Source organism: Ruegeria sp. H3 (assembly GCF_056533095.1).
This window is the reverse complement of the sequence record NZ_JBQFOD010000003.1, coordinates 170,301-225,160: the sequence shown is the minus strand read 5'-3', so window position 1 is coordinate 225,160 and position 54,860 is coordinate 170,301. Positions and strand designations below refer to the sequence as shown.

58 protein-coding genes, 1 tRNA gene and 1 riboswitch (2 of these 60 cut by a window edge) are annotated in these 54,860 nt (G+C 59.3%); of the genes, 14 read left to right on the top strand and 45 right to left on the bottom strand.

All coding sequences use genetic code 11. The features are described 5' to 3' along the window. The 7 genes from ACR0JE_RS05510 to ACR0JE_RS05480 form a co-directional block, all read right to left on the bottom strand. Positions 1-1,624, bottom strand: the 5' portion of a protein-coding gene (locus tag ACR0JE_RS05510) for a 3-hydroxyacyl-CoA dehydrogenase NAD-binding domain-containing protein (protein ID WP_480863436.1). Its footprint begins 578 nt before the window's first position; the window shows 1,624 of its 2,202 coding nt (coding positions 1-1,624); its start codon is at positions 1,622-1,624; its stop codon lies off the left edge, out of view. Next, positions 1,617-2,105, bottom strand: coding sequence for a cupin domain-containing protein (locus ACR0JE_RS05505; protein WP_480540543.1), 489 nt, complete (start codon positions 2,103-2,105; stop codon positions 1,617-1,619). Before ACR0JE_RS05505 ends, ACR0JE_RS05510 begins: the two co-directional genes overlap by 8 nt. Then, a complete protein-coding gene (locus ACR0JE_RS05500) occupies positions 2,105-3,316 on the bottom strand; it encodes an acetyl-CoA C-acetyltransferase (RefSeq protein ID WP_480540545.1) in 1,212 nt (403 codons plus the stop codon). The genes ACR0JE_RS05505 and ACR0JE_RS05500 overlap by 1 nt, the downstream gene beginning before the upstream one ends. Positions 3,317-3,327: 11 nt before the next feature. Beyond that, the gene (locus ACR0JE_RS05495) at positions 3,328-3,966 is read right to left on the bottom strand and encodes a glutathione S-transferase family protein (RefSeq protein WP_480863435.1); all 639 of its coding nucleotides are present in this window, start codon (positions 3,964-3,966) and stop codon (positions 3,328-3,330) included. Positions 3,967-4,079: 113 nt separating this feature from the next. Then, a complete protein-coding gene (locus ACR0JE_RS05490) occupies positions 4,080-5,861 on the bottom strand; it encodes an acyl-CoA dehydrogenase C-terminal domain-containing protein (protein WP_480863434.1) in 1,782 nt (593 codons plus the stop codon). A 45-nt stretch (positions 5,862-5,906) separates the two neighbouring features. Then, positions 5,907-6,308, bottom strand: a complete 402-nt coding sequence (locus tag ACR0JE_RS05485) for a MerR family transcriptional regulator (protein ID WP_170532003.1) — start codon at positions 6,306-6,308, stop codon at positions 5,907-5,909. Between the two features lie 265 nt (positions 6,309-6,573). Continuing rightward, positions 6,574-6,942: a MerR family transcriptional regulator gene (locus ACR0JE_RS05480; RefSeq protein WP_170532005.1), complete on the bottom strand. Its 369-nt coding sequence runs from the start codon at positions 6,940-6,942 to the stop codon at positions 6,574-6,576. 113 nt (positions 6,943-7,055) lie between these two features. Here ACR0JE_RS05480 and ACR0JE_RS05475 point away from each other — a divergent pair, with 113 nt between their 5' ends. The 3 genes from ACR0JE_RS05475 to ACR0JE_RS05465 are packed head-to-tail and all read left to right on the top strand — an operon-like array spanning position 7,056 to position 9,314. Beyond that, positions 7,056-7,475 carry a PaaI family thioesterase gene (locus ACR0JE_RS05475; RefSeq protein WP_480863433.1) on the top strand — a complete coding sequence of 140 codons (420 nt, stop codon included), beginning with the start codon at positions 7,056-7,058 and terminating at the stop codon, positions 7,473-7,475. Position 7,476: 1 nt separating this feature from the next. Then, on the top strand, positions 7,477-7,995 hold the full coding sequence (locus tag ACR0JE_RS05470) for a PaaI family thioesterase (protein WP_480863432.1): 519 nt from the start codon (positions 7,477-7,479) through the stop codon (positions 7,993-7,995). Between the two features lie 2 nt (positions 7,996-7,997). Then, the gene (locus tag ACR0JE_RS05465; RefSeq protein ID WP_480863431.1) at positions 7,998-9,314 is read left to right on the top strand and encodes an MATE family efflux transporter; all 1,317 of its coding nucleotides are present in this window, start codon (positions 7,998-8,000) and stop codon (positions 9,312-9,314) included. On the opposite strand, the gene arsC is transcribed toward ACR0JE_RS05465, so the two are convergent. The 4 genes from arsC to ACR0JE_RS05445 are packed head-to-tail and all read right to left on the bottom strand — an operon-like array spanning position 9,311 to position 11,470. Next, entirely contained in the window at positions 9,311-9,652 is a 342-nt protein-coding gene (gene arsC, locus ACR0JE_RS05460) for an arsenate reductase (glutaredoxin) (protein ID WP_480863430.1), read from the bottom strand. The genes ACR0JE_RS05465 and arsC overlap by 4 nt on opposite strands. Then, positions 9,649-10,707 (bottom strand): quinone-dependent dihydroorotate dehydrogenase, encoded by a 1,059-nt coding sequence (locus tag ACR0JE_RS05455; RefSeq protein WP_480863429.1) that lies wholly within the window; start codon positions 10,705-10,707, stop codon positions 9,649-9,651. Before ACR0JE_RS05455 ends, arsC begins: the two co-directional genes overlap by 4 nt. Further along, entirely contained in the window at positions 10,704-11,135 is a 432-nt protein-coding gene (locus ACR0JE_RS05450; protein WP_480863428.1) for a DUF1330 domain-containing protein, read from the bottom strand. Before ACR0JE_RS05450 ends, ACR0JE_RS05455 begins: the two co-directional genes overlap by 4 nt. Further along, the gene (locus tag ACR0JE_RS05445; protein WP_480547557.1) at positions 11,132-11,470 is read right to left on the bottom strand and encodes a DUF952 domain-containing protein; all 339 of its coding nucleotides are present in this window, start codon (positions 11,468-11,470) and stop codon (positions 11,132-11,134) included. The genes ACR0JE_RS05450 and ACR0JE_RS05445 overlap by 4 nt, the downstream gene beginning before the upstream one ends. Positions 11,471-11,579: 109 nt before the next feature. On the opposite strand from ACR0JE_RS05445, the gene ACR0JE_RS05440 reads away from it, so the two are divergent. Continuing rightward, positions 11,580-13,163, top strand: coding sequence for a bifunctional metallophosphatase/5'-nucleotidase (locus tag ACR0JE_RS05440; protein ID WP_480863427.1), 1,584 nt, complete (start codon positions 11,580-11,582; stop codon positions 13,161-13,163). Between the two features lie 144 nt (positions 13,164-13,307). Further along, positions 13,308-14,360: a tRNA 2-selenouridine(34) synthase MnmH gene (gene mnmH, locus ACR0JE_RS05435; protein ID WP_480863426.1), complete on the top strand. Its 1,053-nt coding sequence runs from the start codon at positions 13,308-13,310 to the stop codon at positions 14,358-14,360. Here the strand turns inward: mnmH and selD are convergent. The 7 genes from selD to ACR0JE_RS05400 are packed head-to-tail and all read right to left on the bottom strand — an operon-like array spanning position 14,351 to position 22,440. Then, positions 14,351-16,510: a selenide, water dikinase SelD gene (gene selD, locus ACR0JE_RS05430; protein ID WP_480863425.1), complete on the bottom strand. Its 2,160-nt coding sequence runs from the start codon at positions 16,508-16,510 to the stop codon at positions 14,351-14,353. The genes mnmH and selD overlap by 10 nt on opposite strands. Positions 16,511-16,515: 5 nt before the next feature. Beyond that, positions 16,516-16,902 carry a Na+/H+ antiporter subunit G gene (locus ACR0JE_RS05425; RefSeq protein WP_480863424.1) on the bottom strand — a complete coding sequence of 129 codons (387 nt, stop codon included), beginning with the start codon at positions 16,900-16,902 and terminating at the stop codon, positions 16,516-16,518. A 7-nt stretch (positions 16,903-16,909) separates the two neighbouring features. Continuing rightward, positions 16,910-17,179 carry a K+/H+ antiporter subunit F gene (locus ACR0JE_RS05420; protein ID WP_170532030.1) on the bottom strand — a complete coding sequence of 90 codons (270 nt, stop codon included), beginning with the start codon at positions 17,177-17,179 and terminating at the stop codon, positions 16,910-16,912. Continuing rightward, positions 17,176-17,673 carry a Na+/H+ antiporter subunit E gene (locus tag ACR0JE_RS05415; RefSeq protein ID WP_170533068.1) on the bottom strand — a complete coding sequence of 166 codons (498 nt, stop codon included), beginning with the start codon at positions 17,671-17,673 and terminating at the stop codon, positions 17,176-17,178. Before ACR0JE_RS05415 ends, ACR0JE_RS05420 begins: the two co-directional genes overlap by 4 nt. Beyond that, positions 17,673-19,214 (bottom strand): monovalent cation/H+ antiporter subunit D, encoded by a 1,542-nt coding sequence (locus ACR0JE_RS05410; RefSeq protein ID WP_480863423.1) that lies wholly within the window; start codon positions 19,212-19,214, stop codon positions 17,673-17,675. The genes ACR0JE_RS05415 and ACR0JE_RS05410 overlap by 1 nt, the downstream gene beginning before the upstream one ends. Continuing rightward, entirely contained in the window at positions 19,211-19,570 is a 360-nt protein-coding gene (locus ACR0JE_RS05405) for a Na+/H+ antiporter subunit C (protein WP_480547565.1), read from the bottom strand. The genes ACR0JE_RS05410 and ACR0JE_RS05405 overlap by 4 nt, the downstream gene beginning before the upstream one ends. Next, positions 19,570-22,440, bottom strand: coding sequence for a monovalent cation/H+ antiporter subunit A (locus tag ACR0JE_RS05400; protein WP_480863422.1), 2,871 nt, complete (start codon positions 22,438-22,440; stop codon positions 19,570-19,572). The genes ACR0JE_RS05405 and ACR0JE_RS05400 overlap by 1 nt, the downstream gene beginning before the upstream one ends. Positions 22,441-22,661: 221 nt before the next feature. On the opposite strand from ACR0JE_RS05400, the gene ACR0JE_RS05395 reads away from it, so the two are divergent. Continuing rightward, positions 22,662-23,132 carry a rhodanese-like domain-containing protein gene (locus ACR0JE_RS05395; RefSeq protein ID WP_480827721.1) on the top strand — a complete coding sequence of 157 codons (471 nt, stop codon included), beginning with the start codon at positions 22,662-22,664 and terminating at the stop codon, positions 23,130-23,132. A gap of 5 nt (positions 23,133-23,137) precedes the next feature. Next, positions 23,138-23,956 carry a CE1 family esterase gene (locus ACR0JE_RS05390; RefSeq protein WP_480827720.1) on the top strand — a complete coding sequence of 273 codons (819 nt, stop codon included), beginning with the start codon at positions 23,138-23,140 and terminating at the stop codon, positions 23,954-23,956. Here ACR0JE_RS05390 and mdoH read toward each other — a convergent pair whose 3' ends face one another. The 13 genes from mdoH to cbiE form a co-directional block, all read right to left on the bottom strand. Next, the gene (gene mdoH, locus ACR0JE_RS05385; protein WP_480863421.1) at positions 23,957-25,825 is read right to left on the bottom strand and encodes a glucans biosynthesis glucosyltransferase MdoH; all 1,869 of its coding nucleotides are present in this window, start codon (positions 25,823-25,825) and stop codon (positions 23,957-23,959) included. It lies immediately after the preceding gene. Further along, positions 25,822-27,321, bottom strand: a complete 1,500-nt coding sequence (locus tag ACR0JE_RS05380) for an OpgD/OpgG family glucan biosynthesis protein (RefSeq protein WP_480863420.1) — start codon at positions 27,319-27,321, stop codon at positions 25,822-25,824. Before ACR0JE_RS05380 ends, mdoH begins: the two co-directional genes overlap by 4 nt. Continuing rightward, positions 27,318-28,535 (bottom strand): OpgC family protein, encoded by a 1,218-nt coding sequence (locus tag ACR0JE_RS05375; RefSeq protein WP_480863419.1) that lies wholly within the window; start codon positions 28,533-28,535, stop codon positions 27,318-27,320. The genes ACR0JE_RS05380 and ACR0JE_RS05375 overlap by 4 nt, the downstream gene beginning before the upstream one ends. A gap of 28 nt (positions 28,536-28,563) precedes the next feature. Next, positions 28,564-29,934 (bottom strand): tetratricopeptide repeat protein, encoded by a 1,371-nt coding sequence (locus tag ACR0JE_RS05370; protein ID WP_480863418.1) that lies wholly within the window; start codon positions 29,932-29,934, stop codon positions 28,564-28,566. Between the two features lie 179 nt (positions 29,935-30,113). Beyond that, a complete protein-coding gene (locus ACR0JE_RS05365; RefSeq protein WP_480863417.1) occupies positions 30,114-31,298 on the bottom strand; it encodes a CaiB/BaiF CoA transferase family protein in 1,185 nt (394 codons plus the stop codon). After that, complete coding sequence (locus ACR0JE_RS05360) at positions 31,285-32,904, bottom strand: thiamine pyrophosphate-binding protein (RefSeq protein ID WP_480863416.1); 1,620 nt, start codon at positions 32,902-32,904, stop codon at positions 31,285-31,287. Before ACR0JE_RS05360 ends, ACR0JE_RS05365 begins: the two co-directional genes overlap by 14 nt. Before the next feature lie 78 nt (positions 32,905-32,982). After that, positions 32,983-33,441, bottom strand: a complete 459-nt coding sequence (locus ACR0JE_RS05355; protein ID WP_480863415.1) for a DUF302 domain-containing protein — start codon at positions 33,439-33,441, stop codon at positions 32,983-32,985. A 63-nt stretch (positions 33,442-33,504) separates the two neighbouring features. Further along, positions 33,505-34,248: a precorrin-6A synthase (deacetylating) gene (gene cobF / locus ACR0JE_RS05350; RefSeq protein WP_480863414.1), complete on the bottom strand. Its 744-nt coding sequence runs from the start codon at positions 34,246-34,248 to the stop codon at positions 33,505-33,507. Continuing rightward, positions 34,241-34,969 (bottom strand): uroporphyrinogen-III C-methyltransferase, encoded by a 729-nt coding sequence (gene cobA, locus ACR0JE_RS05345; protein ID WP_480863413.1) that lies wholly within the window; start codon positions 34,967-34,969, stop codon positions 34,241-34,243. The genes cobF and cobA overlap by 8 nt, the downstream gene beginning before the upstream one ends. Then, entirely contained in the window at positions 34,966-36,282 is a 1,317-nt protein-coding gene (locus ACR0JE_RS05340) for a cobyrinic acid a,c-diamide synthase CobB (RefSeq protein ID WP_480863412.1), read from the bottom strand. Before ACR0JE_RS05340 ends, cobA begins: the two co-directional genes overlap by 4 nt. Continuing rightward, the gene (cobM, locus tag ACR0JE_RS05335) at positions 36,275-37,069 is read right to left on the bottom strand and encodes a precorrin-4 C(11)-methyltransferase (protein WP_480863411.1); all 795 of its coding nucleotides are present in this window, start codon (positions 37,067-37,069) and stop codon (positions 36,275-36,277) included. Before cobM ends, ACR0JE_RS05340 begins: the two co-directional genes overlap by 8 nt. After that, positions 37,066-37,434 carry a cobalamin biosynthesis protein gene (locus ACR0JE_RS05330; RefSeq protein WP_480540601.1) on the bottom strand — a complete coding sequence of 123 codons (369 nt, stop codon included), beginning with the start codon at positions 37,432-37,434 and terminating at the stop codon, positions 37,066-37,068. The genes cobM and ACR0JE_RS05330 overlap by 4 nt, the downstream gene beginning before the upstream one ends. Further along, a complete protein-coding gene (cbiE, locus tag ACR0JE_RS05325; RefSeq protein WP_480863410.1) occupies positions 37,431-38,630 on the bottom strand; it encodes a precorrin-6y C5,15-methyltransferase (decarboxylating) subunit CbiE in 1,200 nt (399 codons plus the stop codon). The genes ACR0JE_RS05330 and cbiE overlap by 4 nt, the downstream gene beginning before the upstream one ends. Here cbiE and ACR0JE_RS05320 point away from each other — a divergent pair. Further along, entirely contained in the window at positions 38,629-39,360 is a 732-nt protein-coding gene (locus ACR0JE_RS05320; protein ID WP_480863409.1) for a cobalt-precorrin-6A reductase, read from the top strand. The genes cbiE and ACR0JE_RS05320 overlap by 2 nt on opposite strands. Here ACR0JE_RS05320 and cobJ read toward each other — a convergent pair. From cobJ to ACR0JE_RS05280, 8 genes are all read right to left on the bottom strand, one after another. Then, positions 39,351-40,115 (bottom strand): precorrin-3B C(17)-methyltransferase, encoded by a 765-nt coding sequence (cobJ, locus tag ACR0JE_RS05315; protein WP_480863408.1) that lies wholly within the window; start codon positions 40,113-40,115, stop codon positions 39,351-39,353. The two genes, ACR0JE_RS05320 and cobJ, sit on opposite strands and share 10 nt — an antisense overlap. Continuing rightward, a complete protein-coding gene (locus ACR0JE_RS05310) occupies positions 40,112-40,840 on the bottom strand; it encodes a precorrin-2 C(20)-methyltransferase (protein ID WP_480540609.1) in 729 nt (242 codons plus the stop codon). Before ACR0JE_RS05310 ends, cobJ begins: the two co-directional genes overlap by 4 nt. Further along, entirely contained in the window at positions 40,837-41,466 is a 630-nt protein-coding gene (locus ACR0JE_RS05305) for a precorrin-8X methylmutase (RefSeq protein ID WP_480863407.1), read from the bottom strand. Before ACR0JE_RS05305 ends, ACR0JE_RS05310 begins: the two co-directional genes overlap by 4 nt. Continuing rightward, entirely contained in the window at positions 41,466-42,605 is a 1,140-nt protein-coding gene (locus ACR0JE_RS05300) for a cobalamin biosynthesis protein CobG (protein ID WP_480863406.1), read from the bottom strand. Before ACR0JE_RS05300 ends, ACR0JE_RS05305 begins: the two co-directional genes overlap by 1 nt. After that, positions 42,602-45,895 carry a cobaltochelatase subunit CobN gene (cobN, locus tag ACR0JE_RS05295; protein ID WP_480863405.1) on the bottom strand — a complete coding sequence of 1,098 codons (3,294 nt, stop codon included), beginning with the start codon at positions 45,893-45,895 and terminating at the stop codon, positions 42,602-42,604. The genes ACR0JE_RS05300 and cobN overlap by 4 nt, the downstream gene beginning before the upstream one ends. A 5-nt stretch (positions 45,896-45,900) precedes the next feature. Next, positions 45,901-46,956: a cobalamin biosynthesis protein CobW gene (gene cobW / locus ACR0JE_RS05290; protein WP_480863404.1), complete on the bottom strand. Its 1,056-nt coding sequence runs from the start codon at positions 46,954-46,956 to the stop codon at positions 45,901-45,903. Then, a complete protein-coding gene (locus ACR0JE_RS05285) occupies positions 46,953-47,333 on the bottom strand; it encodes a DUF1636 family protein (protein WP_353008281.1) in 381 nt (126 codons plus the stop codon). The genes cobW and ACR0JE_RS05285 overlap by 4 nt, the downstream gene beginning before the upstream one ends. An 83-nt stretch (positions 47,334-47,416) precedes the next feature. After that, positions 47,417-47,622, bottom strand: a riboswitch (cobalamin riboswitch). Between the two features lie 236 nt (positions 47,623-47,858). Continuing rightward, a tRNA-Tyr gene (locus tag ACR0JE_RS05280) sits at positions 47,859-47,942 on the bottom strand. 116 nt (positions 47,943-48,058) lie between these two features. Here ACR0JE_RS05280 and rlmB point away from each other — a divergent pair. The 4 genes from rlmB to ACR0JE_RS05260 all read left to right on the top strand — a co-directional run bounded on the left by rlmB (position 48,059) and on the right by ACR0JE_RS05260 (position 50,354). Further along, positions 48,059-48,832, top strand: a complete 774-nt coding sequence (gene rlmB, locus ACR0JE_RS05275; RefSeq protein WP_480540621.1) for a 23S rRNA (guanosine(2251)-2'-O)-methyltransferase RlmB — start codon at positions 48,059-48,061, stop codon at positions 48,830-48,832. Continuing rightward, the gene (locus tag ACR0JE_RS05270; RefSeq protein WP_480863509.1) at positions 48,813-49,127 is read left to right on the top strand and encodes a hypothetical protein; all 315 of its coding nucleotides are present in this window, start codon (positions 48,813-48,815) and stop codon (positions 49,125-49,127) included. The genes rlmB and ACR0JE_RS05270 overlap by 20 nt, the downstream gene beginning before the upstream one ends. Before the next feature lie 105 nt (positions 49,128-49,232). Further along, the gene (locus tag ACR0JE_RS05265) at positions 49,233-49,685 is read left to right on the top strand and encodes a YHS domain-containing (seleno)protein (protein WP_480540623.1); all 453 of its coding nucleotides are present in this window, start codon (positions 49,233-49,235) and stop codon (positions 49,683-49,685) included. Positions 49,686-49,883: 198 nt separating this feature from the next. Further along, positions 49,884-50,354, top strand: a complete 471-nt coding sequence (locus ACR0JE_RS05260; RefSeq protein ID WP_480863403.1) for a CoA-binding protein — start codon at positions 49,884-49,886, stop codon at positions 50,352-50,354. 2 nt (positions 50,355-50,356) lie between these two features. Here ACR0JE_RS05260 and ACR0JE_RS05255 read toward each other — a convergent pair whose 3' ends face one another. The 3 genes from ACR0JE_RS05255 to hisF all read right to left on the bottom strand — a co-directional run bounded on the left by ACR0JE_RS05255 (position 50,357) and on the right by hisF (position 52,055). Next, entirely contained in the window at positions 50,357-50,923 is a 567-nt protein-coding gene (locus ACR0JE_RS05255; RefSeq protein WP_480863402.1) for a hypothetical protein, read from the bottom strand. Positions 50,924-50,988: 65 nt separating this feature from the next. After that, the gene (locus ACR0JE_RS05250; protein WP_480863401.1) at positions 50,989-51,297 is read right to left on the bottom strand and encodes a phosphoribosyl-ATP diphosphatase; all 309 of its coding nucleotides are present in this window, start codon (positions 51,295-51,297) and stop codon (positions 50,989-50,991) included. Continuing rightward, positions 51,294-52,055: an imidazole glycerol phosphate synthase subunit HisF gene (gene hisF, locus ACR0JE_RS05245; RefSeq protein ID WP_480863400.1), complete on the bottom strand. Its 762-nt coding sequence runs from the start codon at positions 52,053-52,055 to the stop codon at positions 51,294-51,296. Before hisF ends, ACR0JE_RS05250 begins: the two co-directional genes overlap by 4 nt. A 120-nt stretch (positions 52,056-52,175) precedes the next feature. On the opposite strand from hisF, the gene ACR0JE_RS05240 reads away from it, so the two are divergent. Continuing rightward, the gene (locus ACR0JE_RS05240) at positions 52,176-52,622 is read left to right on the top strand and encodes a DUF302 domain-containing protein (protein WP_480547623.1); all 447 of its coding nucleotides are present in this window, start codon (positions 52,176-52,178) and stop codon (positions 52,620-52,622) included. Positions 52,623-52,625: 3 nt separating this feature from the next. Here the strand turns inward: ACR0JE_RS05240 and ACR0JE_RS05235 are convergent, their stop codons facing one another. Both ACR0JE_RS05235 and hisA read right to left on the bottom strand, forming a co-directional pair. After that, positions 52,626-53,090, bottom strand: coding sequence for a DUF2867 domain-containing protein (locus tag ACR0JE_RS05235; RefSeq protein WP_480863399.1), 465 nt, complete (start codon positions 53,088-53,090; stop codon positions 52,626-52,628). A gap of 4 nt (positions 53,091-53,094) precedes the next feature. Next, positions 53,095-53,817 (bottom strand): 1-(5-phosphoribosyl)-5-[(5-phosphoribosylamino)methylideneamino]imidazole-4-carboxamide isomerase, encoded by a 723-nt coding sequence (gene hisA, locus ACR0JE_RS05230; RefSeq protein ID WP_480863398.1) that lies wholly within the window; start codon positions 53,815-53,817, stop codon positions 53,095-53,097. Positions 53,818-53,951: 134 nt separating this feature from the next. Here hisA and ACR0JE_RS05225 point away from each other — a divergent pair, with 134 nt between their 5' ends. Then, complete coding sequence (locus ACR0JE_RS05225) at positions 53,952-54,353, top strand: DUF2147 domain-containing protein (RefSeq protein WP_480827700.1); 402 nt, start codon at positions 53,952-53,954, stop codon at positions 54,351-54,353. 4 nt (positions 54,354-54,357) lie between these two features. Here ACR0JE_RS05225 and hisH read toward each other — a convergent pair whose 3' ends face one another. Further along, positions 54,358-54,860, bottom strand: the 3' portion of a protein-coding gene (gene hisH / locus ACR0JE_RS05220) for an imidazole glycerol phosphate synthase subunit HisH (RefSeq protein ID WP_480863397.1). Its footprint extends 136 nt past the window's final position; only the last 503 of its 639 coding nucleotides appear in the window; its start codon lies off the right edge, out of view — the gene reads right to left on this strand; the stop codon is at positions 54,358-54,360.

Genomic DNA, 54,860 nt, shown 5'->3' with positions numbered 1-54,860 from the left:
GTGCGGCATTGTCGATCAGAACGGGGCTGACGCCTTCGGTGATCATTCGCAGGCCTTCGTTGATATAGGGAATGATACAGCGGTTGGCGTAGAAAAAGCGCGCATCGTTGACCACGATTGGCGTCTTGCGAATCTGACGGACATAGTCCAGCGCCTTGGCCACTGCGCGATCACCGGTTTCCTTGCCCTTGATGATTTCGACCAGGAACATCTTCTCGACCGGCGAGAAGAAGTGAATGCCGATGAACTGCTCGGGCCGGACGGAGGCTTTCGCCAGATCGGTGATCGGTAGGGTCGAGGTGTTCGACGCAAAGATGCAATCCTCGGGGATGATCGCCTCGACCTTCTTGGTCATCTCGGCCTTGACGCCCACGTCTTCGAACACGGCTTCGATGATCAGGTCGCAACCTTTGAGGTTTTCCAGATCCGGGGTCGCGGTGATGCGCGCCAGCATGGCTTCTTTTTTCTCAGCCGTGACCTTGCCGCGCTTCATGCCCTTGTCGAGATAGCTCTCAGTGTAAGCCTTGCCCTTGTCCGCAGCTTCCTGGTCGCGGTCGACCAGCACCACTTCCATACCGGCCTGAGCCGACACCAGCGCGATGCCTGCACCCATCATGCCTGCACCCAGAACGCCGATTTTCTTGACGCGCTGATCTGGCACATCCTTCGGACGTACTGCACCTTTCTCCAGCGCTTCCTTGTTCAGGAACAGCGACCGGATCATGGCCGAGGACGAGGGGTTCATCAGCACATTGGTGAACCAGCGCGCTTCGATCTTCAGGGCGGTATCGAAGTCAACCAACGCACCTTCGTAGATCGAGCTCAGCAGCGCCTTGGCCGCCGGAAATGCGCCTTGAGTTTTGCCATGCACCATGGCGTTTGCGCCGACAAAGGTCATGAAGCCAGCCGGGTGATACGGTGCACCGCCGGGCATTTTGTAGCCCTTCGCGTCCCAAGGTTTCACCAGGTCGGCATCCTTGGCGTTCAGAACCCATTCTTTCGCTGCCGCGACTGGGTCGTCCGATACGGCATCGACCAGCTGCGCACCTTTGGCTTTGGCCGGATCCATCATCTTGCCTTCCAGCAGGACAGGGGCCGCCGCCATCGCACCAACCATACGGCTGTAGCGCATGGTGCCGCCGCCGCCGGGGAAGATGCCCAGCAGAATTTCTGGCAGGCCGATCTTGGATTTGGGGTTGGTGGTCATGACGCGGTGGTGACAGGCCAGCGCGATCTCAGTCCCGATCCCGGCACAGGTGCCATTGATGGCACAGGCCACGGGCTTACCGCCTTTTTTGGTTTTGAAGTCCATGCCTGCCAGTTCCAGCTTGCGCAGGATGTGGTGGCCGCCCATGACGAAATCAAACAGGGCCTGTGCCGGTTCGTCCCCGGCTTCCTGACGGATAGTCGCCAGTGTGCTTAGGTCCATGCCACCGGCAAAGGATCCTTCCTTACCGCTGGTGATCACGATGCCTTTGACTTCGTCATCTTCCAGAGCTTGATCAACCAGAGCGCTGACCAGCTGGAACGCCTCACGTGTCATGACGTTCATGGATTTGCCCTGAGCGTCCCAGGTGATGAATGCGACGCCGTCTGCGTCTTTGGTCAGAGTGAAATCAGTCATTGTCATCTCCAATCTGGTCAGCCGTCAGCGGGCTGCCATCTTTGCGGGTAAAGCGAAAGCCGTCGGCATCAAACTTCACCATCATGTCTATGTCGCTGTAATAGCCGGTCTCGGTCGGGGTCCGTGTGCCCACCACCAGAAAGGTCGCGGGCGCATCGGTTCTGTTCACAAGGTGATGGCCGTTGGCCTCACCTGCAGGCCAAGCGGCGCAGTCACCGGGCAGCATCTGGTGTTCGCCATCATCATCGATCAGCACGCATTCGCCGCTGAGCATGATGGCAAACTCGTCCTGCTCCATATGGTAATGGCGCAATGAAGACAGGCCCTCCGGCTCCAACCGCACGATGTTGACGCCATATTGGGACAGTCCTCCGGCATCTCCGACAGGCTGGACAAAGCGTCCATCGCCAGCCTTTGCCAGCTTGCCGGGATAACCCGAACCACCCCGAAACGGGATTTGAGAAAGGTCCAGCTTGGGCATCAGACCCGCTCGATAATGGTTGCCGCACCCATGCCGGACGCGATGCAGAGCGTGGCCAGACCGGTTTCTTTGTCCTGACGCTCCAACTCATCCAGCAGCGTACCGATAATCATCGCGCCGGTTGCACCCAGCGGATGACCCATCGCGATCGAACCGCCATTGACGTTGACCAGCGCCGGATCGACATCGAACGCCTGCTGGAAGCGCAGCACGACCGAAGCGAAGGCTTCGTTCACTTCGAATAGGTCCAGATCGCTGATCTTCATGCCGTTGTCGGCCAGGATTTTCTCGGTCACCGGAACCGGGCCCGTCAGCATGATGGTCGGGTCGGTGCCGATCTTTGCGGTTGCCTTGATGCGGGCACGCGGCTTGAGGCCGTATTTCTCGCCGAATTCCTTGTTGCCGATCAGAACAGCGGCCGAACCGTCCACGATGCCCGAGCTGTTGCCCGCGTGGTGGATGTGGTTGATCCGCTCCAGATGCGGGTATTTCAACATCGCGACTTTGTCGAAGCCGGGCATCTGCTCGCCCATCATCTGGAAGGACGGGTTCAACGCGCCGAGGCTTTGCATGTCGGTGCCGGGGCGCATGTATTCGTCGCGATCCAGAATGGTTAGGCCGTTCTGGTCTTTGATGGTGATTACCGATTTCTCGAACCGGTTGTCTTCCCAAGCCGCAGCCGCGCGTTTCTGAGACTCAACGGCCAGCGCATCGGCATCGTCGCGGGTGAACCCATACTCGGTCGCGATGATGTCGGCCGAGATGCCCTGCGGCACAAAGTAGGTGTCCATTGCCAGCGTCGGGTCTACAGCAATCGCCGCACCGTCGCTGCCCATGGCCACGCGGCCCATCATCTCGACACCGCCTGCGATGTAGGCTTCGCCCGCGCCGCCTTTGACCTGGTTCGCGGCAAGGTTCACGGCTTCCATGCCCGAGGCACAGAACCGGTTGATCGCCAGACCGGGGATCGACTGATCCAGGTCAGAGGCCAGAACTGCTGAGCGCGCCAGACAGCCGCCTTGCTCCATCACCTGGGTGACGTTGCCCCAGATCACATCCTCAACGGCGTGGCCTTCGAGGTTGTTGCGTTCCTTGATCGCGTTCAGGGTCAGGGCGGACAGGCGCACCGAGGTCACTTCGTGCAGGCTGCCATCCTTGCGACCCTTGCCGCGCGGTGTGCGCAGGGCGTCATAAATGTAAGCTTCGGTCATGGGTCTTCTCCTTAAGCTCGATCCGACGGGTTGCCGGGCATTAGGTCATAGGGGTGTTTCCAACCGGGCTGCTCGGACAGGCGAGTTAGCCAGGCATCGATATTGGGCCAGTCGGCACGGTCAAAGCCGAATGATTCAGGATAGTAGAGGTAGCCGCAGCAGCTGAGATCGGCGTTGGTCACGCCGTCCCCAACAATCCAGTCGCGGCCCTCAAGGTGGGTGTTCAGAACATCGTAGGCCGCTTTCAGACGGCCTTGGTTGAAGGCAATCACATCGGCATTTCGGTGTTCTTCGGGGAGGAAATTGATCAGAAAGCGGGTCACGCCCGCCATCGAACTGAGCTTGTGGTTGTCCCACAGCACCCAGCGCAGAATGTCGTAGTTCTCTTCACGTGTCTTACCGCCGAACTTGCCGGATTTTTCGGTGACATAAGCCTGAATCGCACCAGATTGGGAGGTTTTGAAATCACCGTCGATCAGGAAGGGCGCTTCGCCCATTACATTGACGTCCGAGCGGAACTCGGGGCTGCGGGTGACGCCTTTGAAGAAATCGACAAAGACCGGCTCCCACTCAAGGCCAGACATTTCCAGCGCCAAAGCAGCCTTATACGAATTGCCGCTTTCACCGAAGCAGTGCAGTTTTATGGTCATGCGAGCGCCCCTCCCAAGGCATGTTGCACGTTATCCTGATCCGTTCCCCGAGCAATCCGACGGAGCTTGGGGTCATCTGGTCCCCGGGTCAGAGCCCAAGGACCAGATTGAGATCAGAAGTTCACCGCGTCCAGTGCCATTACAGTGTCGGCACCGGTCTGGATGCGAGCCAGATGCATGGCGGTCGCGGGCAGGCGGCGGGCCATGTAGAAACGGCCGGTGTTGATCTTGGTCTCGTAGAACTCTTTGTCCGAGGCCCCACCGTCTAGCGCATCTTGAGCAGCCTTCGCCATCTGCGCCCACATCAGGCCCAGGCACACATGACCGAACATGTGCATGAAGTCATAAGACCCGGACAGCGCGTTGTTCGGATTTTTCATGCCCTCCTGCATGAAGTACATGCCAGCGGCCTGCAGATCCTTGGACGCGGCTTTCAGCGGTTCGATGAAGGCTTTGTCATAGGCTTCGTTCTGGCCTGCGTTTTCCTTGCAGAAGGATTTGACCATATCGAAGAACGCCATGACGTGTTTACCGCCATCCTGCGCCAGTTTCCGGCCCACAAGATCCAGCGCTTGAACGCCGTTTGCGCCTTCGTAGATCATCGCGATACGGGCATCGCGGGTATATTGCGACATGCCCCATTCTTCGATGTAGCCATGGCCGCCATAGACCTGCTGCGCCTGAACGGTCATGTCGTAACCTTCGTCCGTCAGGAAGCCCTTGATGACCGGGGTCAGCAGCGAGATCAGCCCGTCCGCATCTTTGTCACCCGAACGGTGCGCCTTATCGATCATGGTCGCGCCCCACAGGATGAACGCGCGCGCGCCCTCGGTGAAGCTTTTCTGATCCATCAGACTGCGGCGAATGTCGGGGTGAACGATCAGCGGATCGGCGGGGCCGTCCGGGTTCTTCACACCGGTTACGTCGCGGCCCTGAAGGCGGTCTTTGGCGTATTCCACAGCGTTCTGATACGCAGCTTCGGCCTGCGACAAGCCTTGCATGCCCACACCCAGACGCGCTTCGTTCATCATGGTGAACATGGCGCGCATGCCTTTGTGCTCCTCGCCCAGCAGCCAGCCGGTGGCTTCGTCATAGTTCATGACGCAGGTCGAGTTGCCGTGGATGCCCATCTTTTCTTCGATCTTGCCGACCGAGACACCGTTGCGCTCACCCGGAGTGCCGTCTTCGTTCACGATGAATTTCGGCACGATGAACAGCGATACGCCCTTGATCCCCTCGGGGCCACCGGGGATTTTGGCCAGAACCAGATGGATGACGTTATCGGCCATGTCGTGATCACCCGCCGAGATAAAGATCTTCTGGCCGGAAATCTTGTAGCTGCCGTCGCCCTGCGGTTCCGCCTTGGTGCGCATCAGGCCCAGGTCGGTGCCGCAATGCGGTTCGGTCAGGTTCATGGTGCCGGTCCATTCGCAGCTAACCATGTTGGGCAGATAGGTGTTTTTCTGCTCTTCCGACCCATGGGCCAGAATAGCCGAGGCCGCGCCATGGGTCAGGCCTTGATACATCACAAACGCTTGGTTTGCGCCCGAGAACATCTCACCTACTGCGGTGCCGATGACATAAGGCATGTTCTGGCCGCCATACTCTTCCGGCATGTCGAGGCCAGTCCAGCCACCTTCCTTCACCTGCTCGAAGGCGTCTTTGAACCCGGTGGGCGTGTACACAATCCCGTTTTCCAACCGGCATCCCTCGGTGTCACCCACCACGTTCAACGGATGCAGAACATTGGTGGCGACCTTGCCGGCTTCTTCCAGAACGGCGCCGGTAAACTCGGCTTCCAGTTCGTCATAGCCGGGGATATCCGACTGCGAGACTTTCAGAACGTCGTGCAGGATGAACTGCGTGTCTTTGGTTGGCGCGTTGTAAACGGGCATGTGAAGCTCCCTTAATTCAGATGTCCGGGTGATAGGCGGTCGATGTTACTCGGCCGCCTTCTTGTCTTGTTTCATTGAAGAGATGACTTTCTCTCCCCAACGCAATTGTTCTTTCAGATCGTCAATCGCCTGCGTCAGCTCTTCGCGGCGTGATTCCATGTCGGCGAGACGTTCACACGCAATCTCGTAGGTGCGCGACATCTGGGTCAGCTGTTGATCACCCACATGGTACAAATCCAGAAGTTGCCGAATTTCTTCCAGGCTAAAGCCGAACCGCTTCCCACGCAGGATTAGTTTCAGCCGTGCGCGGTCGCGTTTGGTGAACAAGCGTTTCTGACCCTCGCGGATCGGGAACAGCAGCTCTTTGGCTTCGTAGAACCGCAAAGTACGCGGCGTGACATCATAGGTCCCGCACATCTCGCGGATGGTCATAAGATCTTCGGTCATTCGTCATACTCTCGTCACTGGTGTCATGAGACACGAGTTGCGTAGTCGTCGCCTGCTTTACAACATGAGAATGACGTTTACGTAATCCCGACGCTGCGTCACTTCAAAGTTGACGTAACATCCAAACACGTAAAGGCGCTGGATCGCAATTTTATTTCCGTAGCGTCAGGCTGGATTCGGACCGATGGGGCCGACAAACCGAATGTGATCCTGACATGCGGACCACGTCTTTAGGCGCAACAGATCGATTCATGGGCGGTGAAATTCAGGAAATGGAATTCGCAGTTTGATCCCGCAACTGCTTAAGCGCATCCATCGCTTCATCCAGTTGTTTGCGTTGTTGACGCAGTTCATCCATCTGTCGGTCGGCCATTTCAACAAAGGCCGCCATCTGTGCCTGATTGCCCTGATCCTCATAGATCAGCAGCCACTGGCGAATTTCTTCCAAAGGGAAACCAAACTTGCGACCGCGCATGATCAGCGTCATCCGGGCGCATTCGCGAGGGCCATAAAACCGGGACCGCCCTTCGCGGTCTGGTTGCAACAGCTCGATATACTCGTAGTAACGCAGGGTGCGCGGCGTCACATCGAATTCCGCGCACATCTCTTTGAATGACAAACGGTTGTCGGACATTCCTGGTCTCCTCCACGGCAACCTACGTCCTTGCCACGTCAAGCGCAACAGGTGGGCTTGCCCTTTGCAATTTCTACGGATCATAAAGGGGCGTCACGATAGGAAGTTAGCAAATGGTCGACAAGACAGTTCTAGCCCGCCAGTTTATCGAAGCGATCCCCCATGCGCGGGCCATCGGTTTGGAGTTGACCCAGATTGGCGAGGGTGAGGCCGAAATCACCATGCCTTACAATACAGACCTGATCGGCGATCCCAGAACAGGAGTGATTCATGGGGGGGCAATTTCGACTATTTTGGACACTTGTTGCGGTGCCGCTGTCATGAGCCATCCGTCCTCGCCCGGTGGAACAGCAACGATCAACCTGAGGATCGACTACATGCGCGCAGCGGCTCCGGGCCAGACGATCACTGCGCGAGCCAGCTGCTATCACATCACCCGCAATGTGGCGTTTGTGCGTGCAACGGCCATGGATGATGATCACGACCGACCTGTAGCAACCGCTTCAGGCTCGTTCACGGTTGAGGGCAAGTAACATGGCCAGAACCCGCCCTGAGCCGATGCAGGTGGTCAAGCAACGCCGCGATGGTGCCTTGCGCGCGTTGGTCGACGGCGTGCCTTACATCCGATTCTTGAACATTAGTTTTGATCGCAGGGGCGATGAGCTAACCGGCGTCCTGAACTTCGATGAGAAACTGATTGGAAACCCATTCCTTCCCGCCATTCACGGCGGTGTAACGGCCGCGTTTCTCGAGGTCACAGCCGTGATCACGCTGAGTTGGGAGTACATGTTTTCCGAAATCGAAAGCGGTGAAATCGATGCTGAGGCCATCGTGACCGACGAAAACATCCGTTTTCCAAAGACTATCGATTTCACCGTCGACTATCTGCGGTCAGGCCTGCCACGGGATGCCTATGCGCGCGCCTTCGTCAATCGGGCCGGTCGACGCTATGCCTCGGTCCGGGTCGAGGCCTGGCAAGACAACCATGCCAAACTGTTTGCGCAAGCGACCGGGCATTTCTTGATGCCGCAGCCGGCTCGGGACAAGGGCTGATCATGACAGATGCCTCGGCGCCCATAACGCATGGGCGGGTGCTGAAAATCGCCATTCCCATTGTGCTGTCCAACGCAACCGTGCCTATTCTGGGTGCGGTAGATACCGGCGTGGTGGGTCAGATGGGCGCTGCCGCTCCGATCGGAGCCGTCGGTATCGGTGCGGTGATCCTGTCTGCGATTTACTGGATTTTCGGGTTCCTGCGGATGGGCACGACCGGCCTTGCCGCACAGGCGCGCGGGGCAGGGGACAGTGAGGAGATGCGCGCGCTGCTGATCCGCGGGCTGATGCTGGGCGGGGCTGCGGGGTTTGTTTTCATATTGGGGCAGGTCGCAATTTTCAGCGGTGCGTTTCTGCTGTCACCAGCCAGTCCCGAGGTCGAAACCCTTGCCCGCACCTATCTGGAGATCCGAATCTGGGGCGCTCCCGCGACGATAGCTCTTTATGCAGTCACAGGCTGGCTGATCGCGGTTGAGCGTACGCGGGGCGTGTTTATTCTGCAAATCTGGATGAACGGGCTCAATATCGTTCTGGATCTGTGGTTCGTTCTGGGGCTGGGCTGGGGTGTCGAAGGTGTGGCGATTGCCACTCTGATCGCGGAGTGGACCGGGTTGGGGCTGGGCCTGTGGCTGTGCCGTGATGGATTTCGAGACCGCATCTGGCGGGATTGGCCCCGCATCTTTGATGCCGTGCGTTTGCGCCGGATGTTGCAAGTGAACAGCGATATCATGATCCGATCCATCCTGTTGACCGGGTCTTTTACCACCTTTCTGTTTGTTGGCTCGGATTTGGGGGATGTTAATCTGGCAGCCAATCAAGTTCTTTTGCAATTTCTGGAGATCACCGCCTTTGCATTGGATGGCTTTGCCTTTTCGGCCGAGGCGCTGGTCGGCAGTGCCGTGGGCGCGCGGGATCGGTATCAGGTGCGGCGAGCCTCGGTCATGGCGTCGCAATGGGGCGTTGGGGGCGCTGTTCTGCTGGGTGCGGTATTCTTTCTGGCTGGCCCTGCCCTGATCGACCTGATGTCCACATCACCCGAGGTGCGGCAAGCGGGGCGCGAGTTCCTGTTCTGGGCTGCCGTTGCGCCGGTGATCGGTGTCGCCAGTTGGATGTTCGATGGCATCTATATTGGTGCGACTTGGACACGGGCGATGCGTAACGCGATGCTGCAATCTGTGGCGATCTATGTTGTTGCCCTGTTCATTCTGGTTCCGGCGTTCGGCAATCATGGGCTTTGGGCCGCGCTGATGGTGTTGAACCTTGCACGCGGCGTGACCATGGGCTGGCGCTACCCCCGGCTTGAGGCGCAGGTTGCCTAGAGCAAATCCAGCAGGTTCTCGGGCGGACGACCAAGTGCGGCTTTGCCTTCGGCAATAGCCAGCGGGCGTTCGATCAGGATCGGATGATCTGCCATGGCCTGAATCAAATCCGCATCTGGTGCATCTTTCGACAGGCCCAGTTCCCTGAACAGCCGCTCTCCCGTGCGCATCATCTGAATAGCGGGCACGCCCAGCAATGCCTGCGCCTTGAGCAGCGTGTCTACTGAGGGCGCATCCTCCAGGTATTTCCGAACCTGAACCTCAGCACCGCGATCCTCCAGCAGGGCCAGACCCATGCGGGATTTCGAACAGCGCGGGTTGTGCCAATATTCAATCACAACCAATCCCCTCGTTTGCTGCCCACAGCTTGCGCAACGGTGTCAAACCCGTCTTGAGCCAATAACGTATCCAGACCCTGTGCGATCTCGGCCGCCAAAGACAGGCCGCCATAGACCATGGCTGTGTAAAGCTGCACGGCGGATGCCCCGGCGCAAATCTTGGCATAGGCCTGTTCTGCCGTGCTGACCCCGCCTACGCCAATCAGGGGCAGATTGCCCTCGGTCAGTTGGCTTAGCTTTGCTAGTACACGCGTTGATTTCTCGAATAACGGCGCGCCTGACAGGCCGCCTTGTTCAGACTTATGCGCGCTACGTAACCCTTCACGGGACAGCGTGGTATTGGTGGCGATAACCGCATCCACGCCCGTCTCGACAGCCACGTCTGCAATGTCTTGCAACTCGGATTCCGTCAGATCTGGTGCGATCTTCAGGAAGATAGGCAGCGGCTGGGGCAGCGCGTCACGCGTTTCGATCACGCCGCCCAGCAACGCGCCAAGGGCAGCTTTTCCCTGAAGGTCCCGCAGCTTTTCGGTGTTGGGGGAGGATACATTTACGGTGGCAAAATCCAGATGCGCGGCACAATGGGCCAGCACTTTGGCAAAGTCACCGGGCCGGTCGTCGCTGTCTTTGTTTGCCCCCAGATTCAGGCCAATCACCGTATCCGCGGGGCGGGCGGCGAGCCGCTGGGCCATAACCTCCATGCCTTCATTGTTGAAGCCAAAGCGATTGATGGCGGCACTATCCTCGGTTAGCCGAAAGAGACGTGGCTTAGGGTTCCCAGGTTGCGGGCGTGGGGTCACTGCGCCCACTTCGATAAATCCAAACCCGGCGCGCGACAGCGGGGTCAGGACCTCTCCGTTCTTGTCAAACCCAGCGGCCAGACCAACGGGGTTGGGCAGGCGCAAGCCGGCGATTTCCGTCTCCAGCCGCGCAGACGTCACCGGCCCCGGCATCGGGGCCAGCCCGGCCTTTAGCGCTTTGATCGACAGGCTATGCGCCGTTTCGGGATCAAATCGATGCAGCGCGGCAAGGCCCAGTTTTTCGGTCAGTTTCATCCGAACGCAGCCCCACCTTTGGCCGCACCACATCGGATCAGGCGCGAGGTTTCAACGGCGGCCTGGCGATGCACCACGGCCTTTTGATAGATCGGGTCGGTCACCATTTCCAGAAACGCATGGGCCGAGGGGTAGCGGGCGATGAACACTTCATCCCATGCCTCGTCCTGAGGTCCGATCAAGGTGGCCTGAAACGCCCCACGCCACAGGATTGACGCACCCAGTCTGGCGATAATCGGGGCCGTCTCAGCCCCGTAGTTGCGATAGGCTTGCGCCCCGGTCAGACCAGCAGCGGCCAGTTCATGATCCGCTGGGTAAGCAGCTGTGGGGCGAAACTTGACAAGGTTCAACATCTCAATCGGCTCATTCCGATCCAGCGCTTTGAAAGCGTCGAACTGTTCGCGCTCAGGATCGACGTAAGCGGTCATGCCATCTCCTCAGGGAATAGATGGGTTTGGCCATCAAAGGGCAGGGGCCGCGACCAGAGCACATCACTCATCCTGATCTGGCGGTAGAGGTGCGGAAACAGCGCCCCACCGCGCGAGACCTCCCACTTCAGGTCATCCCCCATCGCATCCCCGTCGCACGCCAGCAAGGTAAGACCGTCGATAGCGGCAAAATGCTTGGCCGCTGTTTCGGCAGCCTGCTCTGCCGTCGAGAAATGCACAAATCCATCCGCCACATCGATTGGCGCACCGTCCGAGGCGCCCTCGGCCTGTAACTGAGCCCATTCATCGGCCCGAAATATTTTGTAAATCAGCATGCCTCGGGTGATGCCCCGCTCGGAACGGGGAATCAAGTCAGATTTGCCCCTTTGACTCTTCGTCGCCATCAGCGCACGATCTGGTCAAACAACGATAGGGAGTATTCGTATGTTGACCCGTTTCATGGCCTCCGTTGCCGTACTGGGGCTGACCGCTGGGATTGCGGCTGCCGACTATAAACTGACGATTTTACACACAAACGATATCCACAGCCGTATTGAGTCGATCAACAAATACGATTCGACCTGTGACGCGGAAGGTGAAGCCGAAGGCAAGTGTTTTGGCGGCGTTGCACGACTGAAGACTATTCTGGATGCAAAGCGCGCAGACATGGCGGATGAGAATGTTTTGGTTCTGGACGCGGGCGATCCGTTCCAAGGCTCGCTGTTCTACACCACCTATAAAGGTGCGGCAGAGGCCGAGTTCATGGAGGCGATCGGTTATGACGTGATGGCCGTCGGCAACCACGAGTTTGACGACGGTCCCGAAGGCCTTGCTGCGTTCATTGATGCGGTCAGCTTCCCTGTGATTTCGGGTAACCTGGATTTGTCGACATCGGCTGAACTCAAGGACAAGGTGGAAAACCATGTGGTTCTTGAGGTTGGCGGCCAGAAGATCGGTATCATTTCCGCGCTGGCAACCGACACGGTCGACACCTCGAGCCCCGGCAAGGATGTGGTATTCCAGGATGAGATCGAAAGCCTAAAGGCCGATGTTGCCGCGCTGCAGGATGAGGGTGTCAACATCATCATCGCGCTGAACCACGTGGGTCTGGCCAAAGACCTAGAGATTGCCGCGCAGGTGCCGGGCCTGGATCTGGTAGTTGGCGGTCACTCGCACACATTGTTGTCCAACACGAACGAAGACGCGGCTGGCCCCTACCCGATGATGGTGGGCGATGTCCCGGTCGTACAAGCCTATGCCTATTCGAAATATCTGGGTGAGGTCACGCTGACTTTTGACGATGACGGCAACCTAATCTCGGCAGAGGGTGAACCCATCCTGCTGGACGCATCTGTTACGCCGGATGCAGACACTGCCGCGCGCGTCGCCGAAATGGGTGCCCCGATCGAAGAGATGAAGCAACGCGTGGTTGCTGAAACCGGCGCAGCCGTTGAAGGTTCGCGCGATATCTGCCGCGTACAGGAATGTGAGATGGGCAATCTGGTTGCCGACGCAATGCTGGCCCGTGTCGCTGATCAAGGCGCTCAGATCGCCATCGCAAACTCGGGCGGCCTGCGCGCTTCGATTGACGAAGGTGAGGTCACCATGGGTGAGGTTCTGACGGTTCTACCGTTCCAGAACACCCTTTCGACCTTTGAAATCAGCGGTCAGGGCGTGATTGATGCGTTGGAAAACGGTGTGAGCCAAGTGGAAGAAGTCAAAGGCCGCTTCCCTCAGGTTGCCGGACTGAGCTTCACCTGGGACGCATCGGTTGCCCCGAACGAAGGCCGCATCACCGAAGTGATGGTGGCAGAGGGTGACGGGTTCGTGCCGATTGATCCCGCAGCGACTTATCTGGTCGTGACCAACAACTACGTGCGTAACGGTGGTGACGGGTACAAGATGTTCGAAGGTGACGACAAGAACGCCTATGATTTCGGCCCTGATCTGGCGGATGTGACGGCCGAATACCTGGCTGAAAACGCGCCCTACCAACCGTATGTAGACGGGCGTATCAAGCAGAAATAACGCCCTGCAAAAGATTAAGAAGCCGCATCATAGTGATGCGGCTTTTTTAGTTTTTTGTCTCGAACTGCCTCTCATGATTCAATATACTCAAGCAAGCGACTAGACAGGCTTCTTTTCCAAAGTTCGGGCAAGTAAACCACTGGCATGGCTTTAAAATTTTCCGACTTACCGCAGCTGTATGCCCATGGTTTCGACACCGTGATCGATGTCCGTAGCCCGGCTGAGTTTGCGGAGGATCACCTGCCCGGCGCGATCAACCTGCCGGTTCTGGACAATGCCGAACGCGCCCGAGTCGGAACGATCTACAAACAGCAAAGCCCGTTTCTGGCCCGCAAGCTTGGGGCGGCTTTGGTGTTTCGAAATGCGGCCAATCATATTGAACACAGCCTAAGCCATCATGAAGGGAATTGGCGACCGCTGGTCTATTGCTGGCGAGGGGGACAGCGATCCGGTTCGTTTGCGTGGACACTGCAGCAGATCGGCTGGCGGGCCGAGGTCATTGAGGGCGGGTATCGAACCTATCGGCGTTTGGTGAACGCCTATTTATATGAGCAACCATTGCCCTTTCGACTGTTTGCGCTGGATGGCTATACCGGAACGGCCAAAACCGAGTTGCTGCACCATTTGCAACGGCGTGGCGTACAGGTCGTTGATCTGGAGAGATTGGCCAATCACCGGGGTTCGCTGCTGGGTGAGATGCCTGGGGGACAGCCCAGCCAGAAAGCGTTCGAGTCAGCGCTTTCCGCAGCTTTCTGCGCGTTTGATCCGGCACGTCCGGTTATGGTTGAGGCGGAATCCTCGAAAATCGGTGAGCGGATCCTGCCACCCAGCCTGTGGACGGCGATGTGTGCGGCCCCGCACATTCAGGTCGTTGCTCCGGTTGCGGCACGGGCGGCGTATTTGATGCAGGCTTATGATGATATTCTGTCCGACAGCGCGCGTTTGCGCGATCGCTTGGCCCCGTTGCGGGTTCACCGTGGGCATGAGGTCGTGGATGCGTGGCTGGCATTGATCGATGCGGGCGACAAGCGCGCGTTGACCCGAGCGTTGATCGAACAGCATTATGATCCGGCCTATGCCAAGTCGCGCCGCGCTCACCCGATAGACCCTGTTGCGCGGGTCGAGGTGCAAAAGCTGGACAGCAGCGGCCTGAGTCACGCGGCGGCAGAGATAGAAACCACGCTGGGTCAGCTTTGAAGGCGCAGCCCCGGTGTGTCGGTCAGATGGCCGATTCTGGCCGCCGGATAGCCCGCTGTACGCAGTGCGTCCAACATGGCATCGGCGTCGTCCGGGGCAACCGCGGCCAATAACCCGCCTGCAGTTTGAGGATCAAACAGTAGGGCTGCCTTGCCATCCGAGGGAAGCTCGGGTGCGATGGATCGGTTGTCAGAAAACAGTGTGGAGTGAACGCCGAAATTGCTCAGTTCAAGGGCTCCAAGCATAACCGGAACCGCGTCCAAATCCAAAATCGCGCCACAGTTTGAGGCGTCGCATATGCCTTTCAAATGCCCGGCAAGCCCGAACCCTGTGACATCCGTCATCGCCTGTGCCCGCGACAAAATCTTAGCCGCCTGACCTTGTGGCTGGGTCATCAGCTTGTAAGCTTTTACGACATCCGCTCCATTCGCCTGCCCCGCCATTTCAGCCGCCATTAAAACGCCGCTGCCGATGGGTTTGGTCAGGATCAACACATCACCGGGCCGCCCGTCGGCCAATGTGATCGGCAGTTCGGGGCACAAACCGGTGATGGTAAAGCCAAGGGTCATCTCATCACCCATCGAGCTATGTCCGCCCACGATCTCGGCTCCGGCGTCCTGCATGATCTCATTGGCTGTGGTCATAATCTCGGACAGGTTGCGTTCCTGCAACATGGCGGACATGCGCGGCAAAATGATGGTCGCGGTCGCGGCCTGGGGTTGGGCCCCCATGGCCCAGATATCACCAAGCGCATGTATGGCGGTGATGCGCGTCATCATAACGGGATCAGAAGTCAGGCTGCGCAGATGATCTGTGGTCATGACCTGTTGCGCGTTGCCCGTCATCAAAAGGGCGGCATCGTCGCCCGGCAAGGATGTCACATCGGGCCGGATGGGTTTTGGCAGCGCGTGCAATGCACGTTGCAAAGCGCCCCTGCCAACCTTGGCCCCACAGCCACCGCACATGGGTTTATCGCCTAATACCTCGGATAGTCCCGCCGCATGATCGCGCGGCAGGGCCGGAGTTTGCATCGTGGGAAGGTCGCGGAACTTATTCATAAATGTCTGGTCGATGTGGTTTTTCCATAGCCACATCAATGTACCGCTGAACGAAGTGCCCAGCCGTTCCCCCAGCGCGGATTTTCCGCCCAGCGAGATCAGTTTCAAGTAATCCTTCTGCGGCACATAGCGCCTCACTTTCCCGGCCCCCAGCGCTGCCCTCAGGTTGTTGAACAGAACCGGAGCTTCACGCACCGCGTAAACGCCCGCCTTGGGTCGCGGGTTATCGCTTAGGTGGGCGCAGTCACCAGCGGCAAAAACAGCTGGATCGCTGGATTGAAGATGGGCATTCACCCGGATGAACCCGTCCTGCAAATCTAGCCCGGTTCGGGTGATCCAGTCATAGGGGCGGGCCCCCGCGGCGCCGGTGACAAAGTCAGCCTCGATCTGGCGGCCATCCTGCAATATCACATGATCCGCAGCGATTTCCTTGATCGCGATCTCTTCGAGTACCTCGACACCAAGATCATCCATCGCCTTGCGGATCGTAGCGGCGGCTTTAGGTCCGATCGCAGACAGGGCTATCGCATTGTCGATCAGCGTAACCCGTGCAGGTCGTTGCCGGGCTTTCAATGCGTGGGCCATGGCCATTGCCAGTTCAACCCCCGCGACGCCACCACCGATCACAGCCACGGCTGCGGGGCCTGACTTGTCCAGATACGCGGCCCATCGGCTGGCGAAAGGACCAAGGGGTTTGGCGGGTACGGCGTGTTCGGCAAAGCCGGGTATGCCGGGCATATCTGACGTGATCCCTACATTGACCGAGGCGACATCGAACGCAACGGGTAACCGACCGGGCATATGGATCAGTCGCTGATCGGTGTCGATTGCGTCGACCGAACCCAGAACAATCCGCGCATCCGCAAAACGCGCCAGTTTCACCAGATCAATGTCCAGTTCAGACCGCTCGTAGTGCCCGGCAACATAGCCCGGTAACATTCCGGAATAGGGCGCTGTCGGGCCGGGGTTGATCACCGTCACGCGCGCACCGGGCAGTGGGTTCATCCCCCATTTGTGCAGCAGCAGTGCATGTGTGTGCCCACCGCCAATGAGAACCAGATCACGGGTCAGGGGCAGCGGAGGATTTTGCATAAGGCTCAGTTCGTGCTGTGGTCCGGGACGTCTTCGACCTGCTCGACCGCGTGGGTGGCCCAAAGCTCATCCTCGCCCGCATCCGGCAAATCGCTGGGTTTTTCATGGCGGTGAACATGCCATTTTGCAATGAACAGGGCCGTGATCGGGGCCGTGAGGAACAAAAATAACGTGATCAGCAGCTCATGCAGCGACAGCCTGCCTTCCAGCAGAACCGAATGGCAGATCGACGCCAGCAGCACGCCACCCACTCCCAAGGTTGTTGCCTTGGTGGGCGCATGCAGGCGCGACATCGGGTCTTTGAGCTTGATCATGCCAAACGAGCCGACAAAGCCAAAGATGCCCGACACGATCAGAAAGACAGTGATCAGCAATTCGAAGATAAATGTCATCCCGCCCTCACTCGATAATATTGCCGCGCAGCATGAAGCGCGCATAGGCCACGGTGGAGACAAAGCCCAACATGGCGATGATCATGGCGGCCTCGAAGAAAATCTCGGTGCCTTGATCAAGCCCGTAGAGGATCATTAAGGCAATGGTGTTGATGACCATCGTGTCCAGTGCCAGAACACGGGTACCGACCCCGTCTGCGGTGATGATCCGCCACAGGCACATCAGGATTGCCGCTCCGAAACAGGTGAAAGCGAAGTAGATGGCGTATTCGATCATTCGAAAATCTCCTTCAGGCGGCGTTCATAGCGCTGTTTGATCTGGTCTCGGACCGCTTCGGGATCGGGGGCGTCTAGGCAGTGGACCAGCAGGTTGTGACCTTGTGCCGACAGATCGCAACTGACCGTACCGGGGGTCATGGTGATGGTGCCCGCCAGCACAGTGATCGCTTCGGGTGTACGCAGTTCCAGCGGAATGCAGACCCAATTGGGTTGGCGATCTGCATCGCGTTTGAACAGGATGATCCGGGCAACGGTGATATTGGCCATCACGATGTCCCACAGAACGATCAGCAGATACTCTACGATCATCGGCCAATTGCGCAGTTTCGGCTGATCCGGCCAATAAGGCTGTGTGATAAAGGGGATGATGATCCCTAGAATCAGACCGAACACCAGCGAGTTCAAAGACCCGTTATTGGCCAGCAGGACCCACACAACTGTCAGCAAAAATGTCAGATGCGGGTGCGGGAATACGCGACGCAGCAGCTTGATCATTCTTCCCCTCCCAACACAGCCGAGATGTAGTGCTCGGGCGTAAACAACTGTTCAGCGGTTTGGCTTGTGTAGTCCAGTGCCGGTCCGGCAAAGATGGTCAGCAGGATCAGCCCGGCAACCAATCCAAAGACCGACGTGAAGGCCAATCCCGGTTGCGGTTCGGGTGCGGGCAGGGGGACGGCCTCCTCATCCACAGTGTCCTCGGAGCCGATATGCTCGGCATCGTGGCTTTTCCAGAAGATCAAAGACCCGGCTCGCGCCAGTCCGACAATTGTCACGAACGACCCGATCAGAACAACCGCCCATACCGAGCTGGAACCCGGCGCATCGCGTGCGGCATCCAGAACCAGCAGTTTGCCGATAAAACCCGAGAGAGGCGGCATACCGGCCATGGCGATGGCCCCCACGAAAAACAGCCCCGAGATCAGCCCGGTCTGCGCCATGGGTGTCATCGGGGTGATGGCCCCGCCACGCCGCTCCATGACCAGATCAGCAACCAGGAACATGAGTGCCGTCGCCAGCGTGGAATGGAACACATAATACAGCGCGGCTGCGCTGGCCTGAGGCGTAAACAGCGAGATCGCAATCAGCAGCGTCCCCATTGAGGCGATCGCGCAGAAGGCAACCATCCGCGCAATGTGCTGCGACCCCAGAATACCGATGGCTCCGACTGCAAGGGTAACCAGAGCCGCCGGTTGCAACCAGTCGCCCGCCAGCCCTTGGGTTGCTTCGACCTCGGGTCCAAAGGCAAGCGTGTACATCCGAATGATCGAATAAGCACCGACCTTGGTCATGATCGCAAACAGCGCGGCCACCGGCAGTGGCGCATTGGCATAGCTGGCCGGTAGCCAGAAATGTAGTGGCAGAACGGCGGCCTTGATACAGAAGACCAGCAGCAGCAGCACTGCACCCACCCGCAACAGCGCGGTATCTTCAGCTGGCATCTCAGCCACGCGAAGGGCAATGTCGGCCATGTTCAGCGTGCCTGTCACACCATAAAGCGTGCCCAAGGCGAACAAGAACAAGGTCGAGCCCAAAAGGTTATAGGCGACATACTGCACGCCTGCTTTCAGGCGAACGGAGCCGCCCCCGTGGGTCATCAGACCGTAAGAGGCGATCAGAAGGACCTCGAAGAACACAAACAGGTTAAAGGCGTCACCGGTCAGGAAGGCCCCGCACACGCCCATAAGCTGGAAATGGAACAGCGCGTGGAAATGTTTCCCTCGATCATCCCAGCCCGAGGCTATGGCATAGAGCACAATGGGCAGAGCAAGCAATGCGGTCAGCAGCACCATCATGGCCGATAGCCTGTCCAAAACCATGACAATGCCAAAAGGGGCCGGCCAATCGCCCAGCTCATAGACCTGAATATCCCCGCCCGACGCCTGCGCTGTGATGGTCAGTGCGATGCCTAGCAAGGCGACAACACCCGCGACCGAGAAAATACGCTGCAGGTCCAGATGATAGCGCAGGACCATGATGATAAACGGAGCCAGGATCGCAGGAAGAACGATCGGCGCAACGATCCAGTGGTTCATGCGTCTTCTCCCGGCGCGTCTACGCTGTCCTGTGGGCTCATGTCGATATGGTCATCTTTCGAGGACAGATAGGCCGAAAGCGCGATCATTACGATCACGGCTGTCATCCCGAATGAGATCACGATGGCCGTCAGCACCAACGCCTGCGGCAGCGGATCGGTATAGGGGACGTCTTTGTATTTGTTCAGAACAGCAGGCGCGTTCAGCGCCAGACGTCCGGTGGCAAACAGGAACACGTTCACCGCATAGGTGATCAGCGACAGGCCAAGAATGACCGGGAATGTCCGGCGACGCAGGATCAGGAAGATCCCGGCGGCGGTCAGAATGCCTACGGCAGAGGCAACCAGCGCTTCCATCAGGCCTGCTCCTTCTCTTCGTCTTGCTCTGGGGGATCATCCCGCAGCGGGTTGATATCCATCGGGAATTCCTGCGCCATGCCCGGCCGCCATGCAAAGCGCGACAAGCTATCGAGTGCCAGCATCACCGCGCCAAGAACCGCCAGGAACACACCCGTGTCAAACAACATGGCAGTGGCCCATTCGAACTCTTCCAGAGGCGGCCAGTTGATGTATCCGAAATCGCTGGTCAGGAAGGGGCGTTCATTGAACCACGCGCCCAGACCGGTGGCCGCAGCGATCAAAACGCCCCAACCGATGGTACCGTGATAATAGAACCTTTGTCGTTCGATGGCCCATGTATAGCCGCTGGCCATGTATTGCATCAGGAACGCAATCGCGACGATCAGACCAGCGATGAAACCACCCCCGGGCTGGTTGTGGCCGCGGAAGAAAATGTAGGCGCCCACCATCAAGGCAATCGGCATCATCACGCGGGTTGCAACCACCATCATCAGCGGATGCGAGTCCCCCGATTGCGGCCAATGCGGTTTGCGGTTCAGCAGGTAGCCGCGCACATTTGTGCCCAGAACCGCCTCGGTCAGGGCAAAGATGATCAGCGCAGCAATGCCCAGCACGATGATCTCACCAAAGGTATCAAAGCCCCGGAAGTCGACCAGAATGACGTTCACCACATTGGTGCCGCCGCCGCCTTTGTACGAGTTCGCCAGATGGAAGTCTGAAATTGTCGGGAAGGCAAAGTCGCGCAGCATGATTGCGTAGATGAGGGCTCCACTCCCGATACCAGCGACTACGGAAATTGCAGCGTCGCGCCAACGCCGCGCTGCACTGCTGTCCCAAGGTGTCTCGGTGGGCAAAAAGTTCAGTGACAACAGCAGCAGGATCATCGTTACCACTTCGACCGAAATCTGGGTCAGCGCCAGATCCGGTGCCGACAGATAGTTGAAGGCAACCGAAACGATCAGGCCAACGACGCCGATCAGCACCAGCGAGAGCAGGCGGTTGCGGTGAAACCACATGATTCCCAGCGTCGCGCCGACCAGGCAAATCCAGCCGATGATTGGGATGAATTGCGCAGGCAGCGGTATGCGGGTCTCAACACCAATCGTGCCGGTCGTGTAGGCGTAGTAGCCCAGCCCAACCGTGAAAGCGACAAAGATGATGGCATAGCGGCTGAGCACACCGTTATGAAGCTCATCCGTGATCCAGCGACTTAGCTGTGTGAAGCGGTCGATCAGCGCTTCGAAGATCACCTTGGCCTCGGGGCGGGGCAGAGTGTTCCAGAACCGTTCGCAATGCTTGTGCAGCCCCAGCAGGAACAGGCCCCCTAGCGTCGCGACGACAGACATGAAGAGGGCAGGTGTGAACCCATGCCAGAGTTTGAGTGAGTAATAGGGCAGTTTCTCGCCACCGATAACTGCGCTTGAAACTACGGCCACCAAAGGGCCGACAATAGCTGCTGAGTTCAATCCGATCAGGATCACAAGAACCACAAGGAAAGCTGGCGCAATCCACAATCCAACCGGCGGGTCATGGGGATGGGCTGGGTAGTCGTTGCGCTCAGGTCCGAGAAACACGTGACCGACAAATCGGAAGGAATAGGCCGCCGAAAACAGCGCTGCCACAAGGGCCAGACCCGGCACAAGGTAATGCAAGTGCAACCATGTGGTGTGCACGGTTTCTTCCAACATCATCTCTTTCGATAGGAAGCCGTTCAGCGGTGGTAGGCCAGCCATCGAAAGCGCTGCAATCGTGCCGATTGTAAAGGTGACTGGCATCAGGTGGCGCAGCCCGCCCAGCCGTTTGATATCACGTGTACTGGTCTCATGATCGACGATCCCGGCGGTCATGAACAGGGCGGCTTTGAACGTCGCGTGGTTGATGATGTGGAAAACGGCTGCAACTGCGGCGAACTTGGTGCCAAACCCCAGCAGCATTGTAATCAGTCCCAGATGTGAGACTGTCGAAAACGCAAGCAGGGCCTTCAGATCATCCTTGAACAACGCAATCACCGCACCCAGCAGCATGGTCACCAGTCCTGTCGTGGCCACGATGTAGAACCAGGCATCGGTGCCTGACAGAACGGGCCACATCCGCGCCATCAAAAACAGACCGGCCTTCACCATCGTGGCCGAGTGCAGGTAGGCCGAGACCGGCGTTGGCGCGGCCATTGCGTGCGGCAGCCAGAAATGGAACGGGAACTGCGCCGATTTGGTGAAACAGCCCAGCAGGATCAGGATCAGGGCGGGCAGATAGTAGGGTGAGGCCTGTATCAGCTCTTTGTTCTGCAGAATGACGCTTAGGTCGTAGGACCCCACGATATTGCCCAGGATCAGCATGCCGGCGATCATCGCAAGCCCGCCGCCGCCCGTGACTGCCAGCGCCATCCGCGCGCCCTGTCGACCTTCAGGCAGGTGTTTCCAATACCCGATCAGCAGGAAAGAGCTAAGCGAGGTAAGCTCCCAAAAAATCAGCAAAAGCAGGATATTATCGGACAGAACAATCCCGACCATCGCACCCTGAAACAGCAAAAGATAGGTGTAGAACTGCCCCATCGGATCCTCTCGCGACAGGTAGAAGCGCGCGTAAAGGATGATCAGCAGGCCGATACCCAAAATCAGCAGGGCAAACAGAAAGCCCAGCCCATCCAGCATGAAGTTCGCGTTCAGGCCCAGACCCGGGATCCAGTCGAACCGCGCCTTCACGACCTCGCCACGCATCACGGCCGGGATGTGGATCAGCAACCCCATGAGGGCAAGAAACGTGGTCAACCCAGCGGCAGATGCGGCTGCGTTTCGTCCTGCCCGGATCAAAAGGGCTGGAAAAACAGCTCCGAGAAAGGGAAGGGCCGCGATAAGGAATAGGGACAAGTGCGATACTCCGGTGTGGGCGGTCGATATGACTGAATTTGTAAGGATAATTTATTGGCTGCAGAGAAATTGCAAGGTTTCGACAAGGACTAAAGGGTGTATTTCGGGCAGAACCCTGCTGCGTGATAATGACGCGAACTTGATCGCGGTGGCCATTCTTGACCAAAGCGTCTTTATCTTTGATGTGCTACAACAAGGCGGTCAATGCAAAAGGGTGCCGCATGGCAGAGAAGACAAACCTCGCCCGAAGATGGGTTTTGCTGGGGGGCGGGGCGGCCCTTGTCGCTGGCTTTGCAATCCGCGAATACCGTTTGATTCCACAGGATTATTCGGGCGATCAGCTTGATGTCGCGCAGGCGCATCAAAGTGCGGTTTCCGGTGACATCCTGCTGGTGGATATTCGCACCCCGCGCGAATGGAGGGCGACCGGCATTGGGCAGGGCGCGCAGCCGCTGGATATGCGCCGGGATGATTTTGTGGCGGCTTTGTTGCAGTTGACCGACGGAGATCAATCTGGCCCGATTGCCCTGATCTGCGCACGGGGCGTGCGGTCTGCGCGGTTGAGCAATCAACTGACCGAGGCGGGATTTACCAATATTATCGACGTGCCAGAAGGTATGCTGGGGTCAGCGGCCGGGCCGGGTTGGGTTCGGTCCGGATTGCCCGTCGAGACGTATTCTGAGGGGACCTGAGCAAGATGAAATACTGGTTATCTGCCTGTTTGGCCGTTGCGGCCCAGTCCGCATATGCTGGTTGCGGCCCGGATGAGGGCACATGCAAGACGGCCTTGGGCGAATATCACATCGAACTGCCCAATGCCGAAAACCCGCCTTTGCTGGTATTCTTGCATGGCTATGGCGGCAGTGGGTCCGGCACCATGAACAACCGCAGCATGGTCGAGCCCTTATTGGCCCGTGGATACGCCGTTATGGCCCCCGAGGGTCTGGAAAGACCTGATCGCGGCGGCACCAAAAGCTGGAATTTCTACCCGGGCTTCGGTGAACGGGATGAGACAGCCTTTCTGAGCGAAGTGGTGAACGATGCGGCAGAGCGGTTCGGCATCGACAGCGATCGCGCGGTTCTGGGTGGGTTTTCAGCCGGAGGGTTCATGGTGAACTATCTGGCCTGCGACGCGCCCGAGACATTCTCGGCTTATGTGCCGGTTTCCGGCGGGTTCTGGCGACCACATCCAGAAGCCTGCAATGGGCCGGTGCGCCTGTTCCATACGCACGGCTGGATAGACAATGTCGTGCCGCTCGAAGGGCGGCTGCTTGGAGGTGGTCGTTTTCATCAGGGTGATATCTTTGCCGGGCTTGAAATCTGGCGTGTTGCCAACGGATGCGTTGACACCAAACCCAGCGGGTTTTCCACGACCGGTCCGTTCATGCGCCGGTATTGGAGCGGCTGCGCTGATGGCAGCGCGCTGGAGTTCGCTCTGTTTCCCGGTGGCCATACAGTGCCAAATGGTTGGGCGGACATGATGGTGGATTGGTACGAAGGTCTGCCCGGCGGATAGTCACTCTGCCGGGGTCATGCTTCCCTTACCTTCGATCAGACGTTTCAACTCATCCCGATGACGACGGGCTGATCGGGTGATATCTGGCTCAGCAAAATCCTCGCGCATCCCGACCATCTGGCGCGCCGCCCCGGCGGATACGCCGCTGAGTGCTGACAGTGGGATTGCAAAGGCCAGGCTGATGGCAATCGGGGCCAGCCAGACTGAAACCAGACCAGCCAGTATACCAAGGCTGAGTGCGATGCCGCTAACGGTTTCCAGCGCATGGCAAAAGATCAGTGTGCGCAGACCATAGCTGCCTCCGTCGCGCGCCTGCGGTGACCAACCTTTTTGCAGGCCCAAGGCGGTGCGGAACACGGCAATCATCTGCTGCACCATCAGGATCGGTGCGTAGAGGATCGACAGGATGACCTCGAACAGGAACGAGGTGAAGAACCGCCGCCAACCGCCGAAATCTGAATAGCGCACACCGCTGAGGGGTAGGGCGGCCACGCCCAGAACCTTGGGGGCCAGCAGCATCGCGTACATGACCAGAATGATCAGCACGTGACGGGTTTCGCTCATCTCGGGCCATTGCGGAAACAGCGGGTTATCGGGGCTGAAATAGTGCAGCACCGACGCCTCTTCACCCTGACCGATCAGCGCCCACATCAGCAGCAAGGCAAACCATAGCGGCGACATCAGATAACCAACCGCACCATGGAACATGTGAAACCGCGAGACCGAGCGGAACCCGCGCGAGCCCAGCAGTTTCAGGTGTTGCAGGTTCCCCTGGCACCAGCGACGATCCCGCATGGCGTGATCGATGAGGGTGGGTGGTGTTTCTTCGTATGATCCACGGATACGCGGCAGGAAACGCACGCCCCATCCGGCACGGCGCAGCAGACCAGCCTCGACGAAGTCGTGGCTCATGATCAGCTTATCTTGCCCGTTGAACGACCGCAGCTTTGGCAGGCCTGCACAGGTGGCGAAAGCCTTGGTTCGGATGATGGCGTTGTGGCCCCAGTAATTGCCTTCTTGTCCGCACCAGCGGGCCAGACCTTCGGCAAATGCAATGCCGTAGACGCCATTGGCGAATTGCTGCATTCGGGCAAAGACCGACTGCGCGCCGATCAGTTGCGGGTAGCTTTGGATCAGCCCTGCACCGGGGTCGCGGGCCAGCGAATCCGTCAGGCGGGCGATGGCGCGTCCGGTCATCAGGCTGTCTGCATCCAGCACCAACATCGCATCCCAATCGCCGCCCCATTGGCTGACCCAATCGGCGATGTTGCCCACTTTGCGATCCGTATTCTGTTCGCGGCGGCGATAGTAGAGTTTCAGATCGGGGGCTAACGTGGTGCGCAATGCCTCGATACTGGCTTGTTCCTGTGCTGCGATTTCGGGGTCGCGGGTATCTGACAGAATGAACATGGCGTATTCGTGCCGTCCGCCGCGTGCGCGCAGCTGTTCCAGCATGGTGCGGGCATTGCCCAGAACAAACCAAGGAACCTCATTGTAGATCGGCATCAATAGGGCGACGCGCAGCGGCTGTGCGCGGCCCTGAGCGACGGGTCGTTCTTGCCGTGATAGCGAGATCATGCCCAGCAGGACGGTGCAAACCGTGAACGAGATCCAGAAGAAGTTGAACGAGATCAGCGCCAGCAAAATGCCTTCGATCAGGTTGATACCCTCGGCCCCGAACCAGTCGGCCATAACCCATAGCAGGCCAAGTGTTGCCACCATGGCCGGGGAAAAGGCCAGCGCGCGCCAGAACCCGGCTGAGCGATGTTTGCCTGATGGCACCTCGGCATCACGGAACCCGGCGCTGAAGTCCTGAGCGGGCATCGCCAGTAGCGCCTCGGGTGGCATGATATGCAAATCGCGGTTCATGCGGTCCAACGATACAGCCACACTTCGGAGGCCGGGCGTTTGTTGACCAGCAGTTGTGCACGCAGTTCGACATGGTCACGCTCACCGGGTTGGAAGGAAAACGCCAGACGCACACCGCCGGTATCGGGATTGCGCTGCAACACACCATCTGAGGTTTCCGCATGAGGCGAATTGGCAAAGATGGTAACTGCGTCCAGATCATCGAACAGCTCACTGGGTTCGAAGTCGATCACGGCCAGACGGCCCTCACCAAAGGTATTTTCGCCCATGGCTGTGTTGATCACGCGCGGCATAAGCGTACGCTGCGGTTCCTCGCCCCAGATCAGGCGGTAGGTCAGATCAACCTGGCTGCCAGCGGCATAGGGTTCTGCCGGACGCCAATAGGCAACGATATTGTCGTAGATCTCCTGATCGGCTGGGATCTCAACCAGCGTCACCGTGCCCTTGCCCCAATCAGAGCCGGGCTCGACCCATAAGCTGGGGCGCTTGTGATAATTCGCCTCAAGATCTGCATAGTCCGAGAATTCGCGTTTACGCTGCATCAGGCCAAAGCCCTGAGGGTTCGTATCCACGAAGGACGAGATTTGCAGGCGGGTTGGGTTGGCCAATGGCCGCCAGATCACCTCTCCCGCGCCGTTGCGGATGAGCAGCCCGTCGCTGTCATGGACGGCGGGGCGGAAATCATCAAAGCGGCTGTGGTTGGTCTGATCGAACAGGAACATCGAGGTTCCGGGCGCGATGCCGACATGATCCAGTTCGGAACGTGGGAACAAGGTGGCCTCGACATCCATGATGCAATCGGCCCCTGCAGTCACATTAAACCGATAAGCCCCCGTTACGCTGGGGCTATCCATCAGGGCGTGGACCACCATATTGCGTTGGCCGGGTTCCGGTCGTTCCAGCCAGAAGCGGATGAATTCGGGGAATTCCTCGCCATCCGGATCGCCTGTTTTCAGCGCCAGGCCACGTGCAGACAGGCCGTAAACCTCGTGCAGACCGATGGCACGGAAATAGCTGGCCCCTTGCCAGACGCAGAACTCATCGGTTTCACCGGGGCGGTGCATTTCGGTGCGCAGGCGCAGGCCCGAGAAGCCAAGCGTTTCATCGATGGGAAGGGTCGGAACCTCGTCCGATTTATCGAACATGTCCAGATTGAAGGCCACGGGTTTGGTCATGCCCTTCTCAACTGTCGACACTTTGACCGTGCGCGGGAAATACAGGCCGGGCGTAAAGAAATCGACGTTGAACGGCGTCTCGGTCTCGTACCATAGCGCGCGATCCAGCCGGAACCGGATCGAGCGGTATTGCTGATAGGTCAGGTCCTGCCATTCCTGCGGCACCATCTCTCGCTCGGCAAAGGGGCGGCTGGCCAGTTCGCGGGCCAGCTCGATCACATGGCTGCGGTCAAACGGCACATCCCCGCCCGAGGCAAACGTGGCCGGCGCCAGAAACAGCGCTGAAGTAGAAGCCAGAAATGCGCGGCGCGTCAGGGTCATCTCTTTGATTTCCAAGGCTGTGATTTGAACCAGGCCGCCAGATAGGCCACCGCGATGATCATGGCAAAGCCAATCGTGTTGGCGGCGAAGACGGTGGCAAAATCCCGCCCAGCCTGATCCAAGGCAACGCCGATCAGGCGCGCTGCGGCCATCGAAAAGACGAAGACCGCCAGGGATTGCTGACCCACTTTGGTAATAAGTTTTAGCACCACCTGCCAGACCCGAGCGCCAAAGCTGTGGCCCGAAGCGATCAGGCGATGGCCTTGCTCACCAGCGATGACCCAGCCCAGATAGGCCAGTGACAGGAAGTGGATATAGCGGAATAGGCCAAACTCGGTCTTGCCGCGCAACTCTTTGGTCAAGGGCCAGATCTCGCGGATTTGCTCGGCCAGACCGGGGGCTGCGGATTGCACCCATAGGAACACCTTCCAGGACCCGATCGGCGCGGACAGAACAAGGAACGCAATCGCCGCCCAGATCAGTGTTTTCGAGACCGGCGGGGCCGGAATCCAGCCGCGCATGAACGCGAAGCCGGTGAAGAACAGCAATTGCCAGCCAAACGGGTTGAAAAACCATTGACGATCCGACCATGGTTCGGCCGGAAGGGCCAGCGCGCCGGTTTGAGCAATAAACCAGATCGCCACGGAAACGGCGACCATCAGCCAGAAACTGACCCGATATAGTGCCATGTAAAGCGGCATCATGGCCAGAACCACCAGATACATTGGCAGGATGTCAAAGTAATTCGGCACATAGGTCAGCGTGAAAATCCCCACCATCTGAGAGGCTGGGTCTTTGAAAAAGTGCTGAAGGTTCAGGGATGAGATGTAAGTCTTTTCAAATGCACCGGTCTGGTCCAGCGCGGCCATAGTCATCGCGACAAAGAAAAACAGACAGATATGGGCCCAATAGACTTGCCAGATGCGGAACGCCACCCGCGCCGTGCCCATCCACCAGCCTTTGCGCACAAACGCACCACCAAAAGCGATGGCCGAGGCCATGCCGGAACAGAACACAAAGATCTCGGTCGCGTCGGAAAACCCAAACCGGGCCGGAATCCAGCCGGTCCAGGCGTTGCCGGGAATATGGGCCACCAGAATGATGAACATCGCAATGCCGCGATAGAAATCCAGCCGCGGATCGCGCATCGTTGCCGGGGCCGCCGCATGGGCCGCCGCAGGCGCAAAATCAGAAGCGGGCGAAACAGTCGCCATACGTTTTCTGTCCTTCTTGGTCTTTTGGTTATTCAGCAGGGACGCTTTGCGCGTCGCCGCTGTCGCGGGCCGCTTCGATCAATGCGCGGCGCGCTAGTGCGTAATTGTCCTCGCCCCCGGCGCGTTTTGCCCGGCGATCATCCAGAATGCGCTCGACTGCATCCAGACGACCTGCGCGCAGGCCGGAATCAATTGTGATGCGCTCGAATACATCACGCTGGGCGTGGCTGCCACCGGCCAATTGCATACCGGCCCGAGCGGTTGACAGGAAGTCAAAGGCCGCGCCGTAAAGCCCGTCGCCAAACGCCTCAAGCCCCTTGGCGGCCGCGATGCCCGGATCAGACATGCGGATCGGGGTGTCGCCTTGATTGCGCTGCGCATCCTTCTGGATACGCTGCAGCATTTTCCCGGTGGCATCGCCGCGATTGTCACCGGTTAAGGCCAGCAGATAGTGCAGGTCGGCAAAGATCAGACAGCCATCCTCGGTTCGAGCGGCGCTGAGATCGGCCAGTTCCTCCCAACGGTTGCCGACATCGATGCCCTCAAGCTCCAACCGGGACAGCAGCGATGTGGCGTTTGAGATATCGCGGTAGTCGTCGGTCTTATCCTTGCGGATATGCTGATCGTATAGGGCCATCACCTGATCGACCTGACCCAGATCCAAATGCATCAATGCCTTGTGCCACCAGACGTGATAGCGGAAGTTGTTGCAATGGGCCCAAGCGTCCTCACGTCCGGCCAACCAATCAAGGCCCAGTTGGGCATTGCCCGTCATTTCGTGCACATGGGCCACCGCATGCAGGCCCCAGGCATCGTCCGACACCATCCACAGCGCCTGACGCCCGGCAATCTCAGCCTTCTGGTAAGCACCAGTTTCTTCCAGCGCGAACGAATGGCACCCCAACAGGTAGCCGCGCCCGGCATGATCGGGCTCATAGGCAGGCAAGATGCGTTCGATCGACCGACGCATCCCTTCGGCATCCCCAAGAACAAACCGGGTGGCATGGCTGAGTTTCATCGCCAGCGTATCGGTTGGATGGGTGCGCAGAATCTCTTCGAACTTCTGAATCGCTTGCGAAGGCAGGTCGGACAGATAGAGTGACAGTGCCTCAACATACAGCCGTTCGCGGGCTGATACAGGGTGGCGCTCCATCGCAGTGGAGGCCGCGGTCAGCGCTTCGGCTGCAACAGGCAGCATTTCGCGCCGCCCCAGCAGAACCATGAACAAGCCCTTGATCGCATGGCCCAGAGCAAAATCCGGTTCCAGCTCAAGCACCCTGCCCAAATGCTGAGGGGTGATTGCCGCATGCGCCATGAACCCAAGCAGAACACCATCCCACGCTTCGGCACTGGCCGAGTGGGTCAAAGTGTTCATCTGTCCAAAAACGTCTTGTTTCATACTTGGGTCCAATCCGACTGAGATATTCGACACTGTTTGATTTATCAGAGTGTGCGGGCGGGTCGTAACAGTATCGACCCTGCTCTCGAATTGGTGAAAACCCGTGTGTGCGAAAATTGAAAAAAACCGCCGATTCAAGGGCATGTTTCAGCAACTTGCCGCCGAAATGGGCAAGTGTTTCAGTCTTCAAAGGGGTTTTCAGCGCCTAAAATGTCATCAGTGTCTGCACCGAACACCGGCGGAGCGTGCCGGTATGTTACAGGCGTGCGGGACAGTTTCAGCGGATTCCCGATCAGATTCACCTCACCCGGTTCGGCTTGCATGGTGATCTGCATCTCGCGCGCATCCACCTGATCGGTGTCGAACACCTGATCCAATGTCTGTACCGGGCCAACAGGGACTTTGCGAAGTTCGAGTTCGGCGATCACGGTTTGCGTACTGTTTGACTGAAGCGCAGGCCGCAGGATCGCATTCAGTGCTTCGCGGTACTCCAGCCGGGCTGGGTTTGTGGCGAAACGCGGGTCGTCGGCCAGGTCGGGATGACCGATGAAATCGCAAAAACGGCGAAACTGGCTGTCATTGCCAACAGCCAAAATCACGTGGCCATCGGCGGTCTGATAGACCTCATATGGCACGATATTGGGATGTCCATTGCCACGTCGCTGAGGAACATCGCCCGAGGTCAGATAGTTGACGCCTTCGTTGATCAGCCAGGCCACTTGCGAATCCACCAGTGCCAGATCGATCTGCTGCCCTTCGCCCGTCATGTCGCGATGGCGCAGGGCGGCCAGAATGCCGACAGCGGCGTACATCCCACACATCACGTCAGAGATACCGACACCCACTTTCATCGGCGCGCCGTCGGGGTCGCCGGTCAGTGACATGACGCCACCATAGCCTTGCGCCATCAGGTCATATCCGGGCTTGCTGGAATTGGGTCCGGTTTGCCCATAGCCGGAAATCGAACAATAGACGAGGCCCGGCAGATCCTGCGATAAGCCGTTGTAGTCCAAGCCGTATTTCGCGAGGCCGCCGGGCTTGAAATTCTCGATCAGGATATCGGCATGGGCGGCCAGGCGTTTGATCTCGGCCTGCCCTTCGGGCGTCGCGATATCGATGGCGACGGATTTCTTGTTTCGATTGGCCGACATGTAATAGGCGCTCAGGTCCGAGCGGTTGCCTTCGGCATCCGTCACATATGGAGGTCCCCATTGTCGCGTGTCGTCCCCGCCCGAGGCCGGGTTTTCCACCTTGATGACGCTTGCGCCCAGATCGCCCAGCAATTGTGTGCAAGTCGGCCCGGCCAGAATACGAGACAGGTCCAGTACTTTGACGCCCTTCAGCGGCCCGTCAGATGCGGCCATCATATCCTCCACGCTCGATCTCGGCGGCGATCACGGTGAAGCGGTCGGCTTTGACCGCCTCTTCCAGCGCCGTCCGCAGTTCTGCGCGGTTGCGAACAGTATGTCCATAGCCACCGAAAGCGCGCCCCATGGCGGCAAAGTCATGGCGGTCGAAATCAACGCCCCGATTGCCCATCTGACGCCGGCGTTGTTTTAGTTCAATCAGCGCAAGGCTGGCATCGACAAAGACCAGAAAGATCGGATTGCCGCCCATCTCGGCGGCGGTCGACAGTTCTCCGGCGATCATCAGGAAACCGGCATCGCCCGAAAAACTGATCACAGGACGGTCGGGTTCGGCCAGTTTCAGGCCGATGGCCATGGGCAGGGCACACCCCATCGTGCAAAGCGCCGAAGACTGGATCAGCCCGCGCGGCTCATGACAGTCCCACATCTGGCTCAGCAGGATGCGGTGCGCCCCGCTATCTGCCGTAGCCAGAGTGTTCTGCGGAAGGGTCGCGCGGGTTTCGGCGATCACAGCAGCAGGCCCCCAGTCATCATCTTGCGGAAAGGCTTGCGCCAGCGCTGCCTTCACCTGAGCGGGCTCACCACCGGGCCAAGTCGCGCGAGCCGGATTGCCTTTGGCCATAGCTTCAAGCGTTTCGCCGGTGTGAGCCACCAGATTCAGCCCGGCCTGATGCATATAGTGATCATTGACCACGGCCGAGATATCGATGACGCGCTTTTGCTCCGGGTCCCAGATTTCACGCCAACCGGGGCGCATCTCGATCGGGTCATAGCCCAGGCACAGAACCAGATCGGATTGTTCGATCAGCGGGATCAGGTGCTTGTCGGCTAAGGGAGATAAACCCGCACCGCCCAGACAAAGCGGGTGATCCTCGGGGATGACCCCCTTGGCCTTGTAGGTTGTCACGAACGGGATGTTGAAGTGTTCCAGAAAAGCCTGCACCACGCTGCACGAGTCATCATAGAGAACATCCAGTCCAATGATCGCGACGGGACGTTCGGCCTCGGACACCCAGCGACGTGCTTTGGCGAGGCAATCGCCTTCCGGAGCAACGGCTGCGACCTTGGCCAGACGCCGGCGCTTGGTCGAGGACACGCGCATATCCGCGACCGAGATTGGTACGTCGATATGAACCGGGCCGGGCCGGGGCTGGTTGGCCAGCGATACGGCCTTGTCGGCGATGATATCCGCGCCTTCTGCGGTCATCACAAAAGTGGCCTTGGTGATCGAGCGATAAACCTGGCTGTGATCCATCACCTGATGGGTATAGGTCAGCGCTTCATCGGGATCCACGCAGCCGGTCAGAACAATCATCGGAACTCGATCCTGAAACGCGTTGGCGACCACATTGATCCCGTTCATCGCACCTGGGCCAATGGTAGCGACCAGAATCGCTGGCGCGCCGTCGCGGTGATGCACGGCCTCGGCCATGAATCCGGCCGCGTTTTCATGTTTGGCCAGGTGAAAGGTGATCCCTGCTTGCTCCAGCGCATCGACCAGTGTCAGCACCTCGCCGCCCGGCATGCCAAAAGCATGGCGGCATCCGGCCTCGTACAAGCGTTGGGCCAGCAAATCAGCCGCGCGGGGGGACATGTCCTGCATCAATGAGCTCCGAGATTTTCATTGCCAAGCAGATGTCTGACCTTCGCACCAGAGGCAAGCTGCATCACGCCAGTGTGATTATTCGCGCGCCGATTCCGCAATGGATTGAAACTTCGCGTCCAATTCTGCGGCAATCTCAGACAAGGCTGCGCCACCTTGGTTGGCATATGGGGAGAAGACAAAGCTGGGCGTCTTGTAGGACAGGGTTGCAGTTCCGTCTTCATTCTCGGTTACATAGAACCGGATTGGGGCTTCGATCATCGCCTCGGTTGAAGTTTCCAGAACCCGCACAGCATAGTCATTGTTGAATACGCCGATCACCCGATTGCCGGGGATGGTGATGCCACGCGCCGCTGCTGCCTTGGTCGGACCGGCCTGCGTGACAACGATTAGCCCGTTTTCTTTGACCGCCGCCTTGGTGTCCGCGACCAAGGCCTCATAGGTCTTGTCGGTCTCATACACGGCCCAGCCCGGCAACGCCTCGTCGGCCAAGGCGGGCAGGGCAAAAAGGCACATTGCTGCGTACAGGGCGTTCATATCTGAGATCTCCGTCAAGTATTCACATCTTGATGCCAGACTTTGACGGGATTTGCACTCACATCACCGTGTGGACTTTTGCAGCAGATAGATATCCATGATCCAGCCGTGATCGGCACGGGCCTTGGCGCGGGTGTCCAATATCTGTTGGGCGACGTCGATCAGTGGCCCATGGATCAGGATTTCCTCTTTCATCCCGACATAAGCGCCCCACCAGATGTCATAACTCGCCATATCAAGGCTTTGGAATGAGCATTCCCCATCCAGCATCACCGCAACTTTCGAGGCATCTGCAGGCCACCCATCGTCTCGCAAGCGCCGCCCGGTTGTGACCACATAAGGTGCACCAATATCGTTGATCGGGATCGCATGTGCTGCTGTCAGGGCTTGTAGCGCGGTGATCCCCGGAATGACGCGTTTGCGGGGTTGTGGATCCAGCCGGGCCGCGATGCGCAGAGAACTGTCATAGAGCGATGGGTCGCCCCAGATCAACAGCGCCACTTTGGTTACATCCGGGTACTCTGCAAAGGCTGCCTGCCAGCGTAGGGCGATGGCGTCATGCCATTCGTCGACACCTCGCAGATATCCCTCATCCGAGCGGCGCTTGGGAATATCGAAATAGGCGATCTGAGGCGGCGTCTCGCAGGCCTTTGTGATGATCTCCTCCCGCACCCCGGCCAGATCAGTCTTGTTTTCACCCTTGCGTGGGATCAGGATCAGATCGGCCTCTCGGATCGCTTGCACACCCTGCTGGGTCACATGATCTGGATTGCCGGTGCCGATACCAATCAGGGTCAGCTCATACATCTTCGAATTCCGCGAGTGGGCCATAGAGGATCAGCGCCGGGGCCGTTCCGATCTCAGCTTTCAGCTTGTCCGCCAATGCGCCGATGGTCGAACGGTGAAGGACCTGATCTGGGGTCGAAACGGATTCCGCCAGTAAGGCAGGCGTCTCCAACGGCAGACCATGTGCGTGCAGCGCGTCGACCAGCAAGGGAAAGGTACGCTTGCCCATGAACACAACTGTTGTGGCCAGGCCATCCGAGAGGGCGGGCAGGTTCAGGTCGTCGGGCAATCGCCCGCTTACATCGTGACCGGTGACAAACTGCACCCTGCGCGCGGTCAGGCGGCGTGTCAGGGGAATGCCAGCTGAGGCAGCGGCTGCGACGGCAGAGGGGATGCCCGGTATGATCTCATAGTCGATCCCGGCCTCTCGCAGTGCGACCAGTTCCTCTTCCAGCCGACCAAACAGCCCGCCATCCCCGGATTTCAGCCGCACAACGTGCTGTCCGGTCTGCGCATATTCGACCAGCAGGCGGCTGACATGGTTCTGTTTAGGCGAGGGGCGCCCAGCACGTTTGCCAACCCCGACCAAATCCGCATCCTCGCGGGCATGGCTCAGGATCGGGCCGCTGCTCAGGTCATCGAACAGCACCGCATCGGCTTTTTGCAGCCGATCCACGGCTTTGAGCGTCAGAAGTTCCGGATCACCTGGGCCAGAGCCGATGAACGAGACAAAACCCGTCATGCCGAAGCCTCAGCGATCAGGTGGAAGAATGTGCCGGTGACACTGCCGCGCACCGACCCGGTTTGGGGACCTTCTGTGCCTTCGGCATCAAACACGCGCGCCAGCGGCGCGTCGGGTTGGTCGACGATCGAGGAATAGTGAAACTCATGCCCGCGCAGGGCGGTACCTGCAGCAAGTCCAGGCATCGGGGCCAGCAGCTCAGCCCGGCGATACCCCAGATTGAACTTGCGTTTCTCATAGGAAGTGACCAGCCCCAGCAACCCGGCCATTTGGTGCCGTGTGCCGTCTTTGTCAATTAGCCCTTCCCCCAAAGCCATGTAGCCGCCGCATTCGCCATGCACCGGTTTGGTTTCGGCATGGCGGCGCAGCCCGTTTAGGAAGGTATTTGCCGCTGCCAGTTTGCCGGCATGCAGTTCCGGGTATCCCCCCGGCAACCAAACCAGATCGGCCTCCGTCGCCGGCGCTTCATCCGCCAAGGGTGAGAACGGTAGCACTTCGGCCCCGGCTGTGCGCCAGCCTTCCAGCAAATGGGGGTAGGTAAAGGAAAACGCGGCATCTTGCGCCAGTGCAATCCGTTGGGCCGGGGGCCGCGGCAGCGCGGCTGACGATGGCCCAACCGGGCCTGAGGAGGCCGCCCGCTTGATCGCCTCAAGGTCCACGTGTTCCCGCAGGAACGCCGCATAACCCACGATGGCGCTTTCCAGATCGGGATGCTCTACAGCTTGGATCAGGCCCAAATGGCGCTCGGGCAGGGTCAGGTCACCGCGCCGCGGCAGCACACCCAGTACGGGCAGACCCGCACGCTCCATGCCCAAGCGGGTCAGGCGCTCGTGCCGGGGACTGGCGCAGCGGTTCAGGATCACACCTGCAAAGGGCAGGTCGGGGTTGTACATCTTGAAACCAAGGGCAGTGGCAGCTGCCGATTGCGCCTGACCGCCGACATCCAGCACCAGAACCACCGGCCAGCCCATGCGTTGCGCCGTTTCCGCGCTGGAGCCATGCCCCAGCTCGCCGGGTTTGGCCACGCCATCGAACAGACCCATCGAGCCTTCAGCGACCACAATATCCGTCCCGTCTGCCTGATCCGAGATCGCGTTCAGCAGCGGATCACCCATCGCCCAACTGTCCAGGTTGAACGAGGCCCGCCCCGCCGCTGCCCGGTGAAAAGCCGGGTCGATATAGTCGGGGCCGCTTTTGAACGGTTGCACGGTCAACCCATCCTCGGCCAGTGCCCGCAACAGCCCCAGCATAACAGTGGTTTTGCCTGTGCCCGAAGATGGCGCGGAAATCAGTATACCCGGAGGATTAGTCATCGCCATGTTCCCAGCTGGACCATGGGCTATCCGCACTTTGCGGACGATACCGACGATCATAGGTCTTTGAATAGAGGCAGCTTTCGTCAAACCCTTCACCTGCCAGCGCGGGTCCGACCATGATCAGAGCGGTACGAGAAATGCTTTCGTCCAACGCGTCTTTCAGGGTATCCAACGTGGCGCGGATGATCCGCTCATCGGGCCAACTGGCGCGATAAACAACGGCTACGGGGCAATCGGCCCCATAGGTTGGTGTCAAATCCGCGATGATCTTGTCCAGATTGCCGATCGACAGGTGAATGGCTAGCGTGGCTCCGGTACGCGCGAAGTTTTCCAGTGTCTCACCCTCGGGCATTGATGAAGCCCGACCGGGCGTACGGGTCAAAACCACGGATTGCGCCAGACCGGGCAGTGTCAGTTCGGTGCCCAAAGCCGCAGCTGCTGCCGCAAAGGACGGCACGCCGGGGGTGACGCTGACCGGAATGCCCATCTCTTTCAACCGACGGACCTGTTCTCCCATTGCCGACCAGACCGACAGGTCGCCTGAATGCAGCCGGGCCACGTCTTGCCCTGCCTTATGCGCCGCTTCGATTTCGGCCATGATCTGGTCCAGATCCATCGGCGCGGTGTTCACGATCTTCGCGCCTTTGGGGCAATGGCTAAGAATCTCTTCCGGCACCAGCGACCCTGCATACAGGCACACTGGGCAGGACGCGATGATATCGCGCCCGCGCAGGGTCAGCAGGTCGGCGGCACCCGGTCCGGCACCAATGAAATGAACGGTCATGTCTGTCCTCCGATGGCAATGGCACACGTGGCCAGCCGGTCGTCTGAGATGTGTCTGGGTGTAAGCAGCCGCGCGCCGAACCCGGCGGCAGCCAAAGCGGATGCTTCGGCCACGCTGCCGGTGCCATAGGTGGCACGGCTGCGGGGCGAGCATGTCAGGGTGCGCCGTCCGGCCAGGTCAGCGGGTACAACAAGGTGCAAGGGCAGGTCGACGATTGCCGCAAAGGCGTCCAACGCGGCGTGGCCGTCCTTGTCCGCGACCGTCGCCAGCGCATCCACCGCATGGCCCGAGGACGCCTGATTATAGGCCGCCTTCAGGCTGTCGACCGTGGCGGCGTTAGAAAACCCAAGACCGGCGACGATCATAGGGTCACGCTCCACTGCACCACCGGGTAAGCGGATTTCCATCCACGCCGGGGACCCAGAGGGCCCGCCTGCGCCAATTCAATCCGCAGCAAGTCACCGCCCAGCGTTTCATGCCACTGCGCCAGCAGCGCCTCGCTCTCGAGCGTTACTGCATTCGCGACCAGCCGCGTGCCCTTTGGCAGACTGTCGCGCAACCAGACCAGCAAGGCCTCGGACAAGCCGCCGCCGATGAATACAACATCTGGATCAGCCAAGCCTGACAAAGCCTCAGGCGCGGTGCCGTGAATAACTTCCAATCGATCCTGCCCCAGCGTGTCCGCGTTGCGCCTAATGCGGTCTGCGCGCTCGGCCAGTGGCTCAATCGAGGTGGCGGTCAAGGTCGGGTCGCACATCAGCCATTCAATACTGATGGAACCAGTGCCACCGCCGATATCCCACAGATGCTCGCCTCGCTGAGGTGCCAATGCGGATAAGGTCAACGCGCGGATGGGGCGTTTGGTGATCTGACCGTCGGTTTCAAAGATGTCGTCCGGCTTGCCAGAAGCTTTGGGGAATGACATGCCGGGGCCGGTGACCTCGAGCCCAACGCAAACGGGGTGATCGAACGTGCCCAGCAGTGCTTCGGTCAGCGAAACCGTCTGCGTATTTTCGCGCGGTCCGCCTAGGGCTTGCATCACGTGCAGTGCGCTGTCGGCAAAACCGGTCTCTGTCAGATAGGTCGCCAGTTCGGCCACCGCCTTGCCGTCGCGCAGCAGAAGGATCGCGCGCAGCCCTGCCGCCAGATGTGGGCGCAACCGGGTCAGGGGCGCGGCGTGAAGTCCAAAGGTCAATGTGGCTTCCAACGGCCAACCCAATCGGGCAGCCGCCAGCGAAAAGGTGGATTGACCGGGCAGGGCAATCCATTCGCCTTCATCAAAGGTCCGGGCAATGACCGAACCGGCCCCGAACCAGAACGGATCACCTGATGCCAGCACGACGGTGGGTCGCCCGCGCAGGTCGTATAAAATCGGTATTCCATCGGCAAATGGCACGGGCCATTCGATCTGTTCGGCCTGAGTTTCTGGAACCAGCGACAGATGCCGTGGCGGGCCCATGACGATTTCGGCCCGGTCCAGGGCTTGACGACTTGCGGGTGGCAGGCCATCCAGTCCATCTTCGCCCAGTCCCAGAATGGTCAGCCACGGAGCTTCATGCATGCCCAAACTCCTGCTTCTTGGCGGCACGACCGAGGCCAACGCCCTTGCTCGCAGCCTTGCCGAACGGGGGACGAACGCAGTATACTCTTACGCCGGGCGCGTGGACAATCCTCGCCCGCAACCATTGCCGGTTCGCGTGGGTGGGTTCGGAGGAGTCGATGGGCTGGCCGGATACATCCGCGACAACGCGATTACGCATGTTGTGGACGCAACGCACCCGTTCGCAGCAAAGATGAGTGCCAATGCTATCGCCGCGTGTAACGCTGCGGATGTTCCGCTTACCGCTTTGACCCGACCAGCCTGGAGCCCGCAGCAGGGCGATAGCTGGCAACATGTGCCGGATATCCCGGCAGCTGTTGCGGCGCTTGACGGTCCCGCTCGGCGCGTGTTTCTGGCTGTAGGTCGAATGCATTTGCAGGATTTCGCGGCTCAGCCTCAACATCATTATTTGTTGCGTCTGGTCGATGAACCGGAAACTGTACTTCTGCCCAACGCGGGTATTGTGGTCTCGCGCGGGCCCTTCACGGTTGAAGACGATGTTGCGCTGATGAGAAACCACGGCACCGAACTGGTTGTTTCGAAGAACGCAGGCGGTACGGGTGCACGCGCCAAGCTGGATGCTGCGCGGAGGCTGGGTGTGCCTGTCCTGATGATCGACCGCCCCAGCCTGCCGTCCCGGCAAGAGCTTTCTTCGGTCGATCAGGTTTTGGACTGGCTTGATCATTCCTGACCCTCGGCCAAAGTGAACCTTGGTGTGTAGACAATTGGCGCGCCTTCGCGTTCGATCACGCGGGTTAGGGAGGAGCCGACGATCACAACGGTCTGCATATCGGCCATTTCGGGCGTTGCTTCTGCCAATGTCGAAATCCGGATCGCCTCATCCGCGCGCGACACGGCGCGGGCGAACAGGATCAGGCGTTCAGGTTCACATTCCTCACGCAGTATTTCCAGCGTCTTTACAAATCCTTCGGGCCGGGACTTTGAGCGTGGGTTGTAGAATGCCATCGCGAAATCGCCCTGTGCAGCCAGACGCAGCCGCTTTTCGACCAGCGACCAGGGTTTAAGGTTGTCACTCAGGTTGATGGCGCAGAAATCATGCCCCAGTGGCGCACCCGCGCGGGCCGAGGCGGCCAGCATGGCCGTAATGCCCGGCAACACGTCGACGGGGATGTCGCGCCACTCAACTGGCCCGTTTTCCATCGCCTCAAACACGGCGGCGGCCATGGCAAACACGCCGGGGTCTCCGGACGAGACCACAACAACCCGTTTCCCCTCAGAGGCCATCTGCAACGCATGCTGGGACCGGTCAATTTCAACGCGGTTATCGCTGGCATGCAGAGTCAGCCCCGTGCGATCTGCCACGCGTGCGACATAGGGGATATAGCCAACCACATCCGTAGCCTGGGCCAAGGCAGCTGTGACTTCAGGTGTCACCAGCGCTTCATCTCCGGGGCCAAGCCCGGCAATCTTGACCCAACCCGTCATGGTCGCCGTCCCTGACCGTGAACGATAATGATCGAGAAATAGGGCGTGATCTCTTCGCAATCATCCGATAATTTGCAGACCCGCTGATTGGGCATCTGGGCGTATTCCACGATCCAGGCGCGGTCATACAGACCTGCGGTTTTCAAGGCGCGTTTGACCTTTTCGATATTGCGCCCGATTTTCATAACGACCAAAGCGTCGGTGTCCGCCATGCGACGAGCCAGATCATCTTCGGGCAATGTTCCCATCAGAATAGTCAGGACGTCGTCACCCCAAGTGATCGGGTCGCCCGTTGCGGTCCAGGCCCCGGACATGCCTGTGATCGCGGGTACGATTTCAACTTGAGCTTCATCTCGCAAGCGGTTGTAAAGATGCATGAATGAGCCATAGAAAAACGGATCACCCTCGCACAGTACCACGACATCTTCTCCTGCGTTTGACAGGTTTCTCAGATGCGCTGCGCAATCTTCATAAAACGCAGCGAGCAAGGCATTGTAGCGCGGATCAGACAGTGGAATTTCCGTGGTGACGGGGTATTCCATCGGGAACTCCGTCGCACTGCCGGGTATCATGCCATCCACAATCTTGCGCGCCTGACCGTTGCGGCCCGGCTTGCGAAAGAAAGCCACATGGCGCGCATTGCGCAGCAAACGATCGGCCCGAACGCTCATCAGGTCCGGGTCGCCGGGGCCAAGGCCAACGCCGTATATTGTGCCGGCGTTCATTCGGCGCGACTCGCGATGGCGTTTACAGCGGCAACGGTGATCGCACTGCCGCCCAGACGGCCTTTAACGATGCAGGACGGCACCGGCTGTGCCTCCCACAGCGCGTCTTTGGATTCGACCGCGCCGACAAACCCCACCGGGCAGCCGATGATGGCTGCAGGGCGCGGGCAGTCGGAGTCTTCCAGCATGTTCAGTAGATGAAACAGCGCGGTGGGTGCGTTGCCGATGGCGACTACAGCGCCCTCAAGACGCGGGCGCCACAGCTCCAGCGCGGCGGCTGAACGCGTATTGCTCATCTCTGCAGCCAGAGGGCGCACGCGCTCGTCATGCAGGGTGCAGATCACCTCATTCTCGGCGGGCAGGCGGAACCGGGTTACGCCTTCGCTCACCATACGTGCGTCACACAGGATCGGCGCGCCGTTTTCCAGCGCGGTCCGCGCGGAGGATACAAAACCGGGTGAGAAATGGACGAACTCTTCCAGCCCGACCATGCCAGCCGCGTGGATCATCCGAACGGCGACCTGCTCTTCATCGGCATCGAACCGCGCCAGATCGGCTTCGGAGCGGATGGTGGCAAAGCTTTCCCTGTAGATCGCCGCGCCGTCGGTTTCGTAAGTGTAGGGCATCAGGTGAAGTCCATCGTCATCAGTGTTTTGGGGTTCAGCCCGCGCAGGATTGGCTCATCCCCTGCGCGGCCCTGTTTGACAAGATCAAATCGTCCGTTCTGGCCGACTAAAACCACATCCGCGGGGCCCATTCGAGCGCAGCCTTTGGAACACCCAGAGACATGCAGATGGCCAGGAACGCGCGCGGCCAAGGCACGGGCGATTTCGCGGGTTTCCACCTGCGCCTGAGGGCAGAGCGGCGCCCCGGGGCAGGCGTCGGTGGTCATCAGCGGGTCAGAGCCATTTGTGACGAAGGCCGGTGCGGGTATCGCCGCCCCGCCTTCCAGCAGGATCAGTCGCCTAGGGGTGACACGTAGGGCAGAGGCGCCGCTGTCGCGGATCAGCGCGTGTAGCTCGTTGGCGGGCAATTGCCCAAAGGCCGCGCCATAGAGGCTGCCCAGATTGCAAGCACCCGGTTGCAACGGTGCGCCGATGGGTCCGGGGTCGCGGCCCTGCCACTCCGCAGGCAGACCAAAAGCCGCCACGGCCCGGGCCATGCGGCGGGTGTCTGGTGTGAAGACCTCGGCAAACCATGTGGCTAGAGCAATCAGGTGATCAATGGCCTCGGCCTCGGAGACGACACGTCCGGTCTGAGCCCCATCTGCGCGCAGGATCAGGTCATCAGCGGAACGCTCCAACCGGATATCGGCCGAGTCCGCCGCCAGCAGGCGCTCTGGTCCAGTGTCGATGGCAAAGCCGAACTTGGCCGGTAGAGCAGGCAACTCGCTCAGGCGGTCGATCAATTCCTGCGTCAGCCGCGCGGTCAGATCGCCCGGCTGGTAGAGCGGTGAGACCAGAATGTTGCGCCGGACCTCAATACCCGGCTCCGCGTCCAACAGCCCAAGCGCGGACAGCTCGGACAGCAATGCCTGGTGATCACTTTCCTGCACGCCGCGCAACTGCAGGTTCGCGCGGTTGGTCAGATCGATTGTGCCGTTGCCGAATTGCTGGGCCAGTTTACATAGGCCAAGCGCTTGTGCGGCGGTCAGCCGAGCCAGCCGAGGGCGCACACGCACCACCAGCCCATCCCCAGACATCATCGGTCGGTGGGCGCCGGGGCACCAACCTTGGACGATTGGTTTTGGGGTGGGCGCGCTCATCCCAGCCCCTCCAGATCCGCCCGGATCGAGTTGCGCCGGGTATTCCACAACCCGGCATCCAAAAGCGCGCGGAACCGGTCCTGCATCGCCTGATGGGCTTGCGGATTGGCCTTCTGCAGGAAGGCATCCACGTCTTCATCGCCCAGTGTCGCATCGTGGTAGAGGTCGAACAGATGCGGCGCAACGGTGCCCGACAGATGCGCAAACGAGGCCATGTGATCTAGCGTCGCGGCGATCTCGGCCGCGCCACGGAAGCCGTGGCGCTGCATCCCGGCGATCCAGTCCGGATTGGCTGCGCGGGCGTGGACGACGCGGCTGATCTCTTCCGGCAAGGTGCGGGCGCGTGGGTTTTCGGGATTGGTATTGTCCAGATGATAAAGCTGCGCGGTCCCACCCGTGGCCTTCTTGGCGGCAGCAAAACCGGCCTCGTGTGTCGCGTAGTCATTCGCCAGCAGCAGGTCTGTCTCGGTCAGGTCCTGCAGGTGAACAAAACTGTCGGCATGCGCCACGCGTTGGGTGATGCCCGCCTTGTCCTGAAAGATATTCTCGCCCTCCAGTGCGAAGGAGCTGGCCTCAAGCCATGCCTCACCCGCCTGCGCGCGGGCCTCGTCGGTATAGACCTCGGAAAGTTGGGTCATGTTGACGCCATAGTTGCCGGGGGCGGGGCCGAAGACGCGAGCCGACGGGGCTTGACCGGCATAGGGGTTCCAGTCGGTCGCCTCATCCCGCGCCGCCAACGCGCGGATCGCCTGACCGTAAAGCGCCGAGAGGGTCGGGAAGACGTCCCGGAACAGGCCCGACACACGCAGCGTCACGTCCAGACGTGGGCGGCTGAGGTCAGTGATCGGCAGCACTTCTATCCCCGAAACCCGTTCCGAGCCTTTATCCCAGACCGGTTTCACGCCCAGCAGGTGCAATGCCATGGCAAATTCCTCACCCGCGGTGCGCATGGTGGCTGAGCCCCACAGATCGATGATCAGCCCCTTGGGATAATCGCCTTCTTCCTGCAGGTGGCGGCGGACCAGTTCCTCAGCCAGTTTGACGCCTTGAGTGTAGGCCGCCCGCGTCGGAACCGAGCGGGGGTCGGTGGTATATAGGTTCCGCCCGGTCGGCAGAACATCCGAGCGGCCGCGGTAGGGGGAACCGGACGGCCCAGCCTCGATCCGCTTGCCGGCCAACGCGTCGATCAGAGCGTTGCGTTCTGCATGGGCCGAGGGTGCGGGGTCGAATGTGCCGGAAACCTCAGGCGCGCGGCCATAGATATGCAGCCCGTCGCCGAACTGGCTTTCTTTGATATCGCAGACAAAGCGGTCGATGCGGGTGATCGCCTCGGCGGTGCAGGTGGCCTGATCAAGGCCCAGATCGCTTTCCAACCCGATGGCCTGCGCCTCATCCCGGATGTCTTCCTGCAGGCGGTCGCGGCGTTTGGGATCCAGCCCGTCCGCGTTCGAGAACTCATCCAGCAGAGATTCCAGCCGCACCATGCGATCTGGCGTGCCGCTTTCCTTCATCGGGGGCGGGATATGGCCCAGCGTGACAGCCCCAATCCGGCGCTTGGCCTGCGCGGCCTCGCCCGGGTCGTTGACAATGAAGGGATAGATCACCGGCAGGTCACGGATCAGCGCCTCGGGCCAGCAATTCGCCGACAGCGCAACGGATTTGCCCGGAAGCCATTCCAGCGTGCCATGCGCGCCGATATGGATCAAAGCGTCTGCGCCCAATCCTTTGCGTAGCCACAGATAGAAGGCGACGTAGCTGTGACGCGGGGTGCGAGACAGATCGTGATAGTCGTCATCGCGCAGCTCGGGCGTGCCGCGTTCGGGTTGCAGTGTAACCATCACGTTGCCTCGGCGCAGGGCGGTGAAGTGGAACGCGCCCTCGGTAAAGATCGGGTCGTCCTCGGGCTTACCCCAAACGGTTTGCAGATCGGTGCGCAGTTGCTCGGACAGGTCTGCTAGGGCTGCCTGGTAGTCTTCCAAAGACCATGAAATGCGCGCATCCAGCAGGGTTTCAGCAATTGGTTCGGCCGGTGCGGTGCGGTAGCCCTCGGCCTGAAGATCGGCCAGCATCGCCTCGGCCGAGGCCAGCGCGTCGAGGCCCACCGCGTGCGCCATTTGCCAGTCCTTGCCGGGGTAGGTTGATAGCACCAGTGCGGGTACTTGATCTGCCTTGGGCTTGTTATGAAGGGTCAACCAGCCTGTGACACGGTTGATGATCGCTTCGATCCGCTCTTGCTCAGCCCGGTGGGCAAAGCGGGAATATTCCAGATGCGGATCACGCTTGCCCGGTTCCTTGAATGAGGCAATGCCCGCTGAAATGCGCCCGTCCACTTCGGGCAGCACCACATGCATGGCGAGATCGGCAGGGGAGAGACCTCGTTCGGCCTCGGCCCAAGCCTTGCGTCGGGATGTGGCGAGGGCCATCTGAAATACCGGCACGCCCGCCGCGTCCAAAGGAGACGTTCCCGATGCGCCTTTGCCCGAGAAAGAGGTGGCGTTGATGATCGCCGAAGGTTTCAGCGTGACGATGTTGTCACGCAGCCATTCAGCGGCAGCAGGTGCTTTGAGCGAAGGGGCAAAGAGGCCCACTGCGTCGAACCCGCGATCCCGCAAGCTGCGGATCACGGCGGCGACAGGGGCTGTATCCGCCGATGTCAGATAGGCGCGATAGAACGTGACGATGATACGTTTTGCGTTGCCCGAAAAGGCCGCCTCAACCGGGATCACGCCGCGAACAGGACACCACGCGCCGGATTCGGGCAGGGTTTTAGCCCCCATAACAGGGCCGGCATAAAGCCCCGCCGCCAATGCCATCTGCGCCAAGGCAGCCTGTGCCGCGACCTCTCCGCCGGTGTCGCAGAGATGCGCCAGACGGCGCAGGGTCGAGACGGGTAGGGTGGAATATTCATCCAGCCGCGTATCCTCACGTCCGTCGGCGGGTAAGACGGCCAAAGCGATCCCCTTGGCCTGAGCCAGTGACAGAACTTGCTGTAACCCGTAGGCCCAGTAAGGCACGCCGCCAATCAGACGGATCAGAATGCCCTTGGCACCCTCAAGCGTCTGTTCCACGTAGGTGTCGACGGACAGAGGATGCTTCAACGCCGTCAGGTTCGCCAACCGCAGGGTCGGCATTCGCCCTTCCGGTCCGCCACCGCGATGCCAGCCTGCCGCGAAAGCGCCCAGGTCGCTGTCCGAGAAGGACAGCACCACCAGATCCGCCGGGCTCTGGCCCAGATCGGTTGGGGTTTCCGTTTCTTCTAACCCGTGGCTTTCGCGGAAGACGACGTGCATGGGCCTTACTCGGCGGCCTCGGTGACACCCGCGAGGATATCGCGGATTTCTGCTTCTTTGATGTCGTCATGCTCGGCGATCACCACCATGCGCGAGCGGCGTTCTTCGCCGGGCCCCCACGGGCGGTCATATTGATGACGCACGCGGGCACCCACGGCTTGCACCAGCAGGCGCATCGGCTTGCCTTCGACGGCGGCATAGCCTTTGACGCGCAAAATGTTCAGCTCAGTGGCCAGAAGTTCGATCTTGGCGACCAGATCGGCTGGATCGGACTGTTCCGGCAGATCAACGATGATGCTTTCGAAATCGTCATGCTCGTGATCGTGGTGACCGTCGTGATGCGACGGGCGGGCGTCCATGTCATCCTCGGCTGCGGCCTCAAGACCCAGAACGACCCGTACGTCCACGGCGCCTTCGGCAACTTCGACAACGGGCAGCGGGCGAGGGGCCTCAGTGGCGATGATCTCTTTCGCTTTGGCTACGCCTTCAGGACCGGCCAGATCGGGCTTGGTCAGCAGAATGATGTCGGCGCAGGAAATCTGATCCTCGAACACCTCGGCCAAGGGTGTTTCGTGGTCAATCGAGTCATCGGCCAGACGTTGCGCATCCACCGCTGCCACATTTGGCGCAAAGCGACCGGCGGCGACAGCTTCGGCATCGGCCAGAGCGATCACACCATCGACGGTGATTTTCGAGCGAATATCCGGCCAGTCGAAGGCTTTCAGCAGCGGCTTGGGCAAGGCGAGCCCAGAGGTTTCGATCAGAATATGCTCAGGGCGCGGCTCCAGTGCCATCAAGGCTTCGATGGTCGGGATGAAGTCGTCGGCCACGGTGCAGCAGATACAGCCGTTCGCCAATTCCATGATGTTTTCTGCCGGACAATCGGGGATCGCACAGGATTTCAGGATGTCGCCATCGACGCCAACATCGCCAAATTCGTTGACCACCACCGCCAGACGCTTGCCCTGCGGGTTCTGCATCAGGTGCTTGACCAGTGTGGTTTTGCCCGAACCCAAGAAGCCAGTGATCACGGTGACGGGGAGTTTTTCCAAGTTGCTCATTTCAGGGCTCCAATCGGGGGAATACGGGCCGCACAGTTTTTGCGGAAATGTTCAGGACGTTCGCGCCATTTGACCAAACCATCGTCAGTGGCCAAATACTTGGTCACACCTTCGATGATCGTTTCGACATGGTCGGTTTCGTTGAGGTTTTCGTAGACAAAAGTCCAACGCGTGGGTCCGCCCCGCAACACGATGGAACATCCTTGATCGCAATTTGACAGGCACTCCACGGGTTTCAGATGGATCCCATCTGGCACGCCCGCCTGTTCCAGCGCCTTATGCAGCAAAGCGCCGGGGCGCTGGGTGTCATCTTCGATTGCCAGGCCACGGCGGCATGTCGTGCAGACCAGCAGTTCAACTGGTGCGGCTTTACTCATCTCTCTCATCCCCCTTAATCAAATCTGGGGGACGGGGTTTCATGTGGGCCGATCCAAGCCCCACACCGGAACACCCCGTCCGGTTTCATCTTCGGGCGCTGGCAGGTCTCCCGGCTTGCGGATGTCAGGGTGTATACCCTGTCGGATGTCCTGCCTTCCCAGCCTTTGGCCAGTGGCTTTGGGCACCCTCTCCGGTCACGGTCGCGGGGGCGGCTGCGTTTGGCGGTAAACCCGTTGACGCATTCCCTTTTCATCCTCTTACGAGGACACCAACGGATCGGACATGCGGCACTGATACGGTGCTTGTCAAGCGTGTCGCCGACAACCGCAACGTCGGGTGCAGAAAAACGACCTGTGGCAGTCGCTGGGCGGCATGGCTGGCTTAGCCTGCGGCTTTCGAAAGGTTTAACAGCGACCACGTCACTGAACCAAATGTTTGACGAATGACTAGACTGCTCTTCATAACTGAAGGCACAGGCCAATGGTGGGGGCGTTTTGCTCTGGAATCTGGAAGCTTTGTGAGAGTGGTGGGCGACCCTGGAATCGAACCAGGCGTGCGTCTCCGCGAGGGAGTTACAGTCCCCTGCCACACCTTGCGGCCTGTCGCCCACTGTCAGGCGTTGCACCTGACGTGGAGGCGTGATTACTAGCGGACCAAAGGAGCGTCAACAGGAAAATACGGCATTGACGCAGGAAAGCGAATTCATGGCCCGGAGGCCCTCAGAATGAAAAAACCCAAGTGGGTTGTTGAAAAGGAACAGGCGCGAAAAGCAGCTGCGGCAGAGACGGTTTGGCTGTTTGGTTTGCACGCCGTGCGCGACGCCTTGATGAACCCCAAACGCCAGAAACTGCGCCTGATTGTGACGCGAAATGCGCGGGACAAGCTGCTCGAAGCCATTGAATTCGCGGGGATCGAGGCCGAGATGGTTGATCCGCGCAAGTTTAGTGCCCCGATCGATGCGGGTTCGGTGCATCAGGGGGCAGCGCTTGAGGTTAAGCCGCTGGAGTGGGGCGGTTTGGCCGAGAACTGCATCGGACGGGAACATCCCCGCGTGATCCTACTGGACCGTGTAACGGACCCACATAATGTGGGTGCGATTCTTCGGTCAGCCGAAGTACTGGGTGCAAGTGCTGTGATCGGAACCCGGCATCATTCGGCCCCTGAAACCGGGGCACTGGCCAAGACCGCCAGCGGCGCATTGGAACGTCAGCCTTATCTAAGGGTGCGCAATCTGGCCGATGCCATAACCGAGCTTCAGTCGATGGGATTTCTGGTGCTCGGTCTGGATGGCGAGGCGAATGAAACTATTGAAACAGCCCTGGGGAACCAAAGGGATCGACCTGTGGCGCTGGTATTGGGTGCTGAAGGGCCGGGATTGCGGCAAAAGACCAAAGAGACTGTGGATCAATTGGTGAAAATTGACGCATCCGGGGGATTTGGGTCACTGAATGTCTCAAATGCTGCCGCAATCGCCCTATATGCCTCTCGGCACCATTAGACAGGAGATCGCTATTTCCGGACCGTCCAAAATCGCAACCTGCTGCTATTGCGGTACTCGGGCTGCCCTGGTTCTGACCGGGAAGAAACGGCACGAGCTGAGTTGCTCAAGCTGTGGTGCGCCTCTGCACGACCTTAAGATGTTGCCAAAGCACAAGGTTCAGAAATCAAAGCCTGCTCGTACGGCGATCAGCCACGTAGCACCCCCGAAATCGCGAAAAAAGAAGAAGAAAAAGAGCACGTTCTATCGTGTTCTGGATGAAGCCTGGGATGTTATAGAAGACATCTTTGATTAAGGGCTGCCATGCATTCGCAAGGATGTTCACATCCACGTCAACGGGGGTTTCACAGCGGTTCAAAAATTGCATCTTAGGTGCTCGATTCTTTGCTACAGGACCCAGATGCAAAACCGCCGTTTCATATTCGGTATACTGACAGCCATCGCTTTTGCACCTTTCGCTTGGGCGCAGGACAAACCTGTCTATTTTGCGACCGATGGCGCTGCGATGGCGGGGTATGATCCAGTGTCCTATTTCGACAGTACAGTACCGGTTCGGGGTGAACCAAGCATTGCCGTCATGTGGAAAGGGGCCCAGTGGCATTTTGCGTCGCAGGAAAATCGCGAACGGTTTGAAAGCAACCCGCGCGCCTTTGCGCCTCAGTTCGGGGGCTATTGTTCCTATGCGATGGCAAATGGTGTTCTGAAAAGCACTGACCCCATGGCATGGCAGGTCGTGGATGGGCGTTTGTACCTCACTCATTCCCCGGCGGTTGAGCGGATTTGGGAACAGGACAGGACGGCAAATATCCATCTGGCCGAAGAGAATTGGCCCGTCATTCTGTACGAAGACTAGGCAGATTTCCGTTTTTTGTAGAAAGTCATCACAAAAATGAGTGCTTGGTCTTTTTTTTAACCAGATCATGCCTAAATGTCACAGTGACCGCGGAACGGAACTGCCGCGGGTCATTTCACTGTCCCTCGTTCCAACAACTGGCGCCCAAGGCTTCTTGGGCGCTTTTTTCTTTTTTGCGGCTGTGATTAGGATGCGGCCATGGCTGACTATTCCGACGATCATCTGAAAACCATCCTGCACCGCACCAAAACCGTCGCGGTGGTTGGGGTGTCGATGAACCCGGTGCGGCCCAGCTATTATGTAGCGCGATATCTTTCGCTGAAGGGATATGCCGTCATTCCCGTCAATCCGGGCCACGCTGGCGAGGAATTATTTGGCCAAACGGTGCGTGGTGCGCTGTCCGAGATTTCTGAACCTGTCGATATGGTCGATATCTTTCGGCGCTCCGAGGCTGTTCCACCCATCGTCGATGAGGCGCTAGAAGTGTTCCCCAAGATTCGGACCATCTGGATGCAGATCGGAGTCGAGCATCCTGAGGCTGCTGAAACGGCGCAGGCCCGCGGGGTGGATGTGGTAATGAACCGTTGCCCCAAAATCGAATATCAGCGCCTGTTTGGTGAACTGCGGATGGGCGGGTTCAGCACTGGCATCATCTCATCGAAGCTTTGAACCTAGTTGGCGACATAGGGTTTCAACCGCGCCACTTGCTCGAGGCGCCGTTTTTCTAGAACAACATCGCGCGGAATCCAGTCATATCGGCTGTCATCTGACAGCGGGGACCAGAACAAAACCCCGCCATAGCGCCAAGGGTCCAGCACAACGCCCTCATACATCGAGTCTCCGGCACGGCTGATAATCGCTGTGCTGTGATCAATACGGAAAGGGTTGTCGGCATTGGCGATGGCGCGATGCAGCGTAAGTGTTTCGAAGTTTTCCTGCTTCAATCGACGCTCGATATCTTCAGCCCAATGCCAGCACAGCCCGCGCGGGCGCAGCCCCCTGTTGACCTTCGTGTTGTGGATCAGCGGGGGATCAGTGATCTGATATTCCTGCGCCAGCTGGGCTGTGTAGGCATAGGCGATCCGGGCGGCGCGGTCGGCTTCTTCTGGGTCAATCCCGGGCCCTAAGGACCGAATCTCGACTGCAAGACGCTGAACCTCATCCCCAGTCTGCAGGGGAGGGGTAGTGCAGGTTGCCAAACCCACAAGAGCCAGAATAATTGCCAAAGCTTTGATCATTCCGATTTTCCCTACTGGGTATCTCGAAGGATCATAAGGCTGGGATTGACGGATCGGAAGCTTACTTAGCGCGCGGCCTTTTCCGCAATACCGCTGGTGCCCTGACGTCGTTCGAGTTCAACCAGCACATCATCCAGCGCAACATCGCGCGCGGCAAGCATCACCAACAGGTGGTAAAGCACATCTGCCACCTCGGAGGTCAGCTTGTCCTTATCGCCTTTGACGGCTTCGATGATCGCCTCAATCGCTTCTTCCCCGAATTTCTCGGCGCATTTTTCTGGGCCCTTGGCCAGCAGTTTGGCGGTCCAGCTGGAGTCAGGGTCAGCCCCTCTGCGGGCTTCGATCGTCGCGGCAAGTTCTTGGAGAATGCTCATGTCAGCCTCATCGGAATGCCCGCAGCGGCCATGTGTTCCTTGGCCTCGCGGATTGTGTATTCGCCGAAATGGAAGATCGAGGCGGCCAGAACTGCGCTCGCGCCACCCTCAATAACACCTTCGACCAGATGGTCGAGGGTGCCAACACCGCCACTGGCGATCACTGGCACGTCCACTGCATCACTGATCGCCCGGGTCAGGGGCAGGTTGAACCCGGCCTTGGTGCCATCACGGTCCATAGACGTCAGCAGGATTTCTCCTGCACCTTTGGCTACAACCGTCTTGGCGAACTCGACCGCATCGATCCCTGTGGGTTTACGCCCACCATGGGTGAAAATCTCCCATTTCCCAGGGCTTACGGTTTTGGCGTCGATGGCACAGACGATGCACTGACTCCCAAACTGGTCTGCAGCTTCGGCGATCACATCCGGGTTGGCGACAGCAGCCGAGTTAAAACTGACCTTATCCGCTCCCGCCAGCAGCAGCGCGCGCACGTCATCCTTGGTGCGCACGCCTCCACCTACGGTTAGGGGTACGAAGCATTGTTCGGCAGTGCGCCGGACCACATCGAACATCGTGCCGCGGTTTTCATGCGTCGCGTGGATGTCCAGAAAACAGATCTCGTCCGCGCCTGCGGCATCATAGGCTTTGGCCGATTCCACCGGATCGCCCGCATCGCGCAGGCCCACGAAATTCACACCTTTGACCACGCGGCCATCGGCAACATCCAAACAGGGTATGATGCGGGTTTTAAGCATGAACCTTCCTTTGCTTGGCGCACCTCTACCGGCAAAGCCCCGCCGATGCCAGACTTGTGATTGTGATCTGCGGTGAAGCCATGGAAATTAGGTGTGAAATTCAGCAAAAGGACGACTGCGATGAGACATCTTCTTCTGGCATCAGTTTTCACAATCGGAGGCGCTCTGACCGCCATGGCTGACGATATTATCAAGATACAAACCGAAAAATCCGTGGCTGAAGCGTTGGATGCGTTGGAAGCCGCTGTGGGCAATGCGGGTGCAACCGTTTTTGCGCGGATCGATCACGCGGCAGGGGCCGAAAAGGTGGGCACGCCGATCCCATCCAATCAGGTGTTGATTTTCGGAAACCCCGCTCTGGGCACGCCTGCCATGCTGATTGACCCTCGTGCAGGGCTATTCCTGCCGCTGAAGGTGCAGGCCTATCAAGATGCAGAGGGTCAGGTCTGGTTGGCCTATGAGGACCCGAAAGAAACGATGGACGAGTTGGACGAGGTCGAAAACTCACCCGTGGTCGAGAAAATGCGCGGAGCGCTGGCCAAACTGACTGCGGCGGCGGCTGGTTAAGCCCTAGGCGCTTGCGCGACTGACGCGTGCAAGCGCATTTCTGGCGATCAGGATGTGGAAAGGCAGGATCACTGCCAGGTACAAGCGTCCGCCCAGATTGTGCCGGTGAACCCAGGTCGCCAGCGAGATACGGCCATTTTCAGACAAGACCGAAACACGAAAATCCAGATGACGGTCGTTGAAGCCTGCGATCACCTCGGTCTCGTCTTCATGCTCAACAGGAAATATCCCGACCTTGTCGGTCGCACTGGGCCCGCCGGTGCTGAGCCCGAACGGCGCCACCAATACTCCGCGCAATCGAACAAGCGCCATGGCCCATGCCGGAAAGCTGGTGATAATCTCTGCTGCCTGACGTGGAGACAAATCCGACGCAACACTGAAACAGTCCAGGAAATCGCCCTGTTTGATTCGTTTGTGAAGCAAGCTTCGGGCCGATAGTGCCGTGCGTTTGACAGCGGAATGGAACATCGCGCTATTCTCTGAGAGTTGTCAGAGCCTCTTTCAAATCGATCGCCCCATCATAAAGGGCGCGGCCGGAAATGGCACCATTCAAGGCTGCGCCACAATCGCGCAGGGCCAGCAGGTCTTCAATCGAAGAGACGCCGCCCGAAGCGATCACAGGGATTGAAACAGCTTTCGCCAGCGCGGCGGTTGCGTCGATATTTGGGCCTCGCATCGCCCCATCCCGGTTGATGTCGGTGTAGATGATCGCCGCAACGCCTGCGTCCTCAAAACTGCGCGCCAAATCGGTGACCTGAACGTCCGTTTCTTCAGCCCAGCCTTTGGTTGCGACCAGGCCGTTGCGTGCATCAATCCCAACGGCGACCTTGCCGGGGAAGGCTTTGGCCGCATCGCGCACCAGATCGGGGTTTTCGACGGCGACGGTTCCCAGAATGACGCGGGCCAGTCCTTTGTCGATCCAGGTCTCGATGGTTGCCATGTCCCGGATACCACCGCCCAGCTGCGCGGGCACATCGCAGGCTTTCAGGATCGCTTCGACCGGGGCGGCATTCACCGGCTCACCCGCGAAAGCGCCGTTCAGATCGACAAGGTGCAACCACTCGCACCCGGCCTCGACAAACGCACGGGCCTGAGCGGTCGGGTCCTCATTGAAAACGGTGGCTTTATCCATCTCTCCGCGCAGCAGGCGCACGGCGTTGCCGTCTTTGAGGTCGATGGCGGGGTAGAGGATCATGTCGGGCGACCTTATCTGAATGTTACATGGGCGGCATATCGCACAAGCCGGGCCGGGGATGCAACGCGACGCAAAGTCAATCTTGTCCGCTGCCCGATGGCAGGCCAAACTGTCACCAAATCAGGGAGGTTACTATGAAGAAACTTGCAACATCCTTTGTCTTTGCAACCTTGGCGACCGGCGCAATGGCGGCGGACCCGGTTGATGGGCTTTGGAAAACACAGCCGGGTGACACCGGGGGGTATCTGCACGTCACCATCGGTGAATGCGGCAGCGCCATCTGTGGCACTATCGACAGTGCGTTTGATGGTAATGGCGACCAGCAACTGGATTATGAGAATCTGGGCAAGCAGATTATCTGGGACATGGTGCCTGAAGGTGGCGGCAGCTATGACAGCGGCAAGATCTGGGCCCCCGACCGGGACAAGACCTACAATTCAAAGATGACCCTGGACAGCCAGAACCAACTGACGGTCAAAGGATGTGTCGCTGGTGGTCTGGTCTGCCGGGGGCAGACCTGGACGCGCGTTCAGTAAATTTTTACGGGGCCCAGGTCAGGAAATTCCCGATCATGCGCAGGCCTACATCCTGGCTTTTCTCCGGGTGAAACTGCATCCCCACAATCGTGTCGCGGCCGATCACGGCCGTGACCTCTTGCCCATAGTTCACATATGCCAAGCGCTGCGCCGGGTCTGTGGCACGGAAGTGGTAAGAGTGGACGAAATAGGTATGATCACCGGATGCGACCCCGTTGAACACTGGGTGATCGCTTTCCAGAACCAGATTGTTCCAACCCATATGTGGCACCTTCAGCGCAAAATCTGACGGTTCAATCCGCACCACATCGCCAGCCACCCAGCCCAAACCATCGGTTTCGCTGTATTCATGGCCCTTTGTTGCCATCAGCTGCATGCCGACGCAGATGCCCAGAAACGGGCGGCCTTTCTGTTCGACCGCTTCGACCATGGCGTCGTAGATACCCTTATGCCCCCGCAGCTCTGCCGCGCAGGCGGGAAAGGCTCCATCACCGGGCAACACTAGCC

Coding starts and splice junctions, on each gene's coding strand:
- ACR0JE_RS05255 (WP_480863402.1), bottom strand. CDS start 50,923: ATGATCAAAGCTTTGGCAATTATTCTGGCTCTTGTGGGTTTGGCAACC.
- ACR0JE_RS05330 (WP_480540601.1), bottom strand. CDS start 37,434: ATGATCGTCGCCGGTCTTGGGTTTTCTAACGCCGCCACGGTCGACAGC.
- ACR0JE_RS05475 (WP_480863433.1), top strand. CDS start 7,056: ATGGTCGACAAGACAGTTCTAGCCCGCCAGTTTATCGAAGCGATCCCC.
- hisF (WP_480863400.1), bottom strand. CDS start 52,055: ATGCTTAAAACCCGCATCATACCCTGTTTGGATGTTGCCGATGGCCGC.
- ACR0JE_RS05380 (WP_480863420.1), bottom strand. CDS start 27,321: ATGACCCTGACGCGCCGCGCATTTCTGGCTTCTACTTCAGCGCTGTTT.
- ACR0JE_RS05300 (WP_480863406.1), bottom strand. CDS start 42,605: ATGAGCGCGCCCACCCCAAAACCAATCGTCCAAGGTTGGTGCCCCGGC.
- ACR0JE_RS05320 (WP_480863409.1), top strand. CDS start 38,629: ATGCCCAAACTCCTGCTTCTTGGCGGCACGACCGAGGCCAACGCCCTT.
- cobA (WP_480863413.1), bottom strand. CDS start 34,969: ATGACGGGTTTTGTCTCGTTCATCGGCTCTGGCCCAGGTGATCCGGAA.
- ACR0JE_RS05420 (WP_170532030.1), bottom strand. CDS start 17,179: ATGATCGAATACGCCATCTACTTCGCTTTCACCTGTTTCGGAGCGGCA.
- ACR0JE_RS05355 (WP_480863415.1), bottom strand. CDS start 33,441: ATGAACGCCCTGTACGCAGCAATGTGCCTTTTTGCCCTGCCCGCCTTG.
- ACR0JE_RS05305 (WP_480863407.1), bottom strand. CDS start 41,466: ATGCCCTACACTTACGAAACCGACGGCGCGGCGATCTACAGGGAAAGC.
- ACR0JE_RS05390 (WP_480827720.1), top strand. CDS start 23,138: ATGAAATACTGGTTATCTGCCTGTTTGGCCGTTGCGGCCCAGTCCGCA.
- hisA (WP_480863398.1), bottom strand. CDS start 53,817: ATGATCCTCTACCCCGCCATCGACCTCAAAGACGGCAACGCCGTGCGC.
- ACR0JE_RS05340 (WP_480863412.1), bottom strand. CDS start 36,282: ATGACTAATCCTCCGGGTATACTGATTTCCGCGCCATCTTCGGGCACA.
- ACR0JE_RS05260 (WP_480863403.1), top strand. CDS start 49,884: ATGGCTGACTATTCCGACGATCATCTGAAAACCATCCTGCACCGCACC.
- ACR0JE_RS05485 (WP_170532003.1), bottom strand. CDS start 6,308: ATGACCGAAGATCTTATGACCATCCGCGAGATGTGCGGGACCTATGAT.
- ACR0JE_RS05470 (WP_480863432.1), top strand. CDS start 7,477: ATGGCCAGAACCCGCCCTGAGCCGATGCAGGTGGTCAAGCAACGCCGC.
- ACR0JE_RS05310 (WP_480540609.1), bottom strand. CDS start 40,840: ATGAACGCCGGCACAATATACGGCGTTGGCCTTGGCCCCGGCGACCCG.
- ACR0JE_RS05445 (WP_480547557.1), bottom strand. CDS start 11,470: ATGCTGATTTACAAAATATTTCGGGCCGATGAATGGGCTCAGTTACAG.
- cbiE (WP_480863410.1), bottom strand. CDS start 38,630: ATGCATGAAGCTCCGTGGCTGACCATTCTGGGACTGGGCGAAGATGGA.
- ACR0JE_RS05505 (WP_480540543.1), bottom strand. CDS start 2,105: ATGCCCAAGCTGGACCTTTCTCAAATCCCGTTTCGGGGTGGTTCGGGT.
- ACR0JE_RS05250 (WP_480863401.1), bottom strand. CDS start 51,297: ATGAGCATTCTCCAAGAACTTGCCGCGACGATCGAAGCCCGCAGAGGG.
- ACR0JE_RS05465 (WP_480863431.1), top strand. CDS start 7,998: ATGACAGATGCCTCGGCGCCCATAACGCATGGGCGGGTGCTGAAAATC.
- ACR0JE_RS05500 (WP_480540545.1), bottom strand. CDS start 3,316: ATGACCGAAGCTTACATTTATGACGCCCTGCGCACACCGCGCGGCAAG.
- ACR0JE_RS05375 (WP_480863419.1), bottom strand. CDS start 28,535: ATGGCGACTGTTTCGCCCGCTTCTGATTTTGCGCCTGCGGCGGCCCAT.
- ACR0JE_RS05455 (WP_480863429.1), bottom strand. CDS start 10,707: ATGAAACTGACCGAAAAACTGGGCCTTGCCGCGCTGCATCGATTTGAT.
- cobW (WP_480863404.1), bottom strand. CDS start 46,956: ATGAGCAACTTGGAAAAACTCCCCGTCACCGTGATCACTGGCTTCTTG.
- ACR0JE_RS05225 (WP_480827700.1), top strand. CDS start 53,952: ATGAAGAAACTTGCAACATCCTTTGTCTTTGCAACCTTGGCGACCGGC.
- cobM (WP_480863411.1), bottom strand. CDS start 37,069: ATGACCGTTCATTTCATTGGTGCCGGACCGGGTGCCGCCGACCTGCTG.
- rlmB (WP_480540621.1), top strand. CDS start 48,059: ATGAAAAAACCCAAGTGGGTTGTTGAAAAGGAACAGGCGCGAAAAGCA.
- ACR0JE_RS05395 (WP_480827721.1), top strand. CDS start 22,662: ATGGCAGAGAAGACAAACCTCGCCCGAAGATGGGTTTTGCTGGGGGGC.
- ACR0JE_RS05405 (WP_480547565.1), bottom strand. CDS start 19,570: ATGGAAGCGCTGGTTGCCTCTGCCGTAGGCATTCTGACCGCCGCCGGG.
- mnmH (WP_480863426.1), top strand. CDS start 13,308: ATGGCTTTAAAATTTTCCGACTTACCGCAGCTGTATGCCCATGGTTTC.
- ACR0JE_RS05490 (WP_480863434.1), bottom strand. CDS start 5,861: ATGCCCGTTTACAACGCGCCAACCAAAGACACGCAGTTCATCCTGCAC.
- ACR0JE_RS05365 (WP_480863417.1), bottom strand. CDS start 31,298: ATGGCCGCATCTGACGGGCCGCTGAAGGGCGTCAAAGTACTGGACCTG.
- ACR0JE_RS05410 (WP_480863423.1), bottom strand. CDS start 19,214: ATGAACCACTGGATCGTTGCGCCGATCGTTCTTCCTGCGATCCTGGCT.
- ACR0JE_RS05265 (WP_480540623.1), top strand. CDS start 49,233: ATGCAAAACCGCCGTTTCATATTCGGTATACTGACAGCCATCGCTTTT.
- ACR0JE_RS05440 (WP_480863427.1), top strand. CDS start 11,580: ATGTTGACCCGTTTCATGGCCTCCGTTGCCGTACTGGGGCTGACCGCT.
- selD (WP_480863425.1), bottom strand. CDS start 16,510: ATGCAAAATCCTCCGCTGCCCCTGACCCGTGATCTGGTTCTCATTGGC.
- ACR0JE_RS05495 (WP_480863435.1), bottom strand. CDS start 3,966: ATGACCATAAAACTGCACTGCTTCGGTGAAAGCGGCAATTCGTATAAG.
- cobF (WP_480863414.1), bottom strand. CDS start 34,248: ATGTATGAGCTGACCCTGATTGGTATCGGCACCGGCAATCCAGATCAT.
- ACR0JE_RS05370 (WP_480863418.1), bottom strand. CDS start 29,934: ATGAAACAAGACGTTTTTGGACAGATGAACACTTTGACCCACTCGGCC.
- ACR0JE_RS05240 (WP_480547623.1), top strand. CDS start 52,176: ATGAGACATCTTCTTCTGGCATCAGTTTTCACAATCGGAGGCGCTCTG.
- ACR0JE_RS05270 (WP_480863509.1), top strand. CDS start 48,813: ATGCCTCTCGGCACCATTAGACAGGAGATCGCTATTTCCGGACCGTCC.
- mdoH (WP_480863421.1), bottom strand. CDS start 25,825: ATGAACCGCGATTTGCATATCATGCCACCCGAGGCGCTACTGGCGATG.
- ACR0JE_RS05235 (WP_480863399.1), bottom strand. CDS start 53,090: ATGTTCCATTCCGCTGTCAAACGCACGGCACTATCGGCCCGAAGCTTG.
- ACR0JE_RS05360 (WP_480863416.1), bottom strand. CDS start 32,904: ATGCAGGACATGTCCCCCCGCGCGGCTGATTTGCTGGCCCAACGCTTG.
- ACR0JE_RS05480 (WP_170532005.1), bottom strand. CDS start 6,942: ATGTCCGACAACCGTTTGTCATTCAAAGAGATGTGCGCGGAATTCGAT.
- cobJ (WP_480863408.1), bottom strand. CDS start 40,115: ATGACGGGTTGGGTCAAGATTGCCGGGCTTGGCCCCGGAGATGAAGCG.
- ACR0JE_RS05425 (WP_480863424.1), bottom strand. CDS start 16,902: ATGACATTTATCTTCGAATTGCTGATCACTGTCTTTCTGATCGTGTCG.
- ACR0JE_RS05450 (WP_480863428.1), bottom strand. CDS start 11,135: ATGACCGCTTACGTCGATCCTGAGCGCGAACAGTTCGACGCTTTCAAA.
- ACR0JE_RS05285 (WP_353008281.1), bottom strand. CDS start 47,333: ATGAGTAAAGCCGCACCAGTTGAACTGCTGGTCTGCACGACATGCCGC.
- cobN (WP_480863405.1), bottom strand. CDS start 45,895: ATGCACGTCGTCTTCCGCGAAAGCCACGGGTTAGAAGAAACGGAAACC.